The sequence below is a fragment of the Streptomyces iconiensis genome (assembly GCF_028657195.3).
GTDB lineage: Bacteria > Actinomycetota > Actinomycetes > Streptomycetales > Streptomycetaceae > Streptomyces > Streptomyces iconiensis.
Map to the genome: position 1 here is coordinate 113,914 of NZ_JANCPR020000016.1, position 57,468 is coordinate 171,381.

48 protein-coding genes and 1 pseudogene (1 of these 49 only partly in view) are annotated in these 57,468 nt (G+C 70.1%); 19 read left to right on the top strand and 30 right to left on the bottom strand.

Annotated elements, in window-relative coordinates; translation table 11 throughout:
* Window positions 1-299: 299 nt before the first annotated feature.
* Entirely contained in the window at window positions 300-1,502 is a 1,203-nt protein-coding gene (locus NMN56_RS17880; protein WP_274040468.1) for a lipase family protein, read from the top strand.
* 162 nt (window positions 1,503-1,664) lie between these two features.
* On the opposite strand, the pseudogene NMN56_RS17885 reads toward NMN56_RS17880, so the two are convergent.
* The 4 genes and pseudogenes from NMN56_RS17885 to NMN56_RS17900 form a co-directional block, all read right to left on the bottom strand.
* Window positions 1,665-2,660: pseudogene (locus NMN56_RS17885) on the bottom strand (zinc-binding dehydrogenase); the annotation flags it as partial.
* Between the two features lie 107 nt (window positions 2,661-2,767).
* On the bottom strand, window positions 2,768-3,538 hold the full coding sequence (locus tag NMN56_RS17890; RefSeq protein WP_274040470.1) for a hypothetical protein: 771 nt from the start codon (window positions 3,536-3,538) through the stop codon (window positions 2,768-2,770).
* A 388-nt stretch (window positions 3,539-3,926) separates the two neighbouring features.
* Window positions 3,927-5,810 (bottom strand): AMP-dependent synthetase/ligase, encoded by a 1,884-nt coding sequence (locus tag NMN56_RS17895; RefSeq protein WP_274040471.1) that lies wholly within the window; start codon window positions 5,808-5,810, stop codon window positions 3,927-3,929.
* Window positions 5,811-6,164: 354 nt separating this feature from the next.
* Window positions 6,165-7,475 (bottom strand): acetyl-CoA C-acetyltransferase, encoded by a 1,311-nt coding sequence (locus NMN56_RS17900; RefSeq protein ID WP_274040472.1) that lies wholly within the window; start codon window positions 7,473-7,475, stop codon window positions 6,165-6,167.
* 72 nt (window positions 7,476-7,547) lie between these two features.
* On the opposite strand from NMN56_RS17900, the gene NMN56_RS17905 reads away from it, so the two are divergent.
* Window positions 7,548-8,873 (top strand): 3-oxoacyl-ACP reductase, encoded by a 1,326-nt coding sequence (locus NMN56_RS17905; RefSeq protein ID WP_274040473.1) that lies wholly within the window; start codon window positions 7,548-7,550, stop codon window positions 8,871-8,873.
* 31 nt (window positions 8,874-8,904) lie between these two features.
* Window positions 8,905-9,843: a MaoC family dehydratase gene (locus tag NMN56_RS17910; protein WP_274040474.1), complete on the top strand. Its 939-nt coding sequence runs from the start codon at window positions 8,905-8,907 to the stop codon at window positions 9,841-9,843.
* On the opposite strand, the gene NMN56_RS17915 is transcribed toward NMN56_RS17910, so the two are convergent.
* The 6 genes from NMN56_RS17915 to NMN56_RS17940 form a co-directional block, all read right to left on the bottom strand.
* Window positions 9,767-10,399, bottom strand: coding sequence for a TetR/AcrR family transcriptional regulator (locus NMN56_RS17915; RefSeq protein ID WP_274040562.1), 633 nt, complete (start codon window positions 10,397-10,399; stop codon window positions 9,767-9,769). The genes NMN56_RS17910 and NMN56_RS17915 overlap by 77 nt on opposite strands.
* Window positions 10,400-10,575: 176 nt before the next feature.
* A complete protein-coding gene (locus tag NMN56_RS17920; protein ID WP_274040475.1) occupies window positions 10,576-11,919 on the bottom strand; it encodes a dicarboxylate/amino acid:cation symporter in 1,344 nt (447 codons plus the stop codon).
* 502 nt (window positions 11,920-12,421) lie between these two features.
* Window positions 12,422-12,730 (bottom strand): DUF4229 domain-containing protein, encoded by a 309-nt coding sequence (locus NMN56_RS17925; protein WP_430542618.1) that lies wholly within the window; start codon window positions 12,728-12,730, stop codon window positions 12,422-12,424.
* Between the two features lie 158 nt (window positions 12,731-12,888).
* The gene (locus NMN56_RS17930) at window positions 12,889-14,019 is read right to left on the bottom strand and encodes a hypothetical protein (protein WP_274040477.1); all 1,131 of its coding nucleotides are present in this window, start codon (window positions 14,017-14,019) and stop codon (window positions 12,889-12,891) included.
* Window positions 14,020-14,089: 70 nt separating this feature from the next.
* On the bottom strand, window positions 14,090-14,542 hold the full coding sequence (locus tag NMN56_RS17935) for an Lrp/AsnC family transcriptional regulator (protein ID WP_274040478.1): 453 nt from the start codon (window positions 14,540-14,542) through the stop codon (window positions 14,090-14,092).
* A 60-nt stretch (window positions 14,543-14,602) separates the two neighbouring features.
* On the bottom strand, window positions 14,603-15,277 hold the full coding sequence (locus NMN56_RS17940) for a UbiX family flavin prenyltransferase (RefSeq protein WP_274040479.1): 675 nt from the start codon (window positions 15,275-15,277) through the stop codon (window positions 14,603-14,605).
* 134 nt (window positions 15,278-15,411) lie between these two features.
* On the opposite strand from NMN56_RS17940, the gene NMN56_RS17945 reads away from it, so the two are divergent.
* Together NMN56_RS17945 and NMN56_RS17950 are read left to right on the top strand one after the other, a co-directional pair.
* Window positions 15,412-16,560, top strand: coding sequence for a hypothetical protein (locus NMN56_RS17945; protein WP_274040480.1), 1,149 nt, complete (start codon window positions 15,412-15,414; stop codon window positions 16,558-16,560).
* Window positions 16,561-16,722: 162 nt separating this feature from the next.
* On the top strand, window positions 16,723-17,316 hold the full coding sequence (locus tag NMN56_RS17950) for a rhomboid family intramembrane serine protease (protein ID WP_274040481.1): 594 nt from the start codon (window positions 16,723-16,725) through the stop codon (window positions 17,314-17,316).
* A gap of 223 nt (window positions 17,317-17,539) precedes the next feature.
* On the opposite strand, the gene mqnP is transcribed toward NMN56_RS17950, so the two are convergent.
* Together mqnP and NMN56_RS17960 are read right to left on the bottom strand one after the other, a co-directional pair.
* Window positions 17,540-18,466, bottom strand: coding sequence for a menaquinone biosynthesis prenyltransferase MqnP (gene mqnP / locus NMN56_RS17955; protein ID WP_274040482.1), 927 nt, complete (start codon window positions 18,464-18,466; stop codon window positions 17,540-17,542).
* Window positions 18,467-18,620: 154 nt separating this feature from the next.
* Window positions 18,621-20,072: a menaquinone biosynthesis decarboxylase gene (locus tag NMN56_RS17960; RefSeq protein WP_274040483.1), complete on the bottom strand. Its 1,452-nt coding sequence runs from the start codon at window positions 20,070-20,072 to the stop codon at window positions 18,621-18,623.
* A gap of 144 nt (window positions 20,073-20,216) precedes the next feature.
* Here NMN56_RS17960 and NMN56_RS17965 point away from each other — a divergent pair, with 144 nt between their 5' ends.
* Window positions 20,217-20,639, top strand: a complete 423-nt coding sequence (locus NMN56_RS17965) for a PLD nuclease N-terminal domain-containing protein (RefSeq protein WP_274040484.1) — start codon at window positions 20,217-20,219, stop codon at window positions 20,637-20,639.
* Window positions 20,640-20,749: 110 nt separating this feature from the next.
* On the opposite strand, the gene NMN56_RS17970 is transcribed toward NMN56_RS17965, so the two are convergent.
* The 7 genes from NMN56_RS17970 to hemL form a co-directional block, all read right to left on the bottom strand.
* Window positions 20,750-21,313, bottom strand: coding sequence for an SRPBCC domain-containing protein (locus NMN56_RS17970; protein ID WP_274040485.1), 564 nt, complete (start codon window positions 21,311-21,313; stop codon window positions 20,750-20,752).
* 37 nt (window positions 21,314-21,350) lie between these two features.
* On the bottom strand, window positions 21,351-22,469 hold the full coding sequence (gene ccsB, locus NMN56_RS17975) for a c-type cytochrome biogenesis protein CcsB (RefSeq protein ID WP_274040486.1): 1,119 nt from the start codon (window positions 22,467-22,469) through the stop codon (window positions 21,351-21,353).
* Window positions 22,466-24,298, bottom strand: coding sequence for a cytochrome c biogenesis protein ResB (gene resB / locus NMN56_RS17980; RefSeq protein ID WP_274040487.1), 1,833 nt, complete (start codon window positions 24,296-24,298; stop codon window positions 22,466-22,468). Before resB ends, ccsB begins: the two co-directional genes overlap by 4 nt.
* Before the next feature lie 3 nt (window positions 24,299-24,301).
* Window positions 24,302-25,072, bottom strand: coding sequence for a cytochrome c biogenesis CcdA family protein (locus NMN56_RS17985; protein WP_274040488.1), 771 nt, complete (start codon window positions 25,070-25,072; stop codon window positions 24,302-24,304).
* A 7-nt stretch (window positions 25,073-25,079) separates the two neighbouring features.
* On the bottom strand, window positions 25,080-25,742 hold the full coding sequence (locus NMN56_RS17990; RefSeq protein ID WP_274040489.1) for a TlpA family protein disulfide reductase: 663 nt from the start codon (window positions 25,740-25,742) through the stop codon (window positions 25,080-25,082).
* An 89-nt stretch (window positions 25,743-25,831) separates the two neighbouring features.
* Window positions 25,832-26,482 carry a histidine phosphatase family protein gene (locus tag NMN56_RS17995; protein ID WP_274040563.1) on the bottom strand — a complete coding sequence of 217 codons (651 nt, stop codon included), beginning with the start codon at window positions 26,480-26,482 and terminating at the stop codon, window positions 25,832-25,834.
* Window positions 26,483-26,640: 158 nt separating this feature from the next.
* Window positions 26,641-27,978, bottom strand: a complete 1,338-nt coding sequence (gene hemL, locus NMN56_RS18000) for a glutamate-1-semialdehyde 2,1-aminomutase (RefSeq protein ID WP_274040490.1) — start codon at window positions 27,976-27,978, stop codon at window positions 26,641-26,643.
* A 127-nt stretch (window positions 27,979-28,105) separates the two neighbouring features.
* On the opposite strand from hemL, the gene NMN56_RS18005 reads away from it, so the two are divergent.
* Together NMN56_RS18005 and NMN56_RS18010 are read left to right on the top strand one after the other, a co-directional pair.
* A complete protein-coding gene (locus tag NMN56_RS18005; RefSeq protein ID WP_274040491.1) occupies window positions 28,106-28,735 on the top strand; it encodes a hypothetical protein in 630 nt (209 codons plus the stop codon).
* A 313-nt stretch (window positions 28,736-29,048) separates the two neighbouring features.
* Window positions 29,049-30,059 carry a DUF389 domain-containing protein gene (locus NMN56_RS18010; RefSeq protein WP_274040492.1) on the top strand — a complete coding sequence of 337 codons (1,011 nt, stop codon included), beginning with the start codon at window positions 29,049-29,051 and terminating at the stop codon, window positions 30,057-30,059.
* A 59-nt stretch (window positions 30,060-30,118) separates the two neighbouring features.
* Here the strand turns inward: NMN56_RS18010 and NMN56_RS18015 are convergent, their stop codons facing one another.
* Together NMN56_RS18015 and NMN56_RS18020 are read right to left on the bottom strand one after the other, a co-directional pair.
* Window positions 30,119-31,873 (bottom strand): BCCT family transporter, encoded by a 1,755-nt coding sequence (locus NMN56_RS18015; protein WP_274040493.1) that lies wholly within the window; start codon window positions 31,871-31,873, stop codon window positions 30,119-30,121.
* 1,255 nt (window positions 31,874-33,128) lie between these two features.
* On the bottom strand, window positions 33,129-33,755 hold the full coding sequence (locus NMN56_RS18020) for a TetR/AcrR family transcriptional regulator (protein ID WP_274040494.1): 627 nt from the start codon (window positions 33,753-33,755) through the stop codon (window positions 33,129-33,131).
* A gap of 134 nt (window positions 33,756-33,889) precedes the next feature.
* On the opposite strand from NMN56_RS18020, the gene NMN56_RS18025 reads away from it, so the two are divergent.
* The 5 genes from NMN56_RS18025 (at window position 33,890) to NMN56_RS18045 (ending at window position 40,285) form a co-directional block, all read left to right on the top strand.
* A complete protein-coding gene (locus tag NMN56_RS18025) occupies window positions 33,890-35,398 on the top strand; it encodes an FAD-dependent oxidoreductase (protein ID WP_274040495.1) in 1,509 nt (502 codons plus the stop codon).
* Window positions 35,399-35,560: 162 nt separating this feature from the next.
* A complete protein-coding gene (locus tag NMN56_RS18030; RefSeq protein WP_274040496.1) occupies window positions 35,561-35,896 on the top strand; it encodes a YnfA family protein in 336 nt (111 codons plus the stop codon).
* A gap of 773 nt (window positions 35,897-36,669) precedes the next feature.
* Window positions 36,670-37,617, top strand: a complete 948-nt coding sequence (locus NMN56_RS18035) for a hypothetical protein (protein ID WP_280842644.1) — start codon at window positions 36,670-36,672, stop codon at window positions 37,615-37,617.
* Between the two features lie 263 nt (window positions 37,618-37,880).
* Complete coding sequence (locus NMN56_RS18040) at window positions 37,881-38,600, top strand: DUF3558 family protein (RefSeq protein WP_274040498.1); 720 nt, start codon at window positions 37,881-37,883, stop codon at window positions 38,598-38,600.
* A gap of 194 nt (window positions 38,601-38,794) precedes the next feature.
* Window positions 38,795-40,285 (top strand): DUF2637 domain-containing protein, encoded by a 1,491-nt coding sequence (locus tag NMN56_RS18045; RefSeq protein WP_274040499.1) that lies wholly within the window; start codon window positions 38,795-38,797, stop codon window positions 40,283-40,285.
* A 313-nt stretch (window positions 40,286-40,598) separates the two neighbouring features.
* Here NMN56_RS18045 and lysS read toward each other — a convergent pair whose 3' ends face one another.
* Entirely contained in the window at window positions 40,599-42,371 is a 1,773-nt protein-coding gene (gene lysS / locus NMN56_RS18050; protein ID WP_274040500.1) for a lysine--tRNA ligase, read from the bottom strand.
* A gap of 156 nt (window positions 42,372-42,527) precedes the next feature.
* Here lysS and argS point away from each other — a divergent pair, with 156 nt between their 5' ends.
* The gene (argS, locus tag NMN56_RS18055; RefSeq protein ID WP_274040501.1) at window positions 42,528-44,294 is read left to right on the top strand and encodes an arginine--tRNA ligase; all 1,767 of its coding nucleotides are present in this window, start codon (window positions 42,528-42,530) and stop codon (window positions 44,292-44,294) included.
* On the opposite strand, the gene NMN56_RS18060 is transcribed toward argS, so the two are convergent.
* Window positions 44,272-44,724, bottom strand: a complete 453-nt coding sequence (locus NMN56_RS18060; protein WP_274040502.1) for an ATP-binding protein — start codon at window positions 44,722-44,724, stop codon at window positions 44,272-44,274. The two genes, argS and NMN56_RS18060, sit on opposite strands and share 23 nt — an antisense overlap.
* A gap of 186 nt (window positions 44,725-44,910) precedes the next feature.
* Between NMN56_RS18060 and NMN56_RS18065 the strand changes: the two genes are divergently transcribed.
* Both NMN56_RS18065 and NMN56_RS18070 read left to right on the top strand, forming a co-directional pair.
* Window positions 44,911-45,777, top strand: a complete 867-nt coding sequence (locus NMN56_RS18065) for a helix-turn-helix domain-containing protein (protein WP_274040503.1) — start codon at window positions 44,911-44,913, stop codon at window positions 45,775-45,777.
* 14 nt (window positions 45,778-45,791) lie between these two features.
* Entirely contained in the window at window positions 45,792-45,995 is a 204-nt protein-coding gene (locus NMN56_RS18070; RefSeq protein ID WP_274040504.1) for a DUF397 domain-containing protein, read from the top strand.
* 104 nt (window positions 45,996-46,099) lie between these two features.
* Here NMN56_RS18070 and hemB read toward each other — a convergent pair whose 3' ends face one another.
* The 6 genes from hemB to NMN56_RS18100 form a co-directional block, all read right to left on the bottom strand.
* Window positions 46,100-47,098: a porphobilinogen synthase gene (hemB, locus tag NMN56_RS18075; protein ID WP_274040505.1), complete on the bottom strand. Its 999-nt coding sequence runs from the start codon at window positions 47,096-47,098 to the stop codon at window positions 46,100-46,102.
* Complete coding sequence (locus NMN56_RS18080) at window positions 47,095-48,729, bottom strand: bifunctional uroporphyrinogen-III C-methyltransferase/uroporphyrinogen-III synthase (protein ID WP_274040564.1); 1,635 nt, start codon at window positions 48,727-48,729, stop codon at window positions 47,095-47,097. Before NMN56_RS18080 ends, hemB begins: the two co-directional genes overlap by 4 nt.
* Before the next feature lie 74 nt (window positions 48,730-48,803).
* Complete coding sequence (gene hemC / locus NMN56_RS18085) at window positions 48,804-49,808, bottom strand: hydroxymethylbilane synthase (RefSeq protein WP_274040506.1); 1,005 nt, start codon at window positions 49,806-49,808, stop codon at window positions 48,804-48,806.
* Window positions 49,805-51,184, bottom strand: coding sequence for a glutamyl-tRNA reductase (locus NMN56_RS18090; RefSeq protein ID WP_274040507.1), 1,380 nt, complete (start codon window positions 51,182-51,184; stop codon window positions 49,805-49,807). The genes hemC and NMN56_RS18090 overlap by 4 nt, the downstream gene beginning before the upstream one ends.
* Complete coding sequence (locus NMN56_RS18095) at window positions 51,181-51,981, bottom strand: redox-sensing transcriptional repressor Rex (protein ID WP_274040508.1); 801 nt, start codon at window positions 51,979-51,981, stop codon at window positions 51,181-51,183. The genes NMN56_RS18090 and NMN56_RS18095 overlap by 4 nt, the downstream gene beginning before the upstream one ends.
* Before the next feature lie 313 nt (window positions 51,982-52,294).
* Window positions 52,295-52,531: a glutaredoxin family protein gene (locus tag NMN56_RS18100; RefSeq protein WP_274040509.1), complete on the bottom strand. Its 237-nt coding sequence runs from the start codon at window positions 52,529-52,531 to the stop codon at window positions 52,295-52,297.
* A 248-nt stretch (window positions 52,532-52,779) separates the two neighbouring features.
* Between NMN56_RS18100 and NMN56_RS18105 the strand changes: the two genes are divergently transcribed.
* The 3 genes from NMN56_RS18105 to NMN56_RS18115 all read left to right on the top strand — a co-directional run bounded on the left by NMN56_RS18105 (window position 52,780) and on the right by NMN56_RS18115 (window position 56,469).
* Entirely contained in the window at window positions 52,780-53,730 is a 951-nt protein-coding gene (locus tag NMN56_RS18105; RefSeq protein ID WP_274040510.1) for an HAD family hydrolase, read from the top strand.
* Window positions 53,731-54,096: 366 nt separating this feature from the next.
* On the top strand, window positions 54,097-54,966 hold the full coding sequence (locus NMN56_RS18110; protein WP_274040511.1) for an ECF subfamily RNA polymerase sigma factor, BldN family: 870 nt from the start codon (window positions 54,097-54,099) through the stop codon (window positions 54,964-54,966).
* A 204-nt stretch (window positions 54,967-55,170) separates the two neighbouring features.
* Window positions 55,171-56,469, top strand: coding sequence for a DUF5667 domain-containing protein (locus NMN56_RS18115; RefSeq protein WP_274040512.1), 1,299 nt, complete (start codon window positions 55,171-55,173; stop codon window positions 56,467-56,469).
* A gap of 199 nt (window positions 56,470-56,668) precedes the next feature.
* Here the strand turns inward: NMN56_RS18115 and NMN56_RS18120 are convergent, their stop codons facing one another.
* A protein-coding gene (locus NMN56_RS18120; RefSeq protein WP_274040513.1) for a lysophospholipid acyltransferase family protein crosses the window boundary here: on the bottom strand, window positions 56,669-57,468 show its 3' portion. Its footprint extends 427 nt past the window's final position; only the last 800 of its 1,227 coding nucleotides appear in the window; the start codon falls outside the window, past its right edge — the gene reads right to left on this strand; the stop codon is at window positions 56,669-56,671.

The window sequence follows — 57,468 nt, forward strand, 5'->3', positions numbered from 1 at the left end:
GGCCGAGGCCCTTGCTCGGGCAGCGCGTTCGCTGGCCTCACTCCGGTGGGGCCAGCGACGGCCTCGACTTCGAGGGTGGGGAGCGCGTCTGGCGTGGCGTGGCGTGCGTGCGTGCGGCGGGCGGTAGCGGACGGAGTGCGAACGGTCGCTGCTCCCGCGTGGCGGAAAACGAACCGGCACTTTGCGCCGTCCGCACGGTCCGCGGCAAACGACCCGGTTCCGCACCATGGCGGTCACTACTGACTCGTCAGTACGGTTCTGCCAACGATCCCCGTACTCACGAGAGTTGGGAGAGCCGCATGCAGTTGTCACGCCCCACACGCCTCGGCAGAGCGGGCGCGGTCGCCGCGGCCCTCGCGCTGACGGCCGTCGCGATGACCGGCAGCGCACAGGCCGAAGGAAAGGCCGCGGAGAACGACGCGCCGAAGACGGCGGGTCCCGGGGACGTCGTGAGCGCCGAGCCCACCACGTTCCAGTACTGGCCGGGCCAGCCGACCGACACCTCGGCCTGGAAGATCCACTACAGCTCCACCAGCGCGGGCGGGAAGGCCAACACCGTAGCGGGCACGGTGATCGTCCCCAACGACGGCAAGACCACCCCGCGCCCCCTCATCACGTACGCCGTCGGCACCGTCGGCATGGGTGACCAGTGCGCGCCCTCCGCCGGCTTCCCCGGCGGCACCACGGCCGAGGCCCCCCTCATCAACGCCGCGCTCGTACGGGGCTACGCCGTCGCCGTCACCGACTACGAGGGCCTCGGCACGCCGGGCGACCACACGTACACCGTCGCGCAGGCCGAGGGGACCGCCGTCCTCGACGCGGCGCGCGCGGCCCAACGGCTTCCCGGGGCACAGAAGATGGGGGTCTCGGCCGAGTCGCCCGTCGGCATCATGGGCTACTCGCAGGGCGGCCAGGCCAGTGCGTGGGCGGCCGAACTCCAGTCGTCGTACGCGCCCGAACTCAAGGTGAAGGGCACCGCGAGCGGCGGCGTGCCCGCCGACCTGACCAAGGTCGCGGAGGCCAGCGACGGCGGCGACAACGCGGGCTTCGTGCTGATGTCCGCCGTCGGCCACGACGCGGCCTTCCCCGAGCTGAAGCTCGACAAGTACCTCAACGACGAGGGCCGCAAGCTCGCCGAGCTGTCCAAGGGCGCCTGCGTAGGCGAGATCCTGGAGGCGGGCAAGGGCAAGAAGATCGAGGACGTGACCGTCAGCAACCCGCTCGAACAGCCGGACTGGCAGCAGGCGATACAGGCCAACAAGCTCGGCACGAAGGCGCCCTCGGCTCCGGTGTTCGTCTACCACGGCGAGGCCGACGAGACGATCCCCTACGAGCTGGGCCAGGGCCTGCGCGCCGACTGGTGCGCCAAGGACGTTCCCGTCCAGTGGCAGTCCTTCCCCGGCAAGACCCATGTGGGCACGGCCATCGACGGCAACGGCCCCGCACTCGAATGGCTCGGCCAGCGCTTCGCGGGCCAGCAGACACCCGGCAACTGCGCCTGAGCGAGCGGGCACTGCGCCTGGGCGGCGGGCAACTGGGCCTGGGCGAGCGGGCGGTTGCGACGCCCGGTCGCGGCGGCCAGTTATGGCAGCCAGTTGCGGTGACCGGTCACGGCGGACAGTTGCGGGCCGCGTTACGGCCGGCGTCGCGGTGAGCAGCGTCTTGCCCAGTACCGTGCGGGACTCGATCGCCGCGTGGGCCTCAGCGGCCTTCTCCAGGGGCAGCACCTGTCCGATGACGGGAGCCAGGCGGCCCGCCGCTGCCTCGAACATGGCACGTTCCAGAAGGGGTTTGGCCTCGTCGGGTGACATCTGGACCTGTTCGATCCCGGCGAGGGTCACCCCGCGCGCCGTGGCCTCGGCCGGGTCGATCTCGGCGAAGTCGCCGCCGGGTGCCCCGTGTGCGGAGAAGCGGGCACCCCGCACGGTGACCTCGAACGCCTCGCGCCCTGTCTTGCCGCCCGCGCCGTCGAAGACGACGGCCACCCCGCGCGTCCCCGCCACGTCGCGCACGTACGGGATCCAGTCGGGCTGCGAGTAGTCGACGACGGCGTCGGCGCCCAGTTCGGCGCGCGCCAGCTCCAACTTGCGCTCCCCGCGCGCCGCCGCGATGACCCGGGCGCCCGCCGCCTTGGCCATCTGGACGAGCAGCGCGCCGAGTCCGCCCCCGGCCGCGAGCACGAGCACCCACGCGCCGGGCCGGAGGCTGCCGCTGCTGACGGCGTTGTCGAAGAGGCGTACGGCCGTGGGCCCGTCGTGCAGCAGCGCCGTTGCCTCGCGGGACGAGAGGCCGTACGGGACGGCGCTGAGCGAGGCGACCTCGGCCACGGCGCGCTGCGCGTAGCCGCCCGCCGGCTGTCCGCCGGAAGCGGCCGTCCTGCCGACGACGCCGCGGCCGACCCAGGCGGGGTCCACCCCGTCGCCGACCTCCACGACGGTGCCGCCGACCGCTCCCCCCGGTACATAGGGCAGCGAGGGCTGGTAGAAGCCCTCGCCGCTGCGTACCTGGGTCTCCATGAACAGCACGTCGGCGTGGCCGACCTCGATGACCACTTGGCCCGCCCCCGGTACGGGGTCGGGCAGTTCGGCGGGCTCCAGCACCTCTGGACCGCCGAACCTCTTGACCTGGACCGCACGCACAGCGACCACTCCCCTCAACACCTGGACCGGGTAACGGGATTCAGTCTTCAACCTCAACTTAGGTTGAGGTCAAGGCGGTCCCGGGCCTGTGCCGTGCGAGGCCCGACTCGCGCCTCGTGCGAGGCGGCTCACTCCGCGGGTGTGCGCACCTCGTCCCTGATGGTGTTGACCCGGTCGGCGAAACCCTCAAGGTCGAGGTCGGCGGGCTTGACCGAGTACGTCTTGAGGCTGTCGTCGGCGACGTACGCCGCCGTGCCCGGGTCGCTCCAGGCGCACACGGGTATCGTCAGCTTCCTGCCGGCCTGCGACTTGATCAGCACCTCGCAGGTCAGCGGGTCGTCGGCGCCGGTGGGAGTGATGTCACGGCGCTTGACCGCCACGCTCATGGAAGGGCTGGTCTCCATGCCCTTCATCATCTGGTCCTTGGACATGTCCGGGTTGCCGAAGTCCTCGCCCTTGGCGCCCGCGTAGAGCAGCCGCTGGGTCCTGTCGGTCCTGTTGGCGTAGGAGCCCATGTGGGCCTTCTCCCCGGCGCCGCCCTTGCTGACCGAGTCGCTGAGGTCCTTGCGCAGCCTGAACTTGCCGCCCTCCAGCGTCTTGGGGAAGGCCAGCTCGTACGTGGTGTCCGACTCGCTCGGGGTCGGCGTCGGGTCCGACTCCTCGCTCGCGTCGTCGGAGGGCGCGGTGCTCCCTGGCGAGGACTTCTCCGAGTCCGCCTTGTCACCCTTGTCGTCCCCGCCGGACAGCAGTGCCACCCCGCCGGCGACCAGCAGCGCGACCGCGACGACCGCGGCCACGACAATGAGGATGATCTTGTTCCTGTTGTTCGGCGGCGGGGGCGTCGGCTGCCCGTAGGGCCCCGGGTAACCGGGCTGTCCCGGGCCTCCGGGGGGACCCATGGGCGGCTGCCCGTAACCACCACCGGGCGGCGGTGCGCCATAGGGGCCCGCGCCGTAAGGGCCCGCACCGTAAGGACCCGGCTGCTGCGGAGGCGGACCGGCAGGCGGCGGGCCGGCCGGCGGCGGACCGCCGGGAGGCTGGCCACCGGACGGCGGGTCTCCTGGGGGCGGTCCGAAGCCTCCACCGTTCGGCGGGCCCGGGGGCTGGTTCGGCGGCTGCGGGGGTGTCGTCATCCCGTTCCCTCCTGGCGAGGGAGGCGTCCCCGTCCCCCGGCTCTGCTTTACCTGTTACTTATGGAACGGTACCCCCGTTTGAGTGAGCTTTGACCTCGGGGTGGGCGCCGTCACAACTCCTCACCGCGCGCACACCACCCCTGCGCGGTGGGCCTCACCGCACGTACATCTTCTCGATCTCCGCAGCGAAGTCCCGCACGATCGCCGCCCGCCGCAGCTTCATCGACGGCGTCAGATGGCCGTCAGTCTCCGTGAAGTCGCGCGGCAGTACGGCGAACCTGCGGATCGACTCCGGGCGCGAGACCTGGGAATTGGCCTCGTCGACGGCCTGCTGGAGGTTGCGCAGCAGATCGCCGTCCACCAGCAGCTCGGCTGTGCTGAGGTGCTCCTTCTTGTGCATGCGCTGCCAGTGCGCCAGCCCGTCGGGCTCCAGGGTCAACAGCGCCGTCACATAGGGGCGGTTGTCGCCCACGACCAGGCACTGGCTGACCAGCGGATGCGCGCGCAGCCAGTCCTCCAAGGGCGCGGGCGCCAGGTTCTTGCCGCCCGAGGTGATGATGAGGTCCTTCTTGCGGCCCGTGATGCGCAAGTACCCTTCGTCGTCCAGCGTGCCCAGGTCTCCGGTCGGCATCCAGCCGTCGGCGTCCAGATGCGGTACGGCGCTCGCCGTCCTGGCGTCCCAGTAACCGCTGAAGACATGGCCGCCCTTGATGAGCACCTCGCCGTCGTCCGCGATCCGTACCGCCGTTCCCGGCAGCGGCCAGCCGACCGTGCCCAGGCGCGGCTTGAGCGGCGGGGTCGCCGTGGCGGCTGCCGTGGTCTCCGTCAGCCCGTAGCCCTCGTAGATGGCGACGCCCGCGCCCTCGAAGAACGCCGCCAGCCTGCGCCCCAGTGGGGAGCCGCCGCAGATGATGTGCCGGCAGTGCCCGCCGAGCGCGGCCCGTATCCGGCGGTAGATCAGCGTGTCGTACAGCCCGCGCGCCGCGCGGAGCCCCCAGCCGGGTCCGTCGCCGTGCCCGTGCTCGCGCTCCTCCACGGCCTCTCCGTAGCGCCGCGCGATGCGCGCGCCCCTGTCGAACGACGAGGCGCGGCCCATCTTCTCGGCCGTCGCCCTGCCCGTGTTGTAGACCTTCTCCAGTACGTACGGGATGCCGAGCAGGAACGTCGGCGCGAAGCTCGCCAGGTCGGCGAGCAGGTCGTCCGTCTGGATGCTGGGCGCGTGCCCGAGCCGCACGCGCGCCCGCAGGCAGCCGATCGCGACCATGCGTCCGAACACGTGGGACAGCGGCAGGAACAGCAGCGTCGACGCCGGTTCGGCGCTGACCGACCGGAAGACCGGGTGCAGCAGTTCGATCGCGTTGTCGACCTCGGCGAAGAAGTTGCCGTGCGTCAGCACGCAGCCCTTGGGCGGGCCTGTGGTGCCCGAGGTGTAGATGAGGGTGGCGACGGACTCGGGGCCCGTCCTCGCCCTGCGCTCGTCGACCGCCGCGTCCGGTATGTCCCGGCCCGCGTCCATGATGTGCCCGACGGCACCCGAACTGAACTGCCACAGGTGTTCAAGTCCCGGCAGATTGCCGCGTTCCGCGCTGATCAGCCGCGACTGCTGTACGTCCTCGACGAAGCATGCCCTGACGCCGGCGTCCTGCAGGATGTGCCGTGCCTGTGAGGGCGACGAGGTGGGGTACACCGGAACGGTGATCAGGCCGGCGGTCCAGGCGGCGAAGTCCGTGAGGGTCCATTCGTACGTCGTACGCGCCATGATGGCGACCCTGTCACCCGGGTTGAGGCCGAGCGCGACGAGGCCCTTCGCGACCGCCTGTACCTCGCGGGCGAAGTCGCGGGTGGTCATGTGCCACCACGTGTCGGTTCGGCCTTTGCGGGTGAGGGCGGTCTCGGCGGGGGCCTCGACCGCGTTGGTGAAGGGGATGTCGGCGAGGTTGCCGTGGGTCACGGCGGGGGCGAGGGGTGGGACCGATATCTCGCGTACTCTTCCGTGTTCGGTTTTTATTTGGGGTTCTGTGAGGGGTGGTTGGGACATCTGTGGTTCGGCCTCCTCGTGTTGACCAACTGGCCGGCTCGTCCCGCTTCCGTTCCTGATGGGGCTTCGCCCCTTTCCCCGTTGGCCTCGCCGGACGGGCGTCGGGGGGCGCTGCCCCCCAACAGCCCCCCGTAGAGGAGGGCTTCTCCCCCAGACTCCGTCCGGGGGGACCCCCACCCCTCTAGGACTCCCCCCGCCCGTATCGGGACCAGCCCTGAAATCAAAGCCAGGGGGACTGGTTCGGGGCCGTCCGTGGGGGGCCTCTCGGTGGGAAGTTGGGGGAGAAAGAGGGAGGGCTGAACAGGTGGGGGGCGCACGGCTAGGGCTTCTCGGGGTGGAGGGGGGAGCAATGCGCTAGGCGCGTTGCAGTACGGCGGTCACCCCCTGGGCGCCGGCTGTGCAGAGGGAGATGAGGCCCAGTGCTCCGGGGGGTGCGTCGCGTTCGGCCAGGAGTTTGGCGAGGGTTGCCACGATGCGGGCGCCCGTGGCGGCGAACGGGTGGCCCGTGGCCAGGGAGGAGCCGGCGGTGTTGAGGCGTGTGCGGTCCAGCGGGGCGAGGCCGGCCTTTTCCCAGGCGTTCAGGGTGGCGAGCACCTGGGAGGCGAACGCCTCGTGGATCTCCACGAGTTCGAAGTCGCACAGGTCGAGGCCGAGCCGGGCGAGCATGCGGGGAACGGCGACGGCGGGAGCCATCAGCAGGCCGTCGTGCGGTTCGGTGCCGTGTACGAAGTCGACGGCGGCCGTCTCGTAGGCGGTGAGGTAGGCCAGGGGGCGCAGGCCGCGTTCCGTGGTCCAGTCCTCGTTGGCCAGGAGCACGGTGGCGGCGCCGTCGGTGAGGGGCGTGGAGTTGCCCGCCGTCATGGTGGGTTCCGCGCCCAGGCCGAAGACGGGTGGCAGGGACGCGAGTTTGTCCGCCGTGGTGCCGGGGCGCAGGTTCTGGTCGCGGGCCAGGCCGTTGAAGGGGACGACCAGGTCGTGCAGGAACCCGGAGTCGTACGCGGTGGCCAGCCTGCGGTGGCTCTCGGCCGCGAGGGTGTCCTGGTCGTGGCGTGTGATGCCCCACTCCCGCGCCGTACGCGCCGCGTGTTCGCCCATGGAGAGGCCCGTGCGCGGCTCCGCGTTGCGGGGGATCTCGGGGATGAGGTGGCGGGGGCGTATACGGGAGATCTCTCTGGCTCGGTCCTTGAACGTCCTTGCCCGGCGTACGGCGAGCAGGAGACGGCGGAGGGTGTCGTTGAGGGCGAGTGGCGCGTCGCTCGCGGTGTCGGCGCCGCCCGCGATGCCTGCCGCCGTCTGACCCAGCGCGATCTTGTTGGCGACGGCGATGACGGCCTGGAGCCCGGTGCCGCACGCCTGTTGGATGTCGTAGGCGGGCGTACGCGCGTCAAGGGCCGAGCCGAGCACGGTCTCGCGGGCGAGGTTGAAGTCACGGGTGTGCTTGAGCACGGCGCCCGCGACGAACTCGTCGACGGCGCGCTCGCCCTGGAGGCCGTAGCGTTCGACGAGACCGTCGAGCGCGGCGGTGAGCATGTCCTGGTTCGAGCAGGTCGCATACGGACCGTCCGCGCGGGCGAAGGGGACGCGGCTGCCGCCGACGACCGCGACGCGGCGCGGAATCACGGGACTTATGAGGCCGGTGGGACCGGAAGGGCCGGTGGAACTCATCCTCGACCAAACTCCTGACCTGAAAGTAACCTTACTCGGAAGTAAATTTACGCGAGCCGGAGGAGTTGGGGAATGGCCGACCGGTACCTTCATTGGACACACACAGGCCCCGGCCGTTTCCTCACACGCCGGCTCGGCCTCCCCCGGCCCGAGCGACTGCACCGCTGGTCGGCGGAGCGGCCCACGCTGGAAGGAGGCCCGCTGCTGCACCTCGCGACCGCGCACGCGCGCGACGAGAAAGAGCTGGCAGCGGTGCTCGACGGCTGTGGCGTACCGGTCGTACGTGCGCTTGCCGAGGGGTCCGGCACGCCCTGCGCCGTCGTGGTGGACGCTACGGGCATCGGCGCCGTACCGGAACTGCGGGGCATTCACGAGCTGTTGCACCCTGTCGTGCGCGCCCTCGCGCCCTGCGGACGTGTGGTCGTTCTGGGGGCCGCACCCTCGCCGGACGACCACCATCAGGCGGCGGCGCAGCAGGCGCTGGAGGGGTTCGTACGCTCCCTCGCCAAGGAGCTGCGCCGGGGCAGCACCGCCCAACTCGTGCGCCTCGCACCCGGGACAGCGCCGGGGGCGGCGGCCTCCACCCTGCGCTTCCTCCTCTCGCCCCGTTCCGCCTTCGTCAGCGGGCAGGTCATCGAGGTGGGGGCCGGGGAGGAGAGCGGCACCGCGGGCGGGCGCGCGCGTACCGCGCTGGTGACCGGGGCGGCGCGGGGGATCGGGGCCCAGGTCGCCGGCACGCTCGCTGCGGGGGGTGCGCGGGTGCTGTGCCTCGATGTGCCGCAGGCCGGCGGCGATCTCGAACAGGTCGCCGCACGCGTGGGCGGCACGGCGCTGCCGCTCGACATCACCGCGTCCGACGCGGGTGCGCGTATCGCCGACGCGCTGCCTGCCGGGGGGTTGGATGTCCTCGTGCACAATGCCGGCATCACCCGCGACCGCAAGCTCGCCAACATGCCGTCAGAGCGCTGGGACCCGGTGCTCGATGTGAACCTCGGCGGTGTGCTGCGTACCACCGACCATCTGCTGGCAGCCGGTGCTCTCCGGGGAGCGCGCGTCGTCGCCACCGCGTCGATCGCGGGCATCGCGGGGAACATGGGCCAGACCAACTACGCGGCGAGCAAGGCCGGGATCATCGGCCTCGTACGCTCCCTCGCGCCCCGTGCACGCGCCGAGCACGGAACCACCGTCAACGCCGTGGCGCCCGGCTTCATCGAGACGCGGATGACAGCGGCCGTCCCCTTCCTCGTCCGCGAGGCGGGGCGGCGTATGAACTCCCTGTCCCAGGGCGGGCTTCCCGTGGACGTGGCCGAGACCGTCGCCTGGCTGGCCGCTCCCGAGTCAGGGGCCGTCAACGGGCAGGTCGTGCGCGTGTGCGGCCAGAGCCTTCTGGGCGCGTGAGACCCCGTACACCAACGGAAAGCGACCCCGCATGCCGAAGCTGACGCGTCCCCCGCATCTGGCACCCCACCTGGCGAAAGGCGCCCTCACCTCGCCCCGTAAGCGGCCCCCGTACAAGGGCGCGCGGCTGCCCCCTGACGAGGTCACGCTCGTGGGCGCCGCCGTGGACCCCGCACGGCTTCGCGCGTACAACGCGGTCTGCCGCTTCCGGGGCGGGGCCACGCTCCCGCCCACCTACCCGCACATCATGGCGTTCCCGCTGGCCATGCGGCTGATGGCGGCGGCGGACTTCCCGTTCCCGCTGCTCGGCCTCATCCATACGGGGATCACGGTGACGTGCCCCGTACCGCTCCCCGTCACCGCGCGGCCCACCCTCACCGTGCACGCCGAGGGGGTGGCCCCGCACCGCAAGGGGACGGAGTTCACGGTGGTCACCGGCGCCGAGCTGGACGGTACGACCGTATGGCACTCCCGCAGCACCTACCTGTGCCCGCACCGCACACGGGAGTCGGCCGCACGTGACACGGCGCGCGGGGAAGAGCCGGCGGGGCTTCCCGCGCGGGCGGCCTGGGACCTGCCCGCGGATCTCGGGCGCCGGTACGCGGCGGCTTCAGGGGACCGCAACCCCATCCATCTCCACCCGCTCACCGCGCGGCTGTTCGGCTTCCCGCGGCCGATCGCGCACGGCATGTGGACGTTCGCACGCTGCCTGGCGGAACTGGACGGAGACAGCGAAGGAGGCGGAGGGGGCAAGGGGGGCGAACTCACCGAGGCGCGCGCCGTGTTCAAGGCCCCCGTGCCGCTTCCCGCCACCGTCACCTTCGGCGCCGACGGGACCGGCGCCTTCGCGCTGCGCGGCGAGGAACCACACGGCGGGCGCAGCCGTACGCACCTCAGTGGACACGTGGAGCGGGCATCCAGCGGTGGCCCTTCATCAGGTTCTCCAGCCCCGCCCAGCAGAAGTTCATGAGCGTCGCCGCCGTCTCCTTGGCCGAAGGGGCATCGTCCGTACGGGCGTTGGACCATTCGGCGAGGGACTCGGCGGCCCCCACGAGCGCGTGTGCCAGGCCCGACACCTCGCGCTCGGCCAGTTCACCGTCACAGCCCGCGTCCTTGGCCGCCTGGCCCAGCAGCAGCGTCACGATCGAGACGACCTCGACCCGCATCGCCGCGACCTCCCGCGCGAACGGCTCGCCCTGCGTCCGCGCCCTGTACAGCACCGTCACCCCGTCGGGCCGTGCGGCCGTGTGCGCGAAGAAGGCACGCAGCCCGTTCCACAGCTGCTCGTCCGCCGGTATGTCCCGCTCCCGCGTCCCCTCCCGCACGGCCGCGATCAGCGCCCCCACCTCACGCCGCACACACGCCGTGAACAGCTCTTCCTTCGACTTCAGATACAGATAGACCAGCGGCTTGGAGACCCCGGCCGCCTCGGCTATGTCATCCATCGAGGCGGCCTGGTACCCATGCCGCGCGAAGGCCCCCACCGCCGCGTCAAGCATCTGCCGCTCCCTGACTTCGCGCGGCATCCGCTTCTGCCCCACACCCGTCAACCCCTTACCCCCACGAACTCCCCACCCACGAACCGGTCCTGACCAGCCTACGCGGGGCGCCGTCCGCGAGGCCGCTGAGAAGCCCGAATGCCCGTGCCCGGCCGTAGTTGGCCGGGGCACGGGCTGGGAACCCGCGGTACGTGCGGTGAGGGTCAGCTCACCGTGGCGGGAGTCTTGGCGGGTGCCGGCTCCGAAACCGTGGGATCGGCGTCCTCGATGCTGAAGCTGCGCGCGTTGTCGAAGGTCTCGCGGTCCAGGATCTTCTCCTTGGCGGAGACCAGGACCGGTATCACGACCTGCCCGGCGACGTTGGTCGCCGTGCGCATCATGTCGAGGATGGGGTCGATGGCCAGCAGGAGGCCGACGCCCTCCAGCGGGAGGCCCAGGGTCGACAGGGTGAGGGTGAGCATCACGGTCGCGCCGGTGAGGCCCGCCGTGGCGGCGGAGCCGATGACCGAGACGAAGACGATCAGCAGGTACTCCTTGATGCCCATGTCGACGTGGAAGAACTCCGCCACGAAGATCGCCGCGATGGCCGGGTAGATCGAGGCGCAGCCGTCCATCTTGGTCGTCGAGCCGAACGGCACGGCGAAGGACGCGTACTCCTTGGGAACGCCCAGGCGCTCGGTCACCTTCTGCGTCAGCGGCATCGTGCCGACCGAGGAACGGGAGACGAAGGCGAGCTGGATCGCGGGCCAGGCACCCCTGAAGAACTGGAGCGGGTTGACCTTGGCGACCGTGCCGAGCAGCAGCGGGTAGACGCCGAAGAGCACGATGGCGCAGCCGATGTAGATGTCGGCCGTGAACGTCGCGTAGCTGCCGATCAGGTGCCAGCCGTAGTCCTTGACGGCGGCGCCGATCAGGCCGATGCTGCCGATCGGGGCGAGGCGGATGATCCACCACAGCGCCTTCTGGAGCAGCGCCAGCACCGACTCGCCGAGGGACAGGATCGGTGCGGCCTTCTCACCGAGCTTGAGCGCGGCGATACCGACGACGACCGCCATGAAGACGATCTGGAGCACCTTCAGTTCGGTGAAGGGCGTGATGACGTCCGTCGGGATGATCCCGGTGAGGAAGTCCAGCCACGAGCCCGAAGTGTCCGGCTTGCCCGCGTCCTTGGGCGAGAGGCCCGTACCCGAACCGGGGTTGGTGAGCAGGCCGATCACCAGCCCGATGGCCACGGCGATCAGCGAGGTCGCCATGAACCACAGCAGTGTGCGGGTGGCGAGCCGCGCCGCGTTGTGCACGTTGCGCAGGTTGGTGATCGAGATGGTGATCGCGAAGAAGACGAGCGGCGCGACCGCCAGCTTCAGCAGCTGGATGAAGATCTCGCCGACCTTCGTGAGCGTGGTGCCCAGCCAGGCGACGTCCCAGTTACGGGCGACCCAGCCGAGGACGACGCCGAGAACGAGACCGAGCAGGATCTGCGCCCAGAAGGGAATCCTGGGTATCCGGCGGCCGGTTGAAGGCGCGGGGGACGTATCGATCGAAGACACGGACAGGCTCCGGAGGCTTCAGAGTTGGGTGGGGAGGAAGAGCGACGAGGGTTGCGCCGGAGAGTAGTCCGGCCGCGCGCTCAGCGACAGGTCGCCGACATGCAGCGGCAGAGATCGACATGCAGCCGTGCCACGAGCGCCAAGCTCATGTGCGCGTCAGAAGTGGTGGCTGCGGTTGTCATGGCCGTCACGCTAACACCCCCTCTTTGGCCTACCCAAAGCTTGCCTTTGGGTAACAGGTACAGAAATGCTCAACGCCCCATCGGGGAAGGGTGATTCCCGATGGGGCGTCGCATGCGGTGTGACGAGGGTTACATCAGCGGCTGAGGGGGCCGGAAGACGCCGCAGAAGCCGGCGAACGAACGCTCCCGCCGCCGGACCGGGCAGGTGACCGAGTAGGGGCTCGGAACGGGCAGGTGACCGAGTACGGCTCCGAACCGGGCAGGTGCCGCCCGCCGCCGGACCGAACCGGTGCCGAACCGAACCGGTGCCGGGTGCGGCTCTAGACCGAGCTGGTGCCGGTGCGCCGGGGGCCGCGCGGAGGCTGCGGGGCCGCCGCGTCGACGGCCGCGTCCTCCTGGCTCTGGTTGGCGGCCAGCCGCTCCTTGGCGCGGTCCACACCGCCCACGATCTGCTCGGACATGGCGTCACGGTGCCTGCGCAGCAGCACATAGCTGAGGGGTGCCGAGATCACGAGCGCCAGCAGCACGAGCCAGACCGGATTGGACTTGCCGATGCCCGCGGGAACGAGCCCGAACTGCGCCAGCAGACCGACGACGATGAGGCAGCCGACGAAAATGCCAAGCCGCATGGTGGTGTAGCGAAGCGTCGCGTGCGACTTGCTGCTCACGGTGGGCCTCCAGGCTCAGGTGCGCCGAGGTTTCAAGGGTTTTGCGCGCATTACCAGTCAAGCACAGGGACCGCCGGCGATCTTCGAGGCCCCCGCCCTGCGCCCCGCCGCACCCGTGGTCACAACCGCATCGGCTGCGGCGCCTCACGCCGCTCAGGGTCCAGGCCCTCGTAGGAGCGCAGCACGCCGCGCCGCGCGTCCCGCTCGACGGGGCGGAAGCCCGAGTCCCGGATGAGGGTCAGCAGTTCCTCGCGTACGAGCACACCGGGCTCGCCGAGCGCCCCGGCCTGCGCCGCGTTCTCCGCCACGGGACCGGACAGTTCGTCGGCGCCGTGCTGGAGCACCAGCTGCGCGGTCTGCTCGCCGTGCGGAACCCAGCTCGCCGACAGGTGCGGAACGTTGTCGCACAGCAGCCGCGAGACGGCGAACGTGGTGAGGATCTCCGCGCCCGTCACCCCGTGCGGAGCGCCGGGGCTCAGCGGTACGAGCACATCGAACCCGCCCGTCTCCTGCTGGAGCGCCCGCAGCGCGAGCGCACGGCCGACCCGGTCACCGGCCGCCTCGCCGTACCCGAAGTACAGCGTGGCCGGCGTCGGCAGGCCCCTGGCGTGCGCGAGGCGCAGCGTCCGCTCCTCGTCGGCCCAGGAGAGCCCGGGCCCGCCGGCCGTTCCGGCTGTGCCCACTGTGCCCGCTGTGTCTCCTGCGTCCCCCGCGTCCCCTGTGGACTGCCGCGGCTCGTCCCAGGACAGCGCGGACAGCCCGGCGGCGGCCAGCTCTTCGAGTACGCCGCCCTCCCCGGCGCCCGAGAGCGCGGCGAAGCGTACGACGTCAGCGACGGTGAAGCCGCGCACCGCGACCGGGTCGGGCAGCGCTGACCTCAGCGCCCCCACGACCCGTACCGCTGACTCAGGGGCCAGCTCCGCACCGGCCCGCAGCCGCAGCGTCGTGGCGCCTTCCCCGGCCCAGGCCGTTGCGCGGCGCACCGCTTCCAGAGCGTCCGTGCGCTCGGTGATCTCCAGGACCCGCTCGACGGCGAAGGAGACGGTGTCGCCGTTCCTGCGGGTGCGCACCTCGTGCGCGAGCCCGCCGAGTCCGGCCAGATCGGCCGAGCCGTAGAGCGCGAGACCGTCCTCGTGGCTCAGCGGCTCCCCGGAACGGACCTTGATCGCAAGCTCGTCGAACCCGCCGAACCCACCGAGTCCGTCCGGCCCGTCGAGCTGCTCGACCTGCGCCCGTGCGTCCGTGCCCATTCCGCGGCCACCTGCCTCAATCTGTCTGTTGCGCGCCTGCGCACGCAGAGTACGTCAGCCCCCGGCGCCGCTACTCCTCGGGCAGCTCGCCGACGCGGTTCTCCCACTTCGTGGAGAGCACGATCGTCGTACGGGTGCGCGAGACACCCGTCGTGCCGGACAGCCGCCGGATGGTGCGCTCCAGATCGTCCACGTCCCCCGCGCGGACCTTCAGCATGTACGAGTCGTCGCCCGCGATGAACCAGCAGTCCTCGACCTCCTGGAGGCCGCGCAGCCGCGTGGCCACGTCCTCGTGGTCGGTGGCATCGCTGAGCTGGATGCCGATCAGAGCGGTGACGCCGAGCCCCAGCGAGGAGGCGTCAACGGTGGCGCGGTACCCGGTGATCACGCCGGCCGACTCCAGCCGGTTGATACGGTCCGTGACGCTCGGCCCCGAAAGACCGACGAGCCGGCCGAGTTCGGCATAGGAGGCTCTGCCGTTCTCGCGCAGCGCCTGGATGAGCTGCCTGTCCACCGCGTCCATGGATGCTGCTGCCTCCCGTTGTCGAGTGCTGCCGTCACCAGCGACGTGCAGACAACGAATCTAAGGCATGGAGCCGACCCCGCCTTGCCCCAGCTCCCCCTCCCAGCGCCGGTACAGCTTGTGCGGCACCCCGGCGGCATCCAGCGCTCGCCCCGCCACGAAGTCCACCAGGTCCTGAATGTGCCGCGCGCCCGCGTAAAAGGCGGGCGAAGCCGGCAGCACCACGGCGCCCGCCTCGTCCAGCGTGACGAGATGGCGCAGCGTCTGCCCGTGGAGAGGGGTCTCGCGCACGGCCACGACCAGCGGGCGGCGCTCCTTGAGCGTGACGCTCGCCGCACGCTGCAACAGGTCCTTGGACAGGCCCAGCGCGACCCCGGCCACGCATGCCGTGCTCGCCGGGACGATCAGCATCCCCCGTACCGGATACGAGCCCGAAGAGGGACCGGCCGCGAGGTCGCCGGGCGGCCAGTGCCGCACGCGTGAGGTGTCGGCCTCGAACGCGTCCGCGCTCCCGTCGGCTCCCCTCGCCAGCCATCGCCGCAGGTCGGCGTCCGCGTGCGCGTCCCGGAACGGGTGCCCGTTCTCGTCCAGGACCGTCAGCCGCGACGCACGGCTCACCACGAGGTCGACGTCCTCTCCCGCGTGCAGCAGCCCGCGGATGACCGCTGCCGCATAGGGCGTCCCCGACGCCCCCGATACGCCTACGACCCAAGGTCGCCGTCCGGATTCGTTCACACCTCCGAGCGTACGTGCCCACGCCGCGCACCCCGCGATGTGCGGTCACACGAACCCGGGAGCACGGCGTGGGCGCTCCCACAAAAACAGCAACAGGCGAGGAGCCACGAACGCACGCACGTACCCTCGTATGCATGCGCCAGCGCCGTCCCCGTCAACTCGCCGCCACAGCGGCGTGCGCCACCCTGCTCGCCGTCGCGATCACCGGCTGCTCGGCGGCCGAGAAACTCACCACGGGCCTGAAGGTGAAGCACGCCTTCGAGAAGCTGGGCGATCAGCCCTCGGCCTCGGTGATGCTCTCCGTCGACGGCACGCCGCAGGACGCGGACGCTTTCCTCCGCGCGGCCGGAGCCGCCAAGGGCCCCAAGACCCGTGACACGGCGGAACTGCTCTCCCGGGGAGAGCTGACCTTCGCAGTCGGCTCGGACCGCGAGGAGACCCCCCTCAAGGAGCTGGACCGCTCCGAACGCCTGCGCTTCGCGACGGCCGTGAACTTCGGCGGCAAGGACGTGGTGGCCGCGAAGTCGGTCGAGGAGAAGCTGTATGTGCGGCTCAACCTGCGCTCTCTGGTGGCCCAGTTGGACGGCTCCCACCGGGACCGCCAGCGCGCCCGCAAGATCGTCGGCCTTGCGGACGACCTCCCGCACACGCTCGGTTCGGCCAAGGACGCGCTGAAGGGCAAGTGGGTCGAGACCGATCCTGAGTCCTTCGACGACTTCGCGCGCGCGGCGCAGGAGATCACGGAGAGCGAGAAGAAGGGCGAGTTCGGCAAGCACGGCGCGGCCGTCTCGGAGGAGAGCGACAAGGCCAGCGAGCGCGTGGGCCGCGCCACGGCAGCGGGCCAGGCGCTGAACGGGGAGTCGGAGCGCGCGTTCCTGGAGGGCCTGGAGAAGACGCTCGGCGCACACGCGTCGTTCAAGAAGGCCGGCGAGTACGGCGGCGCCGACCACTTCACCGTCACGGTCCCAGCGCGCGACGCGGCGCCCGACCTCTCCCGCGCGCTGGAGGCACTGGGCGCACGGCTGGACCCCGCACAGGTGCCGGACCGGAAGGTGCGGGCCGACCTGGAGGTCAGGCGGGGCCAGCTGACAGGGCTGACGCTCAACCTGGAGCAGTTCCTCAGCGACGAGGCCCGCGCCAAGGGCGTGCACCTCCCGCTGCGCATGGTCTTCGGCAGCGGCGACGCGGTCTCGGTCGAGGCACCCGACGGCGTGCGCGAGCTGAAGCCGCAGGATCTGCTGGCCGCCGTGATGTACGGAGCACTGGGCACGGGCGGCATCTGACGCCATCCTGGTTCCGCGAGGCGCCGGGGGGACCGAAGGAGTTCCGCACCCCCGGAAAAGGCCGCGGACCACCCCTCAGAAGAGGCAGCGGACCGAGGAACTCCCGGCACGTTCCGTGCCGTTGTACGACCATACGGACACAGCCCCCCGAGGGAGGCGAGCATGGAGAACGGCTCGGGCGCCAAAGCGACAGCCGCGGGCAAGCTGATAGTGGGCTGGGTCGCGCTGCTGTGGGTGCTGGAGGCGGTGGACCAGGCTTCGGGAAACGCCCTGGACACCTTCGGTGTGCAGCCCCGCCGCGTGGACGAACTGCTCGATGTGATCCCCAGCGCCTTCATGCACTTCGGGTTCGACCACCTGATGGCGAACACCCTGCCCCTGCTGATCCTCGGCTTCCTCGCCGCGCTGCGCGGCATCGGCCGCTTCATATCGGTCGCGCTGATCATCATCGTGACCAGCGGCATGGGCGTCTGGCTGATCGCTCCGGCGGGCAGCAACACCGCGGGTGCCTCGGGCCTGATCTTCGGGCTCTTCGGCTATCTCCTGATCCGCGGCTTCGTGGACCGGCGGATCACCGATGTCGCCCTGGGCGCCGTGGTCGCCGTCTTCTACGGCTCGATCCTGTGGGGCGTCCTGCCCACCGAAGCCGGCATCTCCTGGCAGGGCCACCTCTTCGGCCTGCTAGGCGGCATCCTCGCCGCCTTCGTGACAGCGGCCCCCCGCGCCCTGGGCGAAACCAAACCCACCTGGCACTGAACACCCAACGCGGCGCCCCGAGGAACGCGAGGACCAGCAGTGCCCCGAAGGGGCGCGGGGAACTGCGCGCCCAGCCACAGAAGAGCGGCACCCGCCCGACAACCCCAGCAAACACGGCGCGACCGCAAACCCCGTGCGGGAAAACTCAGAACGAGGGGGTACTCAGCGCGAGGCCACACCCGAAGTGATCAGCACGAGGCCACACCCGAAGTGAGAGGAACACTCACAACGCGAGCCCCCGCACCGCGAGGTCCAAGAGGGCGCACACGAAGAACGCGATCCCGATAAAGCTGTTGACCTGGAAGAACGCCCGGTTCAACCGCGTCAGGTCATGGGGCCGCACAACCCTGTGCTCGTACACGAAGGCAACCGCGACGATCACCAGCCCGAACCAGTACAAGACCCCGGCCGAGGTCATCGCACCGAACACGGCAAGCAGCGCGACGGTGACGAGGTGCGCGCCCCGCGTGGCATGGATCGCGGCGGCCGTACCGAAGCGCGCGGGCGTCGACTTGACCCCGTTGGCACGGTCGGCCTCGACGTCCTGGCACGCGTAGATGAGGTCGAAGCCGCCGATCCAGATCCCGACGGCGAGCCCGAGCACCGCGGCCTCCCAGGACCAGGTCCCGGTGACCGCGAGCCACGCGCCGACAGGGCCGATGGCCTGGGCGAGGCCGAGGATGGCGTGCGGGAAGTGGGTGAAGCGCTTCCCGTACGGATAGACCACCATCGGGATCACGGCCACCGGCGCCAGCGCGAGGCACAGCGGGTTGAGCAGCGCGCAGGCGCCCAGGAAGACCACGACGGCGACGACGGCGCCGGTCCAGGCGGTACGTACGGAGACGGCGCCGGTCACCAGTTCGCGCGTGGCGGTGCGCGGATTACGGGCGTCGATCTCGCGGTCGATGATGCGGTTCGCCGCCATCGCGAAGGTGCGCATCCCGACCATGGCGACGGTCACCAGGAAGAGCTGCCACCAGTGCGTGCTGCGGCTGTCCCGGAACATCGCGGTCAGCGTGGCGGTGTAGGCGAACGGCAGCGCGAAGACGGAGTGCTCGATCACGACGAGCCGCAGAAAGGCCCGCACCCGCCCCGCGTCGGCCCCCGGGCCAGGACCCGGCCCGACAACCCCCTCGGCGGCACTGGTCACCGCACGGCTCCCTTCGCTTCCGCACCCACGCGGCAGCGCCGCCCTGCACCCGTACTCCCCGCGACCCGCACCGCATCGGGCGCCGTTCCCAGCAGAGTTTCCGGCAGCGTTCCCGGCAGCGTGCCCGGGGCCGGGAACGCTCTCGTACGCGGCATCACAGGCCGTACTCCGTCCAGCGTCGCGTGACCAGGTCCGCGACCGCGGGCTCTGACTCGACCATCCGCGGCCACCCGCCGTCGCGGGTGTAGCCCTCCTCGGGCAGCTTGCGGGTGGCGTCGATACCGGCCTTGCCGCCCCAGAACTGCTGGTAGGAGGCGTGGTCGAGGTGGTCGACGGGCCCTTCGACGACGGAGAGGTCGCGCGCGTAGTCGACGTTGCCGAGCGCGCGCCAGGAGACCTCGTGCATGTTCCGCACGTCGCAGTCCTTGTCCACGATCACGATCAGCTTGGTCAGGGACATCATGTGGGCGCCCCAGATCGCGTGCATCACCTTCTGCGCGTGCTTGGGGTAACGCTTGTCGATGGCGACGACGGCGCAGTTGTGGAAGCCGCCCGACTCGGGCAGGTGGTAGTCCACGATGTCCGGCACGATGATCTTCAGCAGCGGCAGGAAGAACCGCTCGGTGGCCCGGCCCAGCGGCCCGTCCTCGGTCGGCGGCCGGCCGACCACGATGGACTGGAGCAGCGGGCGCTTGCGCGTCGTCACGCAGTCGATCCGCAGCGCGGGGAAGGGCTCCTGCGGCGTGTAGAAGCCGGTGTGGTCGCCGAACGGGCCCTCCGGCAGCATCTCGCCGGGTTCGAGCCAGCCCTCCAGGACGACCTCGGCGGCGGCGGGCACCTGGAGCGGCACCGTCTTGCAGTCGACCATCTCGACGCGCTTGCCCTGGAGGAAACCGGCCAGCAGGTACTCGTCGATGTCGCCGGGCAGCGGCGCCGTCGAGGCGTAGGTGACGGCCGGCGGGCAGCCGAAGGCGATGGCGATCGGCAGCTTCTCACCGCGCCGTGCCGCGACCTGGTAGTGGTTGCGGCTGTCCTTGTGGATCTGCCAGTGCATACCGATGGTGCGCCGGTCGTGCCGCTGGAGGCGGTAGAGGCCCAGGTTCCGTACGCCGCTCTCGGGGTCCTTGGTGTGGGTGAGGCCGAGGTTGAAGAAGGAGCCGCCGTCCGCGGGCCAGGTGAACAGCGCGGGCAGCCGGTCGAGATCCACATCGTCGCCCTCGTACACGACTTCCTGGACCGGCGCTTCCTTGACCTTCTTCGGCGGCACGTGTGTCATCGCGCCGAGCTTCCCGAAGGCTTCCCTGAACCCGACGAATCCCTGCGGCAGTTCGGGCTTGAGCAGGCCGCCGATCTTGTCGCTGATCTCGTCGTAGGACGCGAGCCCCAGCGCCTTGAGCAGGCGGCGGTCGGTGCCGAAGACGTTCATCGCCAGGGGCATCGAGGAGCCCTTGACGTTCTCGAAGAGCAGTGCGGGACCGCCGGCCTTGTTGACCCGGTCGACGATTTCTCCGACTTCGAGGTACGGATCCACTTCGGCCTTGATCCGCGTGAGGTCGCGGTCACGCTCCAGCGCACGCAGCAGCGAGCGGAGATCGTCGTATGCCATACGCCCCAGTATCCTCCCCGTAGCCATGGCCCTGAGCGCGGGGCCACCGCTCGGCCCATTACGCTGGCGGTGTGGGGTTCCCGCATCCGGGCTCCCCGCACCGCACCAATCCGGCGGCATCTCGCATCCCAGGGGGCGTTCCGCGTGATCAGGTATCTGCCGTTCCTTCTGATCCTGGCCGTGTGGATCTACGCGTTCATCGACTGCCTCAACACGCAGGAGAAGGAAGTACGCAAGCTCCCCAAGGTCGCATGGGTCATCATCATCCTGCTCTTCGGGCAGGTCCTGCTGGGCCCCATCGCCTGGTTCGCCGTGGGCAGGCCGCGGCGCAACGCGCCCTACGGCGCGACCCGTCCCCAGGAACGCCGCTGGGTGGCGCCCGACGACAACCCGGACTTCCTCAAGTCCCTGGGCAAGGACGACCCGTCCGCTCCGGAGGACCCCCCGCCCGGAACCCGGTCCGAACCGGCACCCGAGCCCGACCCCGAGCCGAAGCCGCGCGGCGGGAACGCCGGGAACGAGACCCCCGAGGACCAGCGCCCCGGCCCCGAGGACCCGCCGCGCTGACGCGCTGATCCGGCCCCGCGCCTCTTGCCCTTCGTACGGGACACTCTTGTCCTTCGTACGAGGGGCGCCGTCTGTCGCCCCTCGTACGGGGGTGCGCGCTCCTCGCCCGCTCACCCCTCGCGGGAGGCGTACTCCGCGCGGAGCGCGGCGAAGCGTTCGGGGGTCCAGCCCGACCAGTCGGTCGGACGGTCGTCCAGCTCCTGGTGGAGCAGTTCGAAGTGCTGGTGCCAGCCGGCGAGGCGGTCGACGCGGGACTCCTCGTCGCCCGTGAAGTCGTTGCGGAAGCGCACCCGCGTCCTGTCGTCGTCCGGTGTGCCCCGCAGCGTGAAGCCGAAGGAGCCGCGGGCGTCGACGGTGTACTCCGCGAGCCGCCGCCGCGACCATGCGGTGATCCGTCCGGGCGCGACCAGTTCCGGGCCGTCCTCGTCGGAGGGGCCGCCCTTCAGCCAGCGCAGCGTCACCGCACCGCCGGGCCCCGGCTCGAAGGGGTCGGCGGTGGCCAGCCACCCGCTCAGTCCTCCGGGTGTGGCGACGGCGGCCCACACGCTGTCCACAGGGTGTGGGAACTCCAGCTCGAACCCGATCGTGTGCGCGGCACCGTCCGGGCTGCTGTGCGTGCTGCCGTAAGGGACTTCGCCGTACGGAACGTACGACGACTGACTCTCGGTGCTCATGGCTCCACCTTCAACCCGCACAGACGACCGTGCCGCCTCAGACGCCCGCGTACGAGTGCTTACCGTTGAACAGGATGTTCACACCGTAGTAGTTGAACAGGAAACAGGCGAAGGCGAACAGTGCGAGATATGCCGCTTTCCTGCCCTTCCAGCCCGCCGTGGCACGCGCGTGCAGGTAGGCGGCGAAGGCGACCCAGGTGATGAACGACCAGACCTCCTTGGGGTCCCAGCCCCAGTAGCGGCCCCACGCGTCGCCCGCCCAGATCGCGCCCGCGACGATCGTGAAGGTCCAGAAGGGGAAGACCGCCGCGTTGATGCGGTAGGCGAACTTGTCCAGCGAGCTGGCCGAGGGCAGCCGCTCCATGATCGAGGTCCGCACCTTGCCGGGCGTGCGCCCGTTCATCAGGTGCGTCTCGTAGGAGTCCCGGAAGAGGTAGAGCACGGAGCCGACGAAGCCGAGGTAGAACAGCGCGCCGCAGATGATGGCGAGCGAGACGTGGATCCACAGCCAGTACGAGTGCAGCGCGGGCACGAGCTGGGAGCTGTCGGTGTACAGGACCGTGACCGCGAGGCCCAGGTCCAGCAGCACGGTGGTGACCAGCGGCAGCCCGATCCAGCGGACGTTCTTCTTGGCGATCAGGAAGCCGAGGTACCCGGCGACGATGACCATGGAGAAGGCCGTGGAGAACTCGTACATGTTCGCCCAGGGGGCGCGCTGCACGGAGAGCGAACGGGTCAGCACGCCCGCCGCGTGCAGCGCGAAGGCCAGCACCGTCAGCGAGATGGCGATCCGCCCGTACATGTCGCCCTGCTGGTCGCCGCCCGCGGCGCCGGGGCCGTCGGGCAGGTCTCCCCGCTTGCCGGCGGCGGAGCGTGTGACGACCTTGGGCGCCGCGGGCTTCTCCAGTACAGCCGTACCGCCCGAACCGTCCTTGACCTGGACAGCGACACCGGCCTGCGCGGGCACCGGGGCGTCCTTGGCCTTGTCGTCCGCGGTGAGCGCCGCCGCCGTACGAGCGACCTTGCTGCGGCTGCCGAACGTCCACTCGGCGATGTACGCGAAGAACGCGAGGGTGTAGACAGCCATCGCCGAATAGATCAGATAGTTACTGATCTGGGCGATCTGCTCGTTGGGCTCGGCGGCTAGGAAGGTCATGTGCCTGCTCCTTCGGCGGGTTCAGCAGGATCGGCCGGCTCGGCCGGGTCGTCGGGGTGGTCGGTGGCGGAGTCCTCAGCGGGGGCTTCGTCGGCGTCGGTGGCGGTTTCGTCGGTCGGTGCGGGGCGCTCGGGTGCGGTCTCGGCGGGGGCCGCCTCCTGCATGGCGAGGGCAAGGGACCCGATTTCTCCGGGGAGATGGGCCGACTCGCTGCGGCCGAGCCCCGCCATCTCGACGACGGTACGCCCGTCACTTCCGGTGACCGCACGCACCCATACCCTGCGCCGCTGGATGAACAGGGAACCCGCCAGGCCCACGATGGCGGTGAGGGCACCGCCGAGGGCCCAGCCGTTGCCGACCTGGTGGACGATCTGGAAGTTGGCCCACTGCTTGATGCCGTCGAACTTCAGGCTGCCCGCGCCGTTCGGCAGCGTCATCGTGTTGCCGGGTTCGAGGCGCTTGGCGAACGGACTGCCGTCCTTGCCCTTGAACTTCTTCATGTTCTCCGTGTTGAGCTGGTACACGTTCTGCGCGGGCCCGCCGTCGACGCCCAGGTTGCCGTGGTAGGCGGTCAGGAAGAGCGACGGATTGTTGGGGTTCGGGGAGCGCGAGAACATCGTGCCGGTGCCCGGCGCGAAGTCGGGGACGAAGAAGCCCTGGAAGCCGAGCTGGTCCTTGCGGCCCTTGGCGTCGACGTAGTCGGTGACCTTCACGACGCCGCTGGAGGTGAGGTTGGCGTCCTGCTGGAGGAAGGGAACGGGGCCCTTGTAGGCGACGTTGCCCTTGCCGTCCTTGACGGTGACGACGGGCGCGTAGGCGTGCGCGATCAGGAAGACCTTGGTGTTGCCGACGTGCAGCGGCTCGTTCACCTTGATCGTGGTGTCCTTCTCCTTGCCGCCCGAGCCCTTCCAGTACGAGACGTAGGCGCTGAAGTCCGTCGCCGTGCCCTTGTTGGGGCCGTCCTCCTCGTAGTCGGCGTCGAAGTCCTTGAGCCGGAAGCCGAAGGAGTCCAGGTCGTCGGGGGTGAACAGGGAGCCGGACTTGAAGTCGTCGTACTGGGTGAGGGTGTTGGAGAACCCGTCACCCTGCACGATCAGCTTGCCGCCGTCGGACTTCCACAGCTGCCCGGCCGCGAAGGCCAGCAGCATCACGATCAGCGCGATGTGGAAGAGCAGGTTCCCCGCCTCGCGCAGATAGCCCTTCTCCGAGGAGACGGCCCCGTCCTTCACCTGCGTACGGAAGCGCTTGCCGTCCAGCAGCCCGCGCGCGGCCTCCAGCACCTTCTCCGGCTCGGCCCGCGTACGCCACGTGGTGTAGGCGGGCATCCGGTCCAGGCGGCGCGGCGCGCGCGGCGGCCTGGCGCGCAGCTGGCCGACGAACTGCCAGGTGCGCGGCACGATGCAGCCGACCAGCGAGATGAACAGCAGGATGTAGATCGCCGAGAACCACACCGAGGTGTAGACGTCGAACAGCTGGAGCTTGTCGTAGATCGGCGCGAGCGTCTCGTGCTGTTCGCGGAACCTGTCGACCTTGACCGCGTCGACGGAAGTCTGCGGGATGACCGAGCCGGGGATCGCGCCGAGGGAGAGCAGGAAGAGCAGTATCAGCGCGACCCGCATCGAGGTCAGCTGCCGCCAGAACCAGCGCAGCCAGCCCAGTACCCCCAGCGACGGAACGTTCAGCCGCTCCTCCGCGGGAGCCGTGGACAGTTGCGACGTGGCCTCACGCGTCTCCCGGGAGTCACGGGACTCACGGGATTCCGGGGGCTCCTGGCCTTCCCGCGCCGTGTCCGTCTCGCCGGTCCCGACGTCGCTGCCGGTCGTGCTCATGGATCAGATCCCCACCGTGAAGTCGGACGACCAGACCGTGATCTCGTAGACGATCCGGTCCCAGATGCCTGTGACGAGCAGGATGCCGACCACGACGAGCATGCCGCCGCCGATCCGCATGACCCACGCGTAGTGCCGCTTCACCCAGCCGAACGCGCCCAGCGCGCGCCGGAAGGCGACAGCGGCGAGGACGAACGGCACGCCCAGACCGACGCAGTACGCCACCGTGAGCAGCGCCCCGCGCTCCGCGCTCGCCTGGCTCGACGACAGCGTGAGCACGGCGGCGAGCGTAGGACCGATGCACGGTGTCCAGCCGATCCCGAAGAGCACCCCGAGCATCGGAGCGCCCGCCAGCCCTATGGCGGGGCGTTTGTGGATACGGAATTCGCGCGAAGTGAAGCGCGAGAGAGGACCGAGCGCCCCCATGAAGGCGAGCCCCAGCAGGATCGTGAGGACGCCCATCACCTTGGAGATGACGTCCCGGTTCTCCTGGAGCACGGCACCGAAGCCGCCGAAGAGCGCGCCGCCCGAGACGAAGACAGCCGTGAAGCCCAGCACGAAGAGCCCGGCCCCCGCGAACATCCGTCCGCGCCGCGCCTCCGCCAGGTCGGTGCCGCTGACCCCGGTGACGTAGGAGAGGTAACCGGGGACGAGCGGCAGCACGCAGGGCGAGAAGAAGGAGACCAGTCCGCCGAGGAGCGCGACGGGGAGGGCGAGGAGGAGGGCGCCGTTGAGCACGGTCTCGTTCATGCCGGTCGCGGCGAGGGCGGTCATCGGGCGGTCACTTGGCCGCGATGAGGGGGTCGAGCGCGTCGCGCAGCTCCTTCTCGCTCAGTTCCTTGAGCGCGCGCACGGCGACCTTTCCCTCCCTGTCGAGGATGAGGGTGGACGGGATGGCCTGCGGAGAGAGCGTGTTCTTGGGGAACTTGAGGATGAGCTTGCCGCTGGGGTCGTAGAAGCTCGGGTAGTCGATGTCGTAGTTCCGCTCGAACGCCTTGGCGTTGGCCTTGTCCAGGTCCCGGGTGTTGATCCCGACGAACTGGACGTCCTTGCCCTCGGTGTCCCGTGCGACCTTGGCGAGGTTCGGCGCCTCCGCCCGGCACGGGCTGCACCAGGAACCCCACACGTTCAGCACCACGATCTTGCCCCGGTAGTCGGAGAGCTTCAGATCCTTGCCGTCGACGGAGGGGCCCGAAAGGTCGGGAACGGAGGTGCGCTTGGCCGCTGACACCTTGGTGATCTCGCCCGTACCCTTCACGAACTTCGTGTCGCCCGAGGCGGAGCCCGCCTCCTCACCGCCGCAGGCCGACAGCAGCAGCGCGCCCACGGCGGCACCGGCGGCCAGCAGCGTCAGACGGCGGCGGGACCCGCCTCTGCGCCCGGCGCGAGAGGCCCCTCCCCTGTGCGCGGCGCGACCGGAGGAGTTAGCGCGGATCTGGCTCATGTGAAAAGTTTCGCATGGGCCCCGCGGGGATCTTCCACACCCCCCGCTTCCCCCCGTCCCACCGCCTGCGCCACCGCCGAACTCCCAGCTCAGGCCCCGAATCCCTTGCCCTGCTGACCCTTCACCCGCTTCGCGCCGGCCCTGAGGTGCGCAGGCACAAGATCACGCGCGGGTTCGGTGTAGCCGACGGAGACGATCCTGTCGCCGAGGAAGGTGAAGCTGGTCAGCGAAGCGAGCGTGCACTGCCGTCTGCGCGGGTCGTGCCACAGCCGGCGGCGCTCCACGAAGCTGCGCAGGATCCAGATGGGCAACTGGTGGCTCACCACCACCGCTTCGTGCCCGCGCGCCGCGTCCTTCGCGGTCTCCAGCGCACCCCTCATCCGTACGACCTGGTCGATGTACGGCTCGCCCCAGGAGGGCCGGAAGGGGTTGCGCAGGTGCCGCCAGTTCTCCGGCCTGCGCAGCGCGCCGTCGCCCACACCGAAGGTCTTGCCCTGGAAGACGTTGCCCGCCTCGATCAGCCGTTCGTCGGTGGCCACGTCCAGCCCGTGCGACTTGGCGATCGGCGCCGCCGTCTCCTGCGCGCGCTCCAGCGGCGAGGCGCCGACGTGCGCGATGTCGCGGCCCTCCAGGTGCTCGGCGACCCTGTCCGCCATCCTGCGGCCGAGGTCGGACAGGTGGTACCCGGCCAGCCGCCCGTAGAGGATGCCCTCCGGGTTCTCCACCTCGCCGTGCCGCATCACATGGACGACGGTGACGGCCTTCTCTCCGGCCGATCCGGCCGATCCGGCAGACCCGGTCGATCCGGCAGACCCGCCGGACTCGGCGGACCCGGCAGACCCGGCGGACTCGGCTGTGCTCCCCGTGGCCCCCGTGCCCCCCGTGGTTCCGGCCGCGCTCATGCCGGCACCGCCTCTGCGGCGGCGCGCGCCGCCGCGGGCAGTGCGTCGGCGATCCGCTGGACGGCACGCTCGTCGTGCGTGGAGGAGACGAACCAGATCTCGAATCCGGACGGCGGCAGATAGACGCCCTGCGCCAGCATCGAGTGGAAGAACGCGGTGAAGCGGAACGACTCCTGCCGCCTGGCGGCCTCGTAGTCGGTGACGCCCGCGTCGCCGTAGTCGCCGAAGAAGAAGGAGAACATGTTGCCCGCCGTCTGCAGCGTGTGCGCGACACCCTCCTTGTTCAGCGCCTCGACCGTCAGCTCCCGCACCTGCCGGGAGGCGGCGTCCACCTTGTCGTAGGCGGCGAAGTCGTCGGCGGCCAGCAGCCGCAGCTGCGCGACACCCGCCGCCGCAGCGACCGGGTTCCCCGAGAGGGTGCCCGCCTGGTAGACGGGCCCCGCGGGTGCCAGGTGGGCCATGACGTCCTTGCGCCCCCCGAAAGCGGCGGCCGGAAAGCCGCCGCCCATGACCTTGCCGAACGTCATCAGATCGGGGACCACCCCGTCGATCCCGTACCAGCCGCGCTTGCTCGCACGGAAGCCCGTCATCACCTCGTCGGAGATGTAAAGGGCGCCGTCGGCCTGGCACAGATCCTTCAGCCCCTGGTTGAAGCCGGGCAGCGGCGGCACGATGCCCATGTTCCCCGGCGCCGCCTCGGTGATCACACAGGCGATCTCGCGGGGGTAAGCGGCGAACGCCTCGCGGACCGCGTCCAGATCGTTATACGGCAGCACGATGGTGTCGCCGGCCTGAGCGCCCGTCACCCCCGGGGTGTCCGGCAGACCGAGCGTGGCGACCCCGGACCCGGCCGAGGCGAGCAGCGCGTCGACGTGCCCGTGGTAGCACCCGGCGAACTTGATGACCTTGGCCCTGCCCGTGAACCCGCGCGCCAGCCGGATCGCCGACATCGTCGCCTCGGTCCCGGAGGAGACCAGTCGTACCTGCTCAACGGGGTCGATCCGGGAGACGATCTCCTCGGCCAGCACCACCTCGTCCTCGCCAGGCGTACCGAACGAGGTGCCCTTGGCGACGGCCTTCTGCACGGCCTCCACCACCTCGGGCTGCGCATGGCCGAGGATCATCGGCCCCCAGGAGCAGACGAGGTCGACGTATTCCCTGCCGTCGGCGTCCGTCAGATAGGGACCGGTGCCGGACACCATGAACCGGGGCGTACCGCCCACGGCGCGGAAAGCGCGCACCGGGGAGTTCACGCCTCCCGGCGTCACGGCGGCGGCACGTTCGAAAAGCGACTGCGATACTGGGGCACTGTACGAGTAAGTCACGAAAGCCATGGTGTCAGAGCCTCTTGTGCGGGGGGCTGGGGGCGTTTCACAGTCCGTGAGGCGGGGAGGTCTCTGACACGATGATCGGGTTGCACGGTGACGGCCGTGCGGCTCGAATGAGCAGTCGGGTGGTGACATGCATCGCGGTGGCGGACTGGGAGAGGGGACCGGCGGCCCCTCGGAGACTGGCCCGGGGCGTGCGCAGGGGCGCCACCGGCGCGGTGCGGGGGAAAGCGGAGGCACCTCGCGCAGCGGGAACGCCCCTCGGGGCGGTAACACCGCGGAGAGCGGGAGCACGGCGGAGAGCGGGAGCAGCAGGGGTGGCGGCCGAGTGGGGGTGACCTACAAGTACTTCGGTGCGCCCGACGGCGCCACCGCCGCACGCGTGCCCATCTCGATGCGCCCGGAGGAGCTGGGCGGTGACGAGCTGGGGCACGGCATGTTCACCAAGATCAAGCCGGAGACGATGGCGGCCATGGTGCTCACCGGCATCGAGGGCATACCCCTCAACCGCGTACCTCCGCTCGAACTCGTCGTCCTGCACCCGGACTACGCCGTGGTGAAGCTCCCGATGACGGTCGTCGACCCGCTGCGCGGCATCGGCGAGGAGTCGGTGGGCGCCGCGGCCTTCATCTGGTCCACCGTTCCCGACCGCGCGGGCCCGCAGGACGCCTTCAACGTCTACCAACTGCTGCACAGATGGCAGGACTTCTCCGACCGCCTCCACGAGGCGGGACACCAGGCGTACTGCCTCGTGTGGCCGTGAGCCCCCTCCTGCCACCCGCCTGACGTTCTCCCCCCAGCCTTCCCGTACCAGGCGTACGCGGCGCGCGCACCTGGCGCCCGTACGCCGCCGCGCTGCGACGCCGAGGCACGACACCGGCACCCCGGTACGCGGCACCGGTCGCCACCGCGCTGCCACTGACGGCCCGTTGCCACCGCCGCCCGACTGCCACCCGGCTGCCACTGCGACTGCGCTGCGACCGCGGCTGCCGCAACCGCTGTCACCGCCGTCACCAGCACCGCTCCCGCTGAACGCCCCGCGCTGCGGCGGTGCTTGAGCCGCTACGCTGCCCGCCATGCTGCATCTGCGGATGATCACCCCGGCCGAACGGACGCCGGCGGTGGTCGAGCTGCTGGGATCGACCGTCGGCGCCACGCACCTGGCGGTGCTGGAAGGCGCGGCCCGCGAACCGGCTGGAGACGTCGTGATGTGCGACGTGGCGCGCGAGGCCGGCGACGAACTCCTGGACGGGCTGCGCGGCTTGGGGCTGGCCGAGCACGGCTCCATCTCCGTCGAGCACATCGACCTCTCACTCTCCGAACGCGCCGATCGCGCCGAGCGGGAGGCACCGGGCGAGGGCATGGACGCGGTCCTGTGGGAGTCACTGACCGAGGCGACGCACGAGGAGTCCCGCCTCTCCGTCACGTACCTCACCTTCCTCACCGTCGCGACGATGCTCGCCGCGTGCGGCGTGCTGACGGACAGCGCGATCCTGATCGTCGGCGCCATGGTCGTCGGCCCCGAGTTCGGGCCGCTCGCAGGTGTGTGTACGGGGATCGTGCGCCGTGCCCCGAGCCTGCTGATGCGCTCGCTCATCGCCGTACTCGTGGGCTTCCTGCTGGCGATGCTGCTCACGGGAGCCTTCAGCCGGCTGATGGATGTGCTCGGGGTGTTCTCGTACGAGCAGTTCACCAAGCCGCACCCGGTGAGCGAGTTCGTATGGAAGCCCGACCCGATGTCGTTCGTGGTGGCGCTGCTCGCGGGCGTCGCCGGGATCGTCTCGCTCACCTCGGCCAAGTCCGGGGCACTGGTGGGTGTGGCGATCTCCGTGACCACCGTCCCGGCGGCGGCGAACGCGGCCCTGGCCCTCAGCTACGGCAACCTCGGCGAGACCTGGGGCTCCTTCCTCCAACTTCTCGTCAATGTCGCCGGCATCGTGCTCGCCGGCACGCTCACCCTGCTCGGCCAGAAACTCTTCTGGTCCCACAAGCGGCGCACGGGGCCAGGGAACGGAGCGCGCGCGGACGGCGCGGCAGGGGCCGACGCCGGGGCGCGCGGGGACAACGGGCGCCCCGCCGCTGGCTGACCAGCGACGGGGCGCCCTGTGCTGCTCCCGTGGGGGGTTCTTCTTCTGCGAGTCCCCAGTCAGTCCTTGTCCGGCTCGGAGCCGATCTTCTTCTCAGTGCCGGGCGCCTCGGGAGCCGAGTCGTCCGGCTCCGCGTCGGACGTGACGGGCGCGTCCGGGTCGGCCGGGCCGATGCGGAACTCGAAGTCGCCCGCGTACAGCTCGTGACCGGCGATCACGGCGCTGCCCACGGCCTCCTCGCCGCGCTCCTCGCGCAGGATGAGCGGATCTCGGCGCAGGTCTCTGGTGAGGGCCACACACAACCCGACCATCACCACCGTGAAGGGAACCGCCACCAGAATGGTGAGGTTCTTCAGCCCTTCCAGTGCGTCGTCACCACCTCCGCCGATCATCAGCATGATCGCGGCGACCGCACCCGTGAGGACGCCCCAGATGATCACGACCATCCGGCTGGGCTCCATCGTGCCCTTCTGCGACAGGGTGCCCATGACGATGGACGCCGCGTCGGCACCGGAGACGAAGAAGATGCCGACCAGGATCATCACCACGAGGCTGGTGACACTGGCCAGCGGGTACTCGTTCAGCACGCCGAAGAGCTGGCCCTCCTGCGTGGCCTCCTTCGTCAGCTCCACACCGTCGGCCTGGAGCTTCATGGACGTACCGCCGAAGACCGCGAACCACAGCAGGCTCACGACGCTCGGCACGAGGATGACGCCGCCGACGAACTGCCGGATGGTGCGTCCCCGGCTGATGCGCGCGATGAACATGCCCACGAACGGCGTCCAGGAGATCCACCACGCCCAGTAGAAGACCGTCCAGCCGGACAGCCACTCCGGGACGTCCTTGCCGCTGCTCGCGTCGGTACGTGCCATGAGCTGCGGCAGGTCCCCGATGAAGGAACCGACGGACGTGGGCAGCAGGTTGAGCATGAGGATCGTCGGGCCCACGATGAAGAGGAAGAGGACCAGCAGTCCGGCCAGCACCATGTTGATGTTGGACAGCCACTGGATGCCCTTCTCCACCCCGGAGACGGCCGAGGCGACGAATGCCACGGTCAGTACGGCGATGATGACGACCAGCAGTCCCGTGCTGGCCTTGTCCATCCAGCCGACTTCCTTGACACCGCTGCCGATCTGGAGCGCTCCCAGGCCCAGCGAGGCCGCGGAGCCGAAGAGCGTCGCGAAGATCGCGAGGATGTCGATGACCTTGCCCACGCCACCGTTCGCGTGTCTCTTGCCGATCAGCGGCGTGAAGACCGCGCTGATGGTCTGCCGCCGGCCGCGCCGGAAGCAGCTGTAGGCGATGGCCAGGCCCACGACCGCGTAGATCGCCCACGGATGGAGCGTCCAGTGGAAGAGCGTGGTGGACAGGGACGTCTGCATGGCCTCGGCCGAGTCGGCGGGATCGGTACCGGGCGGCGGTGTGGAGTAGTGGGAGAGCGGCTCGCTCACCCCGTAGAACATCAGCCCGATACCCATGCCGGCGCTGAACATCATCGCGACCCAGGAGACGGTCCTGAACTCCGGTTTCTCTCCCTCCTTGCCGAGGGTGATCTTGCCGTAGCGGCTGAAGGCCAGCCACAGCGAGAAGATCACGAAGCCGGAGGCGGCGAGCACGAAGGCCCAGCCACCGTTGTGGATCGTGCCGTTCAGCATTTTGGTTGAGACGTTTTCCAGGGAATCCGTGCCGACCGCGCCCCAGATCACGAAGGCAAGGGTGAGTGCCGCCGTGACGCCGAACACCACGCGGTCGGTCTGTGGACCCCGGGTCAGTCCCCCGCTGGAGGCAAACGCCTCCTCTGTCTCACGTTTCACGTTGGTCTATCGCCCTTCCTTCGGTGAACATCCGGACCTCGCACGAGTCGCAGAGTTTTCTGACAGGGATTCGGAGGAGCCGTTACCCGGCACACATGAAAGTAATCCAGTCACACAAGACGGCAGGAATCGCATATGTACGTCAACTTGCCCTGCGCAAAAGGAATTTGACCTCCCATCAGGTGACATGATCACGACCTTTTGTTGCGAGAACCCGGTAAGCCTAGGGGCCGGGTTCCCCCGTGGAGCCACTCGCGCAGGTTCCGGAGCGGGTCTTTGCCGAATCGGAAGCAGCGACGTCTTGTCGCCCCGGACAGCCCGCGCCCGCCGGACCCTGTCCGGCGTATCTATCGACGGAATCGGGCCGTCCGTAACTTCGGCCTCCTCGCACAGCAACCGCCCCCTGGCCCTCCCTGGCCTCCTCGTTGGCGCACGAAGCGGCGGAAGGGCGCGGCACCGCGGGACGGAGAAGCGGCATCGTGGGACGGAGAAGCGGAACATACGGTCCGGCCAACAGCCGGACGGGCACGGCGACAGGCACCGGAACGGGCTCGGGACGCGGGGAGAAAGCGCGGCAAATGGCTCACCCTCGGGGCCACCGCCACCCTCGTCACGGGCGGTCCGGGCACGCCCATCAGCGTGTTTCGCCTCGCCGGCCCCGGGAGGGCGGGCCCACCTCAACGGGCCTCGGGGTGGCGCCCCGGGATGGCGGCTCGGGGGATGGCGGCTCGGGGGACGGCGGCCTCGGGATGACGAACTCGGGAAGACGACCTCGGTGACGGGCGCGGAGAGGACGGTCAGGCCGGGGGTGGCTGCCGGGCCGGCAAAGCAGCCGGCTCGGAGAGGGCAGTCAGCTCGGAGAGCGGGAGGGCCAGCCGGAACCAGCGCGGGGCGACTGCTGAAGGGTCGTCACGGGCGGGAGGTGGTCACGGGGGGGGAGCGGTCACGGCTGACGGGCCGTCACGGATGAGGGGCCGTCACGGGCGGGAGGCGGTCACAGCTGAGGCCCGTCACGGACGTGAGGCAGCTCAGGTCGAGGGGCAGGCATGGCCCGTGAGGCAGCTTCGGTTGAGGGGCAGTCACCGCCGTGAGGCAGCCCACGGCTGAGAGGCAGTCGCCGCTGAGCGCCCTGGCCAACGCCTACCGCCAACGTCTGCCGCGACCCGAGAAACACCTCGGCCGCCGTGACCCGCCGGGCACGGCTACGCGGGAGCGCCGCCGCACCGTAGAGGGTGGGCCCTCAGGCTCGCTCGCCTCACTCCGTACGAGCGGGCAGGGCGCCGTCGTCCCCGGCGTCCTCGGGTGGCGGGGAGGGCGGCGCCTCGCCCGTCAGATAGCCCTGAATGGTGGGTGCGAGCCAGCGGACTATTTCGTCGCGGGTCAGGTCGACGGCGGGTGGCAGCCGCAGGACATAGCGGCTCAGCGCCATCCCGAGCATCTGGGAGGCCACGAAGGCCAAGCGCTTGTCGGCCTCCTCCGGATCCGGGTTCAGGCTCTCGGCAAGGGGGCGCAGCTGATCGCGGAAGATGCCGCGCATCTTCTCCGCGCCCGCGGGGTTGGTCACGCCGACCCGCAGAAGCGCCGTGAACGCCTCGTCGTCCTCCCAGACATCGAGGAAGTGGCGGACGAGGATGACGCCGACATGCTCACGCGGCGCGTAGGAAACGTCGGGCATCCGCAGGTCGAACTCGGCTGCCGCGGCGAAGAGCCCCGCCTTGTTGCCGTAGTAGCGCATCACCATCGACGGGTCGATGTCTGCCTCGCGGGCGATGAGACGGATGGTGGCCCGCTCGTACCCCTCGGCGGCGAAACGGTCCCGTGCTGCGCGGAGGATCGCGGCGCGGGTGTCGTCGGAACGGCGGCGTGGTGCTTCGATCTCCATGCCAACAACTGTATGCCCACACCTGTTGACTTGCCAACCCCTCCCCGCCTATCGTTGTGCCCACAAGCGTTGACCAACGTGCGTTGACCTCTCACGGGAGGGCCGCGCACAGTCGAGCCTTCGGGGAGGCAGTCATGGCACGCACCAACCGCTCAGGTCCGTCCACGGCGTCAGGACCGGACGTCATCGTCGTGGGAGCAGGCCCCACGGGCCTGCTGCTGGCGGGCGATCTCGCCACGTCAGGGCACCGCGTGACGCTCATCGAGCGCCGCGACGGCGACACAAGCAATCTCACCCGCGCCCTCGTCGTGCATGCCCGCACGCTGGAGCAGCTCGACGCCCGCAGCCTCGGGGACCCCCTCGTCGGGACCGGGCATCCGATCGACAGGCTCAGCCTGTTCGGGAGCGCCGCACTGAACCCGACCGAACTGCCGACCCGGTACCCCTTCGTACTGGTCACGGGACAGTTCGAGGTCGAGAAACTACTGGAGCGCCGGGCCCGTGAGGCAGGTGTCGTCTTCCGTCATGGCACCGAGATGACGGCACTGCGCCAGGACGAACAGGGCGTCGAGATCGACATCAGGGACATCCAGCAGGAGAAGCAGGGCGAGGACGGCTCCCGCACGCTGCGGGCCGCGTATCTCGTCGGCACCGACGGTGTGCACAGCAGCGTGCGGACAGCGCTCGGACTGCCGTTCCCCGGCAAGTCCGTGGTGCGCTCGATCGTCCTCGCCGACGTTCAGATGGACGATCCACCCGAGTCCCCCTTCATCGCCGGAGCGACCGGTAAGGCGTTCGCCCTGGTCGGCACGTTCGGTGGCGGCTGGTACCGCGTCATGGGCTGGCACCGGGACATACAGCTGCCGGACAGCGCACCGGCCGACATCGATGAGGTGCGGGACTTCACGCGCCTCGCGTTGGGCACCGACTTCGGGATGCGGGACGCGCGGTGGATCTCGCGGTTCCACAGCGACGAACGCCAGGCGCCCTCCTACCGCGTAGGCCGGGTGTTCCTCGCCGGCGACGCGGCCCATGTCCACTCCCCCGCGGGCGGCATGGGTATGAACACCGGCCTTCAGGACGCCGCCAATCTGAGCTGGAAGCTGTCGGCCGTCCTCACCGGCAGCTCACCTCCCGAGCTGCTGGGCACCTACCAGTCGGAGCGCCACCCCGTCGGCAAGCTCGCACTGCGCATGAGCGGGACCCTCATCAGGGTCGCGTTGATGCGCTTCCCCGGCAGCGACCTGGCGCGCTCCCTGCTCTCCGAAGCGGTCAACCGGATACACCCGCTGAGGCGACGCGCCACCATGACCATCTCCGGTATCGGGCTCTCCTATCCCCCGCGCGCCGGCTCGCATCCGCTGGCCGGGAAGCGTGCACCGGATCTGTCGCTCTCCACGGGACGGCTCTACGAGGCGCTGCGCGAAGGCCGGTTCGTGCTGGTCACGCCACGCGGCGGCGCCGAGCGCATGCGGGACCCGCGCTTCGTCACGGTGGAGACGGCGGGCCCGGGGAAGTACACCCTGCTTGTCCGCCCGGACGGCTACATCGCCTGGGCCGGAAACGGAGCCGAGCCGATGGGCCTCGACACCGCGCTCACGGAATGGACAGGCGTCCCTCGGCTCGCCTCGGTCGCCGCGTAAGGGACCGCTGAACAGAGGCGTAAGGGCCACCGACAACGGACAACGGCGCAAGGGAGCGGCGTAAGGAGCAAGCACAGACAAGGACCATCGGTAAGGACGACAGGTGACGGCGCAAGACATGCGGTGTCAGGCATGGCGGTGGAGGGCCCTTAATCTGCGGCCATGCTTGTCGCCCGTTCCACGCTGTTGTTCGTGATTGCCGCGCTCTTCGAGATCGGAGGCGCCTGGCTCGTCTGGCAGGGCGTGCGCGAACACCGTGGCTGGGCGTGGATCGGGGCCGGCGTCCTCGCTCTAGGGGTCTATGGCTTCGTCGCCACGCTCCAGCCCGACTCCCACTTCGGGCGCATCCTGGCGGCGTACGGCGGGGTGTTCGTCGCCGGCTCCCTGATCTGGGGCATGGCAATGGACGGTTTCCGGCCCGACCGCTGGGATGTGACGGGCGCACTGATCTGCCTCGCCGGTGTAGCTGTGATCATGTATATGCCGCGCGGCGAATGAGGGGGGCGTAGTTCGGGGGATCGACGCGAAGAGGCTGGGGGGGTGGGGGGGGCAACCCACCCCAAGGAACGCCGCCAAAGGCAAAAGGCGTTGGAAGCACAACGGCCAAAGCACCCGGACGCACACTCCCACCGGACAGGCCAACCGCCCCCGCACCAGCCCGAGTTCGCCGCCCCACACACCCCGCCGCACCAGCCCGAGTTCACCCACGCCCCGCAAGCCGCCACACCCCCGCAAGCCCCACGCCCGCGCACCCCACCCGCTGACCCCCGCACCCCCGGACCACACCCCTCCGAGCGCCAACACCGGGCCCCAACACCCGGAGCGCCAACACCCGAAGCGCCAACCCCCGCCCCCGGCCCCTCTTCCGCTTACCGGCGCGAGAGAAGCGGCGCCACACGCGAGACCACTCGCAAGGAAAGCGGCGCCACACGCGAGGAAAGCGGCGCCACACGCGAGACCACACGCAAGGGAAGCGCCGCCACACGCGAGAGAAGCGCCGCTACGCCCCAGTTGAGGGGTCTCGCGAAGTGCGGGCTCCTGGGCGGGGAAGTGACAGGCAACACGAAGAAGAACGAACGATGCCGAAACGGAAAAGACTGACTTTGTGCAACATAGGCACCGGGCGACCGGACGGCCGCGTGGCACGTGCGGTAGACATTGTGTTCCATCGGCCCGTTCGACGGTCCGTGTTCCCGAGTCGAACCAGGAGGCCAACCGTGCCGCGGAGGGCAAGGTCGTACACCGCATATGGGACGTACGCAACAAATGCCGTGCTGGCCCTCGTGCTTGCCGGAGCCCTCACCGCCTGCACCGACTCCTCCGGCGCCGATGACGAGGGCGACACCAAACCGGGCGGGGCCTCCACCTCCGCCTCGGCCGCGCCTCCGGGCAAGTACCGCACGCTCCCGGAGCCCTGCGGCACCGTGAACATCAACACGCTCAAGGACATGCTGCCCGGCGCCGCCGCGAGCGAGGACGCCGAGTCCGACCCCGACTCACCCACGGCCGACGCCAGTCCGAGCCCGTTCGAGGGCGAGGCGAGCGAGACGTACGACACGGACCGGCGCTCCGGCTGCCGCTGGAAGAACGCCACCACGCTCAGCACCCGCCATCTCAACGTCGACTTCGAGCGCGTCGTGTCCTACGATCCCGCGGTCAGTGATGACCAACAGGCCGAGCGCCTGTACGACAGGAAGGCCAGCAAGGCCGAGATCCCGGTCTCCTCCGCCTCTCCGGACAACGACGGCGGTGACGGCGAGGGCGACCAGACCCAGGAGGACCAGAGCGGCGACGGTAAGGGCTCCAAGAAGGGCAGCCCCGACGGCGGAGCCTCGCCCTCCGGCGACAGCCCGTCAGCGAAGGGCTCTTCCGCCCCCAAGGACCCCAAGGACTCTGAGGGCCCCAAGGACTCCGAGGACTCCACGGACTCCCAGGAGCCGGCGCAGGGCGGCAGTTCCTCGCCCGGCACCGACGAGGACCTGGCCCCTCGTACGCTGGACGACATCGGCGACACCGCCTACATAAACGACAAACTGGATACCGGAGACTCCGGCCTCCACAGGGACATCACCCTGGTCTTCCGGACAGCCAACGTGATCGCCACTGTCGAGTACGACCAGTGGGTCACCGACAAGCACCGGATCCCGGACAGCCGTGAGCTCCAGGACAAGGCGCGGAAGCTCGCTGAGCAGCTCGCCGCGCATTTCGAGGAGGAATGAGCGGGCACAGGGAGCGGACCCCGTACGGGGATCACGCCGACTCGGTGAGCTGACACACGTTGGGCTGAAGCTGGTTGTGGGCTGACCCACGTTGTGGGCTGTCCCACGCTGTGGGTGGTGCCACGAAACGCCCACGCCGCCTCATCGGCCGCGTAGCGTGCCTCCAGCGCAGCCCCGCGCCGCAAGCCATCCCGCACGGCTCAAGGGGGCGACAACCCAAGAGCCATCTCAGGACTCCGAAGAATCCCGGAAGCGAAGGAACCATGCACCGAAACGCCCCGCGCAACGCCCCCCGACGGGCCAAGACCGTCAGGAACTCGCTCGCCTGTGCGGCAGTGGCGCTCCCCGTCCTGCTGGTCGCCGGCTGCTCCTCGGACTCGGACGGGGGCAAGGAAGCCGACTCCCCCCCGGCGTCCTCCAGCAAGCCGACGCCGACCGCCGCACCCGCCAAGTTCAAGTCACTGCCCGACTCCTGCAAGAGCCTCGGCAAGGGCACGGTCAAGGACCTCGTGCCCAAGTCCGACAACGAGGCGGGCAAGCGCGTCGGCTCCGGCGACACGAGCGACTCCAACAGCTGCCTGTGGAGCGGCCTGGACAAGTACGACTACCGGCAGCTCACCGTCTCCCTCAAGCGCTTCGACTCCGACACCTCGCTCGGCAGCGGCGACAAGCGCGCCGCGAAGTACATGGAGCAGCAGGCGGACGAGATCAGCGGCAGCAAGGACAACAAGAACACCAAGGAGACCAAGGTCGCGGGCGTCGGCAACCAGGGCACCGCCATCGCGTACGAGGCCAAGAAGAAGGACGCCAAGGGCAAGGCCGAGGACTTCCGTGCCGAGCGCCTGGTCGTGCGTTCAGCCAACGCCGTCGTCACCGTTGACTACGAGGGCACCGGCTTCGAGGGCAGCAAGCTGCCCAGCGCCAACGACCTGAAGAAGAAGGCCGAGAAGGCCGCGAAGGAAACCCTCACGCACCTCAAGTGAGTCCCGAGCGCGTGTGCGACATGCCTCGCGCTCAGGCGACATGCCCCGTGTCCAGGCGACACATGACGACCCGCAGCAGGGAGCCCGGCCCCACCGGAGGGCCGGGCTCCGCCCGTTTCGGGGCGTCCGACGCCGGACCTTGACGGGTGTGCCAGGCTGGTCGCGCCAATTTCCAAAGGTGGGGGACAACTCCAGTGCAGGGCGTACAACTGACCCGAATACACCGCGTACTCATAGCAGTTGTGATCACCGGAGCGGCGGTGATCGCTGCGATCGGCTTCGCCGGATCCTTCGCAGCGGTACGTGACCTGGCGGAGAAGAAGGGCTTCGGCGCCTTCGCGCCCTTCTTCCCCATCGGCGTGGACGCGGGGATCGTGGTCCTTCTCGCCCTCGACCTCCTGCTGACCTGGATCCGCATCCCGTTTCCCCTTCTGCGCCAGACCGCCTGGCTGCTGACGGCCGCCACCATCGCGTTCAACGGCGCGGCGGCCTGGCCCGACCCGCTCGGGGTCGGCATGCATGCCGTGATCCCGATCCTGTTCGTCGTCACCGTCGAGGCCGCACGGCACGCGACGGGGCGCGTGGCCGACATCACGGCCGACAAGCACATGGAAGGCGTACGGCTCTCGCGCTGGCTGCTCGCCTTCCCCTCCACCTTCCGGCTCTGGCGGCGCATGAAGCTGTGGGAACTGCGCTCGTACGAGGAAGTGATCCGGATGGAGCAGGACAGGCTCGTCTACGAGACCCGGCTGCGCGCACGGTACGGACGTAACTGGCGCCGCAAGGCCCCCGTCGAGGCCCTGATGCCGCTCAAACTGGTCCGCTACGGCGTCCCTCTCACGGAGACGGCACCCGGCAGCACGGCACTCAGGGGGAAGGCCGCGGCCGAGACCGCCAGCGGCGCGACCACCACAGCGCCCACCCCCGCTGCCACCGCCACGACTCCGGAGGCGCTACCGGCACCGGCGACGCAGACGACACCCGAAGCCCCGACACCGGCGACAGCAGAGGCCCCCGCACCCCCGGCGGCCCCGCACCCCGAACTCGCCACACCCGCAACGGACTTCCACCCCACCCCGGCCGAGGGCACCGCCCCGGCCGAGGGCACCGCCCCCGCCCAGGACACCGCCGCCCGGCCCGAGCCGCCCCGGACCCAGCACGAGCCACGCGCCGAGCAGGCCCGTATCCCCGCGCCCCGCTCCGAGTACGCGCCGCCCGCCGGCACCAGGCCCGCACCCGAGCCGCAACCGCAACCGCAACCGCAACCGGCCAGCGTCCCCGACCTCCGCGTCCCCGTGGCCCCCGGCCGCTCCCGTCCCCTCTCACCACCCGCGAACGGCAACGGAAGCGGCAACGGCACGAGCGCCCTCCAACAGAACACGTATGCCGAACCCCCGCCCGTGCGCGTATCCCCCGATCCTGAGCCAGGACCCGAACTCTCCGGCAACGACGAGCCCATAGGTGTCCCCGACGGGATGCCGCGCGGGGAGAAGTACTTCGAGGCGTACCGCCATTACGTCGCCTCCCACGGCTCCTTCCCCAACGCACGCCAGCTCTCCCGCACCCTGCACGAGACCTTCGGCGTCACCATGGCCGACGGCGGCCTGCTGCCCGAGAGCCACCTGCGCCCGTACATGCGGGAGTTCAAGGAGCGCTACAACACCGAGATGGGCCTCGCGGGCTAACCGACCCCGCCCCGGCGCCGCGACACCCCGGCATCCCCGCGTCCCGGCGTCCCGCACCCCGGGAAGAAGAACGCACCCGAACACACAGCGGCCCGGCCGCATCCCACGGCCGGGCCACCCCGTACACCTCACACACCACTCACACGCCAAGCCACCCGACACCAGCCGCCAGACAGGCACCAGCCGCCAGGCAGGCATCAGGCGCAGCACCCGGCGTCACCGGCCCGGCACCCGGCGTCACCGGCCCGGCACCAGGCATAGGCTCCAGGCACCCGACATCAGCCGCCAGCCGCCAGGGCATCAGCAGTTGCCGTCAGGCCCCCAACAGCTTCCGCACCCGTTCCGCGCCCACGGCCAGGAGCAGCGTGGGCAGTCGGGGGCCGGTGTCGCGTCCTACCAGCAGCCGGTACAGCAGCGCGAAGAACCCGCGCTGTGCGACCTTCAGTTCGGGGGTGGGCTTCGCGTCGGGTGCGAGTCCTGCCCTGATCTTCGGTACGCCGTACACCAGTTGGGTCAGCCCGTCGAGCGACCAGTGTTCGTCCAGTCCGTCGACCAGCATGCGCAGCGCGGCGTGCTGCTCCTCGTCGAGCGAGGCCAGCAGCTCGGCGTCCGGCTCGTCCCGCACGGTGGTGCGCTGCTCGGGCGGCACCTGGGTGTTGATCCAGCGCTGGGCCCTGTCGAGCCGGGGGCGTACCTCGTCCAGTGTGTGTACCGGGTGCTGGGGGTCCAGTTCGCTCAGGATGCGCAGCGTCTGCTCCTCCTGGCCGCCGGTGATGTCGGTGACGGAGGCGAGCGTGCGGTAGGGCAGCGGTCGCGGTGTGAGCGGCAGCGGGCCCAGCGCGTTGGAGGAGGCGCGGGTGTGCGCGGCCACGTCGGCGGGCTGCGCGCTGCCGTCGGCGATCTTGCGGCCGAGCGCGTCCCACTCGTCGTACGTGCGCTGGATCTCCTGGTCGAAGGCGACCTTGAAGGACTGGTTGGGCTTGCGGCGCGCGTACAGCCAGCGCAGCAGCGGCGCCTCCATGATCTGGAGCGCGTCGGCGGGGGTGGGGACTCCGCCCTTGGACGAGGACATCTTCGCCATGCCGCTGATCCCGACGAAGGCGTACATCGGTCCGAGCGGCTGTTCGCCGCCGAAGATCTCCTTGACGAGCTGCCCGCCGACGACGAAGGACGAGCCGGGCGACTGGTGGTCGACGCCCGAGGGCTCGAAGACGACGCCCTCGTACGCCCAGCGCATCGGCCAGTCGACCTTCCACACCAGCTTGCCGTGGTCGAAGTCCCGCAGCAGGACCGTCTCGCCGTGCCCGCACTGGCAGGTGTAGCTCAGCTCGCTGGTCTCGTCGTCGTAGGCCGTCACCGTGGTCAGGTCGCGTCCGCAGACGGTGCAGTAGGGCTTGTACGGGTAGTACGTGCCGGCGCCGGCGCCCGAGCCGTCGTCCTCGGCTGCGGCGCCCGAGCCCTCGGCCGCCTCGACCTCCGCTGCCTCGTCGGCGGCGTCCGGCTTCTGCTGCTGCTTCTTGCCGCCCTTGGCGCCGCCCGCTGCCTTCGCGTTCTTCTCCAGCGTCCGGTAGCGGTCGAGCACGGCGTCGATGCGTGCGCGCTCACGCATGGCGAAGAGGATCTGCTCGCGGTAGGCGCCCGAGGTGTACATCTCGGTCTGGCTGATGCCCCGGTAGTGGACGCCCAGCTCCACCAGCGAGGCTTCCATCGCCGCCTTGAAGTGCTCGGCCCAGCTCGCGTACGCGCTGCCCTCGGGCGCCGGGACGGAGGTGAGGGGGCGGCCGATGTGCTCGTTCCAGGACTCGTCGACGCCCGCGACCCCGGCCGGGACCTTGCGGAAGCGGTCGTAGTCGTCCCAGGAGATGATGTGCTCGCAGTCCACGCCCCGCCGCCGGATCTCGTCGGCGACCAGGTGCGGCACCATCACCTCGCGCAGGTTCCCCAGGTGGATCGGCCCGGAGGGGCTGAGGCCCGACGCACAGACGATCGCTTTGCCGGGGGCGCTGTGACCTCGACGCTCCGCTTCGGCGATGACCTCATCGGCGATTCGGGAGACCCAGTCGGCCTCGTGAGTGGTCTGAGCCACGTCCGGCACTTCCTTCTCTCAACGTCCTCGGTGCTTCACAGCCTGCCGCCCCATTCTTCCATCCCCCGCACCCCGGAAAGCAGGCGGCGGCTGCGGGCCCGCACATGGGATACTGGCGGTTGCATCCACACACACCAACGGAACGGTCAGCACTCCATGGCTTCGGTCCCCTCACTTGCCGCTACGGTCCGCCGGCGCGTCTCGGAAGCACTCTCGGCAGCCCTGCCGGAGGCCGGCTCCGCCGACCCGCTGCTGCGACGAAGCGACCGGGCCGACTTCCAGGCCAACGGCATGCTGGCCCTCGCCAAGCAGCTCAAGGGCAACCCCCGCGAGCTGGCGGCGAAGGTCGTCGGGGCGATCCCCGCCAATGACGAGATCAGGGACATCGAGGTCTCGGGGCCCGGTTTCCTCAACATCACCGTCTCCGACGCTGCCGTCGTACGCACCCTCGCGGCCCGTGCGGCCGACGACCGCCTGGGCGTCCCGTACGCGGAGCACCCCGGCACCACGGTGATCGACTACTCGCAGCCGAACGTCGCCAAGGAGATGCACGTCGGCCACCTGCGCTCGACGGTGATCGGCGACGCGATCGTGCACGTTCTGGAGCACCGCGGCGAGCGGGTCATCAGGCGCCACCACATCGGTGACTGGGGCACCCAGTTCGGCATGCTCATCCAGTATCTGACCGAGCACCCGACGGAGCTGGACCACGAGTCGGACGCGTCAGCGGGCACCGAGCAGGGCGAGGCCGCCATGGCGCGCCTCAACAGGCTCTACAAGTCCTCGCGCGCTCTGTTCGACTCCGACGAGAAGTTCAAGGCGCGGGCCCGCGACCGCGTGGTGCAGCTCCAGGCGGGCGACGAGGAGACCCTCGCCCTCTGGCACAAGATCGTCGACGAGTCCAAGACGTACTTCCAGGCCGTGTACGACGAGCTGGACGTGGAGATCCACGACGCGGACATCGTCGGCGAGAGCGCCTACAACGACGACCTCCAGCAGATCGTGAAGGACCTGGAGGAGTCCGGCGTCGCCGTGCGCTCCGACGGCGCGCTCTGCGTGTTCTTCGACGACGTGAAGGGCCCGGACGGCAATCCGACCCCGCTGATCGTCCAGAAGTCCAACGGCGGCTTCGGCTACGCCGCGACCGACCTGGCCGCCATCCGCGACCGCGTCGGCCGGCTGCACGCCGACACCCTGCTGTACGTGGTGGACGCCCGCCAGGCCCTGCACTTCCGGATGGTCTTCGAGACGGCGCAGCGCGCCGGCTGGCTGCCGGAGGGCACGGCGAAGCAGCTCGCGTTCGGCACGGTCCTGGGCAAGGACGGCAAGCCGTTCAAGACCCGCGAGGGCGAGACGATCCGCCTGGTGGACCTGCTGGACGAGGCGACGGAGCGCGCCGCCGTGGTCGTACGGGAGAAGGCGCAGGACCTCACGGAGGAGGAGATCCAGGACCGCGCGAAGCAGGTGGGCATCGGCGCGGTCAAGTACGCGGACCTGTCCAACTCGATGACCCGCGACTACGTCTTCGACCTGGACCGCATGGTCTCCCTCCAGGGCGACACCAGCGTCTACCTGCAGTACGCGTACGCCCGCATCCGCTCCATCTTCCGTAAGGCCGGCGACCACAGGCCGGCCCCGCACCCGGAGCTGGAGCTGGCCCCCGCCGAGCGCGCGCTGGCCCTGCACCTGGACGAGTTCGGCGACACCCTGGCCGCTGTCGCCGAGGAGTACGAGCCGCACAAGCTCGCCGCGTACCTCTACGAACTGGCCTCGCTCTACAGCCCGTTCTACGAGAACTGCCCGGTCCTGAAGGCCGACACCGACGCGGAACGCGAGAACCGCCTCTTCCTCTGCGACCTCACGGCCCGCACCCTCCACCAGGGCATGGCCCTCCTGGGCATCAGGACCCCCGAGCGCCTGTAGGGCTCTGATCGCCGTACGGCGGATTCCGGGTGTGGGTGGGCACCTCCACCCACACCCGTTTTCCGTCCGGCAGGAGTACGTAGCCGAAGTCCTCGGCCCTCTCGCGCAGCATCCACAGTCCGCGCCCGGACTCCGCCGTCCAGTGCGGGACGGTCACCACGGGCGCCAGCGGGCAACCGTCCGTGACGCTGACGAACACCGAGCCCGTCTCCTCGCCCCTTCGCAGCTCCAGCTCACAACGCCGGTCCTCAACGTGCCGGTACACGTTGCTGAGCAACTCCGTCACCGCGTGCAGCACGGTCTCCTCTGCGCACCGCGGCTGCCCCCACGCCCGTATGGCCGCCTTCGCCAACCGCCTGAAGTGCGGGATCTCCTCGATCCGGACGGTCAACGTCCAGGTGTGCGTGAGGGGTTGGGCGAAGACGGCCATGTCGCCTCCTGCGGGTCGAGCGGCCTGGGGAGCGACACGTTGGCGCGAACGCGTCCCGCTGCGCAAGTCGTTCAGCTACTTTTTGGAGCTATCCAATGATTCGGTACACGATCGGGTGATGCGCAGGACTGCGAGCGCCAAGACAAGTGAAACTTGTGCTTCCCCCGCACAACTGGGAGCCGCCCCATGGGAGTTCATGCCCCTCGCACCGCACGCCGCCGCAAGCTCGGTTCGGAACTCAAGGCACTGCGCGAAGCCGCAGCGGTCTCCGTCGAGCAGGCGGCGCAGCGCATCCACGGCGACAACAGCAAGATCAGTCGGCTGGAGACCGGCCGACAGCGCATCACACGCCTGGAACTGGATGCGCTACTGGAGCTGTACGCCCTCCGGGATGAGCATCTCCGCTCCGGTCTTGTCGCGCTCGCGACTGAGGCACGCAAGCGCGGCTGGTGGCGCCAGTACAGCGAACTGCTGAGGAGCGACTTCCAAGAAGTACTGAGCCTGGAGAGCGACGCGGCCACAATCCAGGCATTCCAGCCGATGCTGATTCCCGGACTTCTCCAGACTCCCGCGTACGCCACCGCCGTGCTCCGCGAACTCACTCCGGGATTCAGTGAAGAGGAGCTGGACTCCTACCTCTCGATCCGTATGGCACGGCAGGAGATCTTCACGAAACCGGACCCACCGCACTATCTGTGCGTCCTCACCGAAGGGGCACTGCGCCAGGAGGTGGGCGGCGCGGAGGCCCAGGCCCAACAGCTGTGCCACTTGCGGAAGATGAGCAAGCCACCGCAGCTCACGATCCAAGTTCTGCCCTATGCGCAGGGCGTACACGTCGGCATGGACGGGCCGTTCAGCATCTACTCGTACCCGGACCCGATGGACCTTGATGTGGTCGGAGTAGAGTACTTGGACGGGAAGCTCTACCTGGAAGAAGAACGCCCCGTATCCCGCTACCGGATGGCCTTTGACCAGCTTCGCTCGTGCGCTCTATCGTCCCGGCAGTCTCTCGAACTCATCTCCCATATCGCGAGAGACCTCGAATCCCGCTAAGAGGCACCCGGATCATGCTGCACAGTCTTCCCGAGAACACCTGGCACAAGTCTCCCTACAGCTCGGACACAGACGGCAACTGCGTCGCATGCCGCAAGCTCCCTCACGGGGAAACCGTCGCCGTCCACGACACCAAGGACCCGACCCGGGGAACCCTCCACATCCCGGCCCCGGCGTGGAACGCCTTCCTCAGCGCGGTGACCGCCCAGCCGGCGTAGGCGAACCCGCACGCGCGTGAAGGCGTACGGATTCCAGCGGGAACCGTACGCCTTCAAGAGTCACCCCCGAGGGCCCGCGCAAAGCGGCAGGCCGCGGCAGGCCGTTACCGCAGCAGCCGTGAGGCCGCCTCGGAGGCCCAGTACGTGAGGATCATCCGCGCACCGGCCCGCTTGAACCCGGTCAGGGTCTCGATGATCGCGGCATCGCGGTCGATGAGCCCCTTCTCCGCAGCGGCCTCGATCATCGCGTACTCCCCGGAGATCTGGTACGCGCCCACCGGCACATCCGCCCGCTCCGAGACCTCCTTCAGCACGTCGAGGTAGGGCATCCCCGGCTTGACCATCACCATGTCAGCGCCCTCGGCGAGGTCGAGCGCCAGCTCGCGCAGGGCCTCGCGCCCGTTGGCCGGGTCCTGCTGGTACGTCTTGCGGTCGCCGGTCAGCGAGGAGCCGATGGCCTCGCGGAACGGCCCGAAGAAGGCGGAGGAGTACTTCGCCGTGTAGGCGAAGACGGCGACATCGGTGAATCCCGCGCCGTCCAGCGCCGAGCGGATGTGCGCGATCTGCCCGTCCATCATGCCGCTGGGGCCCACCACATGAGCCCCGGCCCCGGCCTGGACACGGGCCATCTCCGCGTACCGCTCCAGCGTCGCGTCGTTGTCGACGCGCCCCTCACCGTCCAGCACACCGCAGTGCCCGTGGTCGGTGTACTCGTCCAGGCACAGGTCGGACATGACGACCAGGTCGTCACCGACCTCGGAGCGCACATCGCGCAGCGCGACCTGGAGGATGCCCTCCGGGTCGGTACCGGCCGTGCCCACGGCGTCCTTCTTCGCGTCCTCGGGCACGCCGAAGATCATGATCCCGCCGAGACCCAGGGCCACCGCCTCCGCAGCCGCCTTCTTCAGCGACTCGCGCGAGTGCTGGACGACGCCCGGCATCGAGGAGACCGGCACCGGCTCCGCCGCGCCCTCCCGTACGAAAACCGGCAGGATCAGGTCGGACGGGTGCACCCGGTGTTCCGCGACCATGCGGCGCATCGCGGCCGTGGTCCGCAGCCTGCGCGGACGTGCCGCCGGGTAGGCGCCGTAAGTGCTGCTCACGAACGTGTCCTCCTCCTGGCCGGACGCTTCTCGCTCGGCCGCTTCACAGTTTCGCCCGCTCCGACCGCGTCGGACCTGCGCTGGGCGCCGTAGTCGGCGAGCGCCTCGGCCAGCTTGTGCACGGACGGCTCGGGCGACATGACGTCGACCCGCAGGCCGTGTTCCTCCGCCGTCTTGGCGGTGGCCGGGCCGATGCACGCGATGACCGTGACGTTGTGCGGCTTGCCCGCGATACCGACCAGGTTGCGCACGGTGGAGGACGAGGTGAACAGCACCGCGTCGAACCCGCCACCCTTGATGGCCTCACGGGTCTCGGCCGGCGGCGGCGAGGCGCGCACCGTGCGGTACGCGGTGACGTCGTCGACCTCCCAGCCCAGCTCGATCAGCCCGGCCACCAGCGTCTCGGTGGCGATGTCGGCGCGCGGCAGGAAGACACGGTCGATCGGGTCGAACACCGGGTCGTACGGAGGCCAGTCCTCCAGCAGTCCCGCAGCCGACTGTTCGCCGCTGGGCACCAGGTCCGGCTTGACGCCGAAGGCAACCAGGGCACGCGCCGTCTGCTCGCCCACAGCTGCGACCTTGATCCCGGCGAAGGCGCGCGCGTCGAGCCCGTACTCCTCGAACTTCTCCCGCACCGCCTTGACGGCGTTGACGGAGGTGAAGGCGATCCACTCGTAGCGGCCCGTCACCAGGCCCTTGACCGCGCGTTCCATCTGCTGCGGGGTGCGGGGCGGCTCGACGGCGATGGTCGGCACCTCCGCGGGCACGGCGCCGTAGGACCGCAACTGGTCGGAGAGGGAAGCAGCCTGTTCCTTGGTGCGCGGCACCAGGACCTGCCAGCCGAACAGCGGCTTGGACTCGAACCAGGCCAGCTGATCGCGCTGCGCGGCGGCGCTGCGCTCACCGACCACGGCTATGACGGGCTGCGCGCCGTCGGCCGAGGGCAGCACCTTGGCCTGCTTGAGGGTCTGCGCGATGCTGCCGAGTGTGGCGGTGAAGGTGCGCTGCCGGGTGGTCGTACCGGCGAGCGTGACCGTCAGCGGCGTATCGGGCTTACGCCCGGCCGCCACCAGTTCTCCTGCCGTGGCGCCGACCGTCTCCAGCGTGGTGGAGACGACGACGGTGGCGTCGCTGGCGCCGACCTCGGTCCAGCAGCGGTCGTCGGCCGTACGCGCGTCGACGAACCGCACGTCGGTTCCCTGCGCGTCCCGCAGCGGTACTCCCGCGTAGGCGGGGACCCCCACGACGGAGGCCACGCCCGGCACCACCTCGAAGGGGATGCCCTCGGAAGCCAGCGCGAGCATCTCGCGGGCCGCGTCCGAGTCGAGTCCCGGATCGCCCGCGACCGCACGGACGACCCGCTTGCCGGAGCGCGCGGAGGCTATGGCAGACTCGCCCGGGTCGACAGCAGCATCGCCCGCCGGGGCAGGGGCAGTTGATAGCCCGTCAGCCTCCGGCCTGAGCGGTGTGTCCACCCCCACGCGCGCGTGGGGCCGGACGACATGATGCACTCGCGGGTCGGCCACAAGCACTTCGGCCTGCGCCAGCGCCTCCACGGCGCGCAATGTCAGCAGACCCGGGTCCCCGGGCCCGGCACCCAGGAAGGTGACGTGTCCGTGTGCACCGTGCAGGTGCTGTCTCGCTACTGCCGTGTTCTGTACGGTGCTCGACTTGTCGGCGTGCGACCTGTCGGCGGCGGTGGGGCTCAAAGTGCTCGCTCCCCCATCAGACCGGCTGCGCCCTTGGCGAGCATCTCGTCGGCGAGTTCGCGCCCCATGCGTTCGGGGGTCGTGACATCTCCGTCGGAAGCCGGGGCGGGACCGGTGGTGGACAACTGCACAAGCGTCTTGCCGTCGGTGCTGCCGACGACGCCACGCAGGCGCATTTCGGTGACAACCTGCCCCTCGACAAGCAGGTCGGCCAGCGCCCCCACAGGTGCGCTACAGCCGGCCTCCAAGGCGGCGAGCAGGGTTCGCTCGGCGGTGACGGCGGCCCGCGTGTGCGGGTCGTCCAGCTCCGCGAGCTGTGCGGCCAGGTGCGCGTTGGACGCCGCGCACTCGACAGCCAGTGCCCCCTGGCCAGGGGCGGGCAGAATCGCGTCCGGGGTGATCAGCTCGGTGGCCTCCTCGTCGAGGCGCCCGACACGCTGGAGTCCGGCGGCGGCGAGCACGACCGCGTCAAGCTCACCGGAGCGCACGTACCCGATTCGCGTGTCGATATTCCCCCGGATCGGTACAGTCTCGATCTCCAGGCCCAACGAGCGTGCCCAGCCGTGCAGTTGAGCCATACGGCGGGGCGACCCCGTACCGATGCGCGCGACACCCGGCGCAGCCGCGGCGACCAGCGCCTCGAAGCCGAGCCCGTCGCGGCCCACCAGCACATCCCGCGGGTCCGCACGCGGCGGCACGGCCGCCAGCGTGAACTCGGCGGGCTGTGTGGTCGGCAGGTCCTTCAGCGAGTGCACGGCGAAGTCGATCTCGCCGGCGCCGAGCGCGTCACGCAGCGCGTTGACGAACACACCGGTGCCGCCGATCTGCGCGAGCTGCTCCTTGCTGGTGTCGCCGTACGTGGTGATCTCGACCAGCTCGACGGGGCGTCCCGTGAGCCTGCGCACCTCCTCGGCGACCAGCCCGGACTGCGCCATGGCGAGCTTGCTGCGCCGAGTGCCCAGCCTGAGCGCCGGGGCCTGGTCTGGGGCGTGGGGGTTCATTGCCGCTCCTGTTCCGGATTGCTGACAGCGGCGACCGCCTGCGGGTCGAGGTCGAAAAGTTCACGCAGCGCGTCCGCGTATCCGGCGCCACCCGGTTCGCCCGCGAGCTGCTTGACGCGCACGGTCGGCGCGTGCAGCAGCTTGTCCACAACTCGGCGCACGGTCTGCGTGATCTCCGCGCGCTGTCTGTCATCCATCTCGTGCAGCCGCCCTTCGAGCCGCGCCATCTCACTGGCGACGACATCGGCGGCCATCGTGCGGAGCGCCACCACGGTGGGCGTGATCGTCGCGGCCCGCTGGGCTGCGCCGAAAGCGGCGACCTCCTCGCCCACGATGCCGCGCACGGCTTCCACATCGCCCGCCATCGGCGCATCGGCCTCAGCCTCGGCCAGCGACTCGATGTCCACCAGCCGTACCCCGTCCACCCGGTGCACACCGGCGTCGACGTCGCGGGGCATGGCGAGGTCCAGCAGCGCCAGCGGCGGTATGCCCGCACCTGCGCCCACCGGGGCATCCGCGCCCCGACGGCGCGAGGCGTCCTCGACGACCTCGGTGGAGAGCACGAGCCCAGTCGCCCCCGTACAGGAAACGACCACATCGGCCTGCGCCAGCTCGGAGTTGACCGACTCGATGGGCAGGGCGCGGGCGACGAGCCCGTCCCCGCTCTCCCCGGCCGGGCCTTCTCCGGCCAGCGCGGCGGCAAGCCGCTCGGCGCGGGGCAACGTCCTGTTAACGATCACCAGTTCGGCCACACCGGCGCGCGCGAGCGTCGCAGCCGCCAGCGAGGACATCGAACCGGCGCCGATCACCAACGCCCGCTTCCCGCGCACCCATTCGTCCACGGGCGCCCCTGCGGCAAGCTGTTCCAGACCGAACGTGACCAGCGACTGACCGGCCTTGTCGATCCCCGTCTCCGAGTGCGCCCGCTTGCCCACCCGGAGCGCCTGCTGGAAGAGATCGTTCAGCAGCCGCCCCGCGGTGTGCTGCTCCTGCGCGACGGCGAGCGCGTCCTTGATCTGGCCGAGGATCTGCCCCTCGCCCACGACCATCGAGTCCAGCCCGCACGCCACGGAGAAGAAGTGGTGAACGGCGCGGTCCTCGTAGTGCACGTACAGATACGGGGTCAGCTCCTCAAGCCCCACACCGCTGTGCTGCGCGAGCAGCGTCGACAGCTCGGCGACGCCCGCGTGGAACTTGTCGACGTCCGCGTACAGCTCGATCCTGTTGCAGGTGGAGAGCACGGCGGCCTCACCGGCCGGCTGGGCGCTCACCGCGTCCTGCAGGAGCTTGCCCCGCTCCCCCGGCTCCAGCGCGGCACGTTCCAGCACGCTCACCGGCGCGCTGCGGTGGCTCAGACCGACGACGAGCAGACTCATGCCGGCATCACGGCGGGGACGTCCCCGTCAGGTCCGGACTCGGGGCGCTTGGACCGGGGCCGCTTGGCGACGGCTGCGGCCGGCGGGGCCGCGGGAGGAGCGGTGTCCTCGTCGTGCTCTCCGTGCGGCTCCTCCCCGGCCTTGCGCTGCTCGTGGAAGGCGAGGATCTGGAGCTCTATCGACAGGTCGACCTTGCGCACATCGACACCGTCGGGAACGGTCAGCACCGTCGGAGCGAAGTTCAGGATGGACGTGATCCCGGCGGCGACCAGCCGGTCGCACACCTGCTGCGCGGCGCCGGCCGGAGTGGCGATCACGCCGATGGAGACCCCGTTGTCCGAGATGATCTTCTCTAGCTCGTCGGTGTGCTGCACGGAGATGCCGGCGACCGGCCGCCCCGCGAGCCCCGGGTCCGCATCGATCAGCGCCGCGACGCGAAAACCACGCGAAGCGAAACCGCCGTAATTCGCAAGTGCGGCGCCGAGGTTGCCGATACCAACGATCACAACCGGCCAGTCCTGCGTCAGGCCGAGCTCCCGGGAGATCTGGTAGACGAGGTACTCGACGTCATAGCCGACACCCCGCGTCCCGTAGGAGCCGAGGTACGAGAAATCCTTGCGCAGCTTGGCCGAGTTGACCCCGGCGGCTGCCGCCAGCTCCTCCGATGAAACCGTGGGCACGGAGCGCTCGGAAAGCGCCGTGAGTGCCCGCAGATACAGCGGGAGACGGGCGACGGTTGCCTCGGGGATTCCCCGGCTGCGACTCGTCGCCGGTCGGTGATTTCGGCCAGTTGCCACGGTGCTCCTGCCGTTTGCGCGAAGCGGTGAGCGGTCGTACGTGAGGCACTCCCCCGGACCGCTCCGTCGCGCCCAGGCTATGCCTTTGTGAACGCGTGCACAAAGATGCTGTCCGCTTTGTCCAGGCAACGTGACCGGCGCCACACGTACCAACGGGGACACGCGGTCACACTCCTCACGTATACGCCCCCGAACGGCAAAACGACCTCGATCGTAATCGAAACCAGCTCGAATCCTGACCACGATCGCGCTCGACGGAACGGGTCCGGGCGGGGTTCGACCCCCGCCCGACCACGCCTCAGGGCGCGCTCCGTCACGCCTTGAGCGCGGCCCGCAACCGTTCGGGATCCACCCGCCAGAAATCGTGTTGTTCACCATCGACCAACACAACAGGGATCTGCTCCCAGTACTTCCTGTAAAGCTCCTGGTCCTGGTTGATGTCCTTCTCCTCCCAGCGCGCGCCCACTTCGTCGCACACCCGGATCACCACGTCCCGTGCCACCTCGCACAGATGGCACCCCGGTTTCCCGATCAACGTCACAGTCCTCATCCCCCCATTCTCCAGCCCCACCCACTCCCCGAACCCCACACCGGAAGACCGGGCCCGCTCCCCGGGGGACGACCCCCGAACCCCCAGCCGTTCACCACGCTCACCCACCCGACACCACCGCGTAACGGCCCCACCTCACGCCCCTGACCCCCGGGGGACGACCCCCGAACCCGCAGCCGTTCACCACGCTCACCCACCCGACACCACCGCGTAACGGCCCCACCGAACAAACTGGCTATGCTCGCGACATGGCCCTTCCCGCATGGCTCACCTCCCGCAAGCGCTCCGCCACCGCGCGCAGCGTGCTCGCAGGCGAGGCCGCTGCGGAGGCGGCGCGCAAGCAGGAACAGGCCGATCAGGCGGAGCTGGCCGCACGCGCGGAGGAGGAGGCCGAGGGCGGCGAGGAGCCCGAGTTCCCCGTCGTCGGGGACGCGCACGCCGCGGCCTTCTTCGACCTCGACAACACGGTGATGCAGGGCGCCGCCCTCTTCCACTTCGGCCGCGGCCTCTACAAGCGCAAGTTCTTCCGCAAGCGCGAACTCACCCGATTCGCCTGGCAGCAGGCGTACTTCAGGCTCGCGGGCTCCGAGAACGCCGACCACATGCAGGACGCGCGCGACAGCGCACTCTCCATCGTCAAGGGACACCGCGTCCACGAGCTGATGGCGATCGGCGAGGAGATCTACGACGAGTACATGGCGGGCCGCATCTGGCCCGGCACCCGGGCCCTCGCACAGGCACACCTGGACGCCGGCCAGAAGGTGTGGCTGGTGACGGCCGCACCCGTCGAGACGGCGACGATCATCGCCCGCCGGCTCGGCCTCACCGGCGCACTCGGCACCGTCGCCGAGTCGGTCGGCGGCGTCTACACCGGCAGGCTCGTCGGCGAACCCCTGCACGGCCCCGCCAAGGCGGAGGCCGTACGCGCCCTCGCGGCGGCCGAGCGGCTGGAGCTGGACCGCTGCGCGGCGTACAGCGACTCGGCGAACGACATTCCGATGCTGTCGCTCGTCGGCTATCCGTATGCGATCAATCCTGACAGCAGGCTTCGCGCACACGCTCGCGAAATGGGCTGGCGCCTTCGCGATTACCGCACCGGCCGCAAGGCCGCGAAAGTAGGTATTCCGGCAGCCGCGGGAGTAGGAGCGCTGGCCGGCGGGGCAGCCGCCGCCGTCGCCCTGCAACGCCGCCGCCGCTAGGCCCCTCACTAGGTCAGTGCCACTGTGTGCCGGGTGCGCCGCGCCCGGCACACAGCCCTGTGGCGACCAATTCAGCAGTCTTACCCGGCGCCTTACCCGGCCAGTCCCCCGCGCCCCGGTCGGCCACAACTCGTTCTGCGCGTGACAAAAACAGTCGCAGAATCGATCAGCCTTTGCCCACACTCCGCTACCGAGTGCGGCCCCATTACGTAACAGAGCAAACCGAAACGACGATTTCGGCAACTAGGTGTAGTGCTGCCTGTACGAAGCGTTATTCTCCTCAGACGCAATCCGGAACCCACCCGCCCTGCACAGGGCGACCGGTCCCGCACTGCACGTGATGGAAGCTCTGCCTCTGGGAGTCCCGTGTACCCACACGTCGGGGTTGACACCTCGGGCCTGGCTACGCTGCGCACGACAGTCATCGACCAACTGCGCGCATTCGTCCCCACCGCGTACGCCGTCCCTGCCCTCGCCGCAACAGCCGCACCTGTCCCTGTCCTGTCCGCAGTAGCCGCACCTGTCCCCGCCGGCCCCTGCTATGCCCTTGCCGAAGGCGCCGCCGGCGCCACGACCGCCACCTCCGCCGGCTCGCCGCCCCCGGCAACCACCGCTTCCCGGCCCCCGGCCGGCAGGCGCTCACGCGGCTCCGGCACGACGGCCCGCCGCCCCGCCGCCTCGGACACCGACAGCCGCCGCATGATGGACCTCGTCGAACGGGCCCAGGAAGGCGAGGCCGATGCCTTCGGCCGCCTGTACGACCAGTACAGCGACACCGTCTACCGCTACATCTACTACCGCGTCGGTGGCCGGGCCACCGCCGAGGACCTCACCAGCGAGACCTTTCTCCGCGCTCTCCGCCGCATCGGTACGTTCACCTGGCAGGGCCGCGACTTCGGGGCCTGGCTCGTGACCATCGCCCGAAACCTCGTCGCCGACCACTTCAAGTCGAGCCGCTTCCGCCTCGAAGTGACCACCGGCGAGATGCTCGACGCGAACGAGGTCGAGCGCAGTCCGGAGGAGTCGGTTCTCGAATCCCTCTCCAACGCCGCCCTGCTGGAGGCCGTACGTAAGCTCAACCCCCAACAGCAGGAGTGCGTCACGCTCCGATTTCTCCAGGGGCTCTCCGTCGCGGAGACGGCCCGCGTCATGGGCAAGAACGAGGGCGCGATCAAGACCCTCCAGTACCGCGCCGTCCGCACCCTGGCCAGGCTTCTCCCCGACGACGCGCGCTGACCCCAGAAGTGCTCCCGCACCCCTGCGGTCACATCATCGTGACTCCGTAACCCGACTGGCTTGCCGCTCGTTGTGGGGGTTGCAGACTCCCCGCAGCCGTGGCATGCCCGGGTTTCACTCACCTTCCTGAGTGGACACGAGCGACCACACAACCTTCCATATGTGGTGGGGAGTCGATCGTGCTGACGAGAGGAGGTGCCGCCGGTGATCGGATCCGTGTCGACGAGCCGACGGGCAATCGCCTTCGCCCAGGCCCTGGATGAGCGGGAGCTCGACGAGGGTACGGCGGCCGACAAAGCTCCACCGGACACTGCGGGGGGCAGCGGCGGGGCACCACCAGGGCAGTCCACCGAGCGCACCGAGCGGTCGCTGCTGTCCCTGGCGGACGAACTTGAGGCCCTGCCCAGGCCGGAGTTGGACCCGGAGGTCAAGACCGTTCAGCGCGCCCAGCTGATCGCGGCCATGGAGGCGGCGTTCGCTGAGGGCGAGTCCGGAGCGGAGGGCGCGCACTTCCCCGAGCAGCGCGACGCCCGCGCGAGGTCACGCCTCGGCGGCGGGGGCGGCTCGCACCGCGCAACCGGTCTTGGTCCCCTGAGCAAGCTGCGCCCCAAGTCCCGCCTCGGCAAGGGACTGGCGGCCGGCGGGCTGAGTGTCGGAGTCGCCGCCAGTGCGTTCGGCGGTGTCGCGGCGGCAAGCACCGACGCACTTCCGGGGGACTCGCTCTACGGCCTCAAGCGGGGAATGGAGGACCTCAAGCTCGACATGGCGGGCGATGACGCGGACAGGGGATCGCTGTTCCTGGACCACGCCTCGACCCGTATGCAGGAGGCCCGCCGCCTGATGGAACGGGACCGCGCCGGCCTGCTGGACCACGAGTCACTGGCCGAGGTCCGCCGGGCGCTCGCCGGGATGCGGCACGACGCCTCCGAGGGGCACAGGCTGCTGAGCGAGGCGTACCGCCAGGACGGCGACATCGGCAGGATGCAGTCGCTGTCCTCGTTCTCCAAGAGCCACCGCGCGGGCTGGGCGCAGCTCCGTGACCGGCTGCCGAACCAACTCACGGACGTGGGAGACGAGGTCAGTTCGGTCTTCGACGCCATAGACAGTGACGTCGGACCGCTCCGTTCGCTCTTCCCGCGCGAACAGGAGGGGGAAGCGGCGCCCCACAGGTCGCCGGAGACGAGCGACCGTACGGGCGAGGAGGAGCCCTCGGCCGAGCCCAGCGCTCCCTCGTCCGACGGTATGGAAGGGCAGCGCGACGGTGCGAGCGAGAAGCCCGAGCCGTCCGAGCCCCAGGAGAAGAACGAGGGCCTGCTCGGCGGCGATCTCTTCGACCCGTCGCAGGAGCCACATGACGAGCGGCAGCCGTCCGGCCCCGACTCGGAGAAGGACGGCAGCTCCGGTGGCCCCTCCTCCTCGGGCGGCAAGCCCGAGGTGACCCTGCCCCCGATCGTCCCGGACGTGCTGCCCGGTCTCGGGCTGGACGACGGCGACAAGAAGTAGCGCGAAGTACCGCCCGGTGCGGCGGCGTTCGGTCACTTCCCCGCGGAAGACGACCGACCGCCGCCGCACCGGCTGTTGTGCCCCTCTTCTTCCGCCGCCCCCGCGGCCCGTAGGCGCCGGACCGTCTACGGGGCTTCGGCCCGCTGGGCCCGTACTCCGTCCAGTCCTCGGCGCCGCTGAGACAGCCTCCCCGGCCCGCTCAGAAGAAGACCGACCTTCGCCGCACCAGCAGTTTGTAGAGCGTGTGCTGAATGGTTTCGCGGACCTGGTCCGTGAGGTTGAACATCAGCATGGGGTCCTCGGCCGCCTCCGGCGGGTAGCCGTCCGTGGGGATGGGCTCACCGAACTGAATCGTCCACTTCGTCGGCAGCGGTACTGCGCCCAGCGCCCCCAGCAGGGGGAACGTCGGGGTGATCGGGAAGTACGGGAATCCCAGAAGCCGGGCGAGCGTACGGGAGTTGCCGATCATCGGGTAGATCTCCTCGGCCCCGACGATCGAGCACGGCACGATCGGTGCGCCGGCGCGCAGCGCCGTGGAGACGAAGCCGCCCCGCCCGAACCGCTGGAGCTTGTAGCGGTCGGCGAACGGCTTTCCGAGCCCCTTGAAGCCCTCGGGCATCACCCCGACGACCTCGCCCCGCTCCAGCAGCGCCTGCGCGTCCTCGGCGCAGGCGAGCGTGTGCCCCGCCTTGCGTGCCAGCTCGTTCACCAGCGGCAGCATGAACACCAAGTCGGCGCCCAGCAGCCGCAGATGGCGGCCGTCCGGATGGTGGTCGTGGACGGCGACCTGGAGCATCAGCCCGTCGAGCGGAAGCGTCCCCGAGTGGTTGGTGACGACGAGCGCGGGCCCCTCGGCGGGGATGTTCTCCAGCCCTTTCACCTCGACCCGGAAGTACTTCTCGTAGACCGGGCGCATCAGGGACATCAGGACCTGGTCGGTCAGTTCGCGGTCGTACCCGAAGTCGTCGACCTCGTAGTCGCCGGTGATCCTGCGCCGCA

Excerpts from the sequence above, each read along its gene's own strand:
- NMN56_RS17895 (WP_274040471.1), bottom strand. The coding sequence starts at position 5,810 with ATGTCCCAACCACCCCTCACAGAACCCCAAATAAAAACCGAACACGGA.
- NMN56_RS17990 (WP_274040489.1), bottom strand. The coding sequence starts at position 25,742 with ATGAGCCAGATCCGCGCTAACTCCTCCGGTCGCGCCGCGCACAGGGGA.
- NMN56_RS17915 (WP_274040562.1), bottom strand. The coding sequence starts at position 10,399 with ATGCCGCGCGAAGTCAGGGAGCGGCAGATGCTTGACGCGGCGGTGGGG.
- hemL (WP_274040490.1), bottom strand. The coding sequence starts at position 27,978 with ATGGCTTTCGTGACTTACTCGTACAGTGCCCCAGTATCGCAGTCGCTT.
- NMN56_RS18010 (WP_274040492.1), top strand. The coding sequence starts at position 29,049 with ATGCTGCATCTGCGGATGATCACCCCGGCCGAACGGACGCCGGCGGTG.
- NMN56_RS18090 (WP_274040507.1), bottom strand. The coding sequence starts at position 51,184 with ATGAGTCTGCTCGTCGTCGGTCTGAGCCACCGCAGCGCGCCGGTGAGC.
- NMN56_RS18005 (WP_274040491.1), top strand. The coding sequence starts at position 28,106 with ATGCATCGCGGTGGCGGACTGGGAGAGGGGACCGGCGGCCCCTCGGAG.
- NMN56_RS18025 (WP_274040495.1), top strand. The coding sequence starts at position 33,890 with ATGGCACGCACCAACCGCTCAGGTCCGTCCACGGCGTCAGGACCGGAC.
- NMN56_RS17970 (WP_274040485.1), bottom strand. The coding sequence starts at position 21,313 with ATGAGCACCGAGAGTCAGTCGTCGTACGTTCCGTACGGCGAAGTCCCT.
- NMN56_RS17900 (WP_274040472.1), bottom strand. The coding sequence starts at position 7,475 with ATGAGTTCCACCGGCCCTTCCGGTCCCACCGGCCTCATAAGTCCCGTG.
- NMN56_RS18070 (WP_274040504.1), top strand. The coding sequence starts at position 45,792 with ATGCTGCACAGTCTTCCCGAGAACACCTGGCACAAGTCTCCCTACAGC.
- NMN56_RS18030 (WP_274040496.1), top strand. The coding sequence starts at position 35,561 with ATGCTTGTCGCCCGTTCCACGCTGTTGTTCGTGATTGCCGCGCTCTTC.
- NMN56_RS17985 (WP_274040488.1), bottom strand. The coding sequence starts at position 25,072 with ATGACCGCCCTCGCCGCGACCGGCATGAACGAGACCGTGCTCAACGGC.
- NMN56_RS17880 (WP_274040468.1), top strand. The coding sequence starts at position 300 with ATGCAGTTGTCACGCCCCACACGCCTCGGCAGAGCGGGCGCGGTCGCC.
- hemC (WP_274040506.1), bottom strand. The coding sequence starts at position 49,808 with ATGAACCCCCACGCCCCAGACCAGGCCCCGGCGCTCAGGCTGGGCACT.
- NMN56_RS17950 (WP_274040481.1), top strand. The coding sequence starts at position 16,723 with ATGGAGAACGGCTCGGGCGCCAAAGCGACAGCCGCGGGCAAGCTGATA.
- NMN56_RS18020 (WP_274040494.1), bottom strand. The coding sequence starts at position 33,755 with ATGGAGATCGAAGCACCACGCCGCCGTTCCGACGACACCCGCGCCGCG.
- NMN56_RS17925 (WP_430542618.1), bottom strand. The coding sequence starts at position 12,730 with ATGCGGCTTGGCATTTTCGTCGGCTGCCTCATCGTCGTCGGTCTGCTG.
- NMN56_RS18040 (WP_274040498.1), top strand. The coding sequence starts at position 37,881 with ATGCACCGAAACGCCCCGCGCAACGCCCCCCGACGGGCCAAGACCGTC.
- NMN56_RS17910 (WP_274040474.1), top strand. The coding sequence starts at position 8,905 with ATGCCGAAGCTGACGCGTCCCCCGCATCTGGCACCCCACCTGGCGAAA.
- NMN56_RS17960 (WP_274040483.1), bottom strand. The coding sequence starts at position 20,072 with ATGGCATACGACGATCTCCGCTCGCTGCTGCGTGCGCTGGAGCGTGAC.
- NMN56_RS17935 (WP_274040478.1), bottom strand. The coding sequence starts at position 14,542 with ATGGACGCGGTGGACAGGCAGCTCATCCAGGCGCTGCGCGAGAACGGC.
- NMN56_RS18060 (WP_274040502.1), bottom strand. The coding sequence starts at position 44,724 with ATGGCCGTCTTCGCCCAACCCCTCACGCACACCTGGACGTTGACCGTC.
- NMN56_RS17995 (WP_274040563.1), bottom strand. The coding sequence starts at position 26,482 with ATGCGGCACGGCGAGGTGGAGAACCCGGAGGGCATCCTCTACGGGCGG.
- resB (WP_274040487.1), bottom strand. The coding sequence starts at position 24,298 with ATGAGCACGACCGGCAGCGACGTCGGGACCGGCGAGACGGACACGGCG.
- NMN56_RS17930 (WP_274040477.1), bottom strand. The coding sequence starts at position 14,019 with ATGGGCACGGACGCACGGGCGCAGGTCGAGCAGCTCGACGGGCCGGAC.
- NMN56_RS18065 (WP_274040503.1), top strand. The coding sequence starts at position 44,911 with ATGGGAGTTCATGCCCCTCGCACCGCACGCCGCCGCAAGCTCGGTTCG.
- ccsB (WP_274040486.1), bottom strand. The coding sequence starts at position 22,469 with ATGACCTTCCTAGCCGCCGAGCCCAACGAGCAGATCGCCCAGATCAGT.
- NMN56_RS17945 (WP_274040480.1), top strand. The coding sequence starts at position 15,412 with ATGCGCCAGCGCCGTCCCCGTCAACTCGCCGCCACAGCGGCGTGCGCC.
- NMN56_RS17890 (WP_274040470.1), bottom strand. The coding sequence starts at position 3,538 with ATGGGTCCCCCCGGAGGCCCGGGACAGCCCGGTTACCCGGGGCCCTAC.
- NMN56_RS18100 (WP_274040509.1), bottom strand. The coding sequence starts at position 52,531 with ATGAGGACTGTGACGTTGATCGGGAAACCGGGGTGCCATCTGTGCGAG.
- NMN56_RS17905 (WP_274040473.1), top strand. The coding sequence starts at position 7,548 with ATGGCCGACCGGTACCTTCATTGGACACACACAGGCCCCGGCCGTTTC.
- argS (WP_274040501.1), top strand. The coding sequence starts at position 42,528 with ATGGCTTCGGTCCCCTCACTTGCCGCTACGGTCCGCCGGCGCGTCTCG.
- NMN56_RS18105 (WP_274040510.1), top strand. The coding sequence starts at position 52,780 with ATGGCCCTTCCCGCATGGCTCACCTCCCGCAAGCGCTCCGCCACCGCG.